Origin of the sequence: Sphingomonas echinoides, assembly GCF_029623395.1 — a bacterium.
Taxonomy (GTDB): domain Bacteria; phylum Pseudomonadota; class Alphaproteobacteria; order Sphingomonadales; family Sphingomonadaceae; genus Sphingomonas; species Sphingomonas echinoides_A.
Genome location: NZ_JAPYKK010000002.1, coordinates 1 through 56,636, shown reverse-complemented (window position 1 = coordinate 56,636; position 56,636 = coordinate 1). Strand labels below are relative to the sequence as shown.

Genomic DNA, 56,636 nt, shown 5'->3' with positions numbered 1-56,636 from the left:
GTTGTCCTTGTCGGGGGCGGCGAAATCAAAGCTGCGCTCGGCGATTGCGGGCCAGGCGGCGGCGTAATCGGCGGGGATGCCCTTGGCGCGGGCTTCGGCGAGCGGGACGACGCCGTGCCAGCCGATCATCGTGCCGGTTTCCTTGTCCTGCAGCGGCCAGACCAGCGGGCCATAAGGCGATTGCTGTGTCTGGCGGATCAGGTCGTCGATCAGGCTCTTGGTGCGCACGGGCGCGATCAGCGTGAGCAACGGATGGAGCGCGCGATACGTGTCCCACAGCGACCAGCTGCTGTAGGCGGCCCCGCCGCGCGGGACCGTGTGGGTCTTGCCGTCGAGCCCGACGTAACGCCCGTCGACATCCGAGAACAGCGTGGGGGCAAGCTGCGCGTGATACAAAGCCGAGGCGAGGATGGTGCGCTGGTCGGCGGTGCCGCCTTCGACCTGCACCGCGCCCAATGTGTCGGCCCAGCTTTTGCGCGCGGCGCGCAAGGTGCGGTCGAAGTCCCAATGCGACGCTTCCGCCGCGAGATTGGCGCGCGCGCCTGCGACATCGACACCGGAAATCCCACAGCGCATCAGCAGCGGTGCCGATCCCGCGTCGTCGAAGTGGAGCGCCAGCTTGAGCCGCTTGCCCGCGACTTGCCGGGTGCCGGCGGGCTGCTCGACATCGTCGTCGCCGTAGAAGGTGACGCGGTCGGGGCGGCGCGAGCATTGCAGCGCGAAGTGGATGCGGCGGCCCTTCGCCCAGCGGAACACGCGGCGTCCGCCAGTGATCGTCCCGTCGGCGTCGATCGCGAGCGTCGCATCGTCGATCAACGGGGCCTTGTCGGAGGTGTCATGGACGAGGTGCGACAGGTCGATCAGCACATGCCCCGCACCGCGCGGGAAGGTGTATCGATGCCAGCCGGTGCGCTCGGTCGTGGTGAGTTCGGCGCGCACGCCCGATTCGAGCTGGACACGGTACGAGCCCGGCTCGGCGACTTCGTTCGAATAGCGCTGGCGGTAGCCCGCGTCGGGATTGTCGATCGGCCCGGGGAGCAACTGTACCGGACCCGTCGTCGGCACGACCAGCACGTCGAGCATGTCGCCGATCCCGGTGCCCGACAGATGGGTGTGGCTGAACCCCATGATCGAGCCGTCGCCGTGGTGATAGCCCGAGCACGTATCCCAGCGCGTGACGTCGGTATCGGGGCCGAGCTGGACCATGCCGAACGGCAAGGTGGGGCCGGGGTAGGTATGCCCGTCGCCGCCGGTCCCGACGAACAAGTTGGGCGCAGTGGCGGCAGGGCGCGTGGCGGCGCGGAGTGGCATTGCGCTGGCCAGCAGCGCGATGGCGGAACTGCCGATCAGGGTACGACGGTCGATGCTCACAAGGTGCCTTCCAGCAAAGCGGGGCGGGTGTTGGCGACATGGACGATCAGCTCGCCGAACAGGCCGTTGGCCCAGGCGAACCACGAGCGGGTAAATTGCGCGGGATCATCCTGGTCGAAGGTTTCGTGCATGAAGCCGGTGCCCGCGTCGGTATCGCGCAAGGTCTTGAGGCAGGCACGGATCGTCGCCGGATCGTCGCTCGACAGGCCGCGGACGATCAGCGACATCGGCCAGATCTGGCGCAGGCCGACATGCGGGCCGCCGATCCCTTCGCACGCTTTTCCGCGGAAGAAATAGGGGTTGGCGGGGCTCCACGCGGCGGCCTGGGTGCGCTGCCACAGCGGGTCGTTGGCGGGCACGCAGCCGAGATAGCCGAGGCCCGACAGCGAGGGGACGTTCGCGTCGTCCATGAAGATTGCGTTGCCGAAGCCGTCGACCTCATAGGCCCACACTTCGCTGCCATCGCGCAGCCGCATCCGGCCGTGTTCGGCCAGCGCGCGCGCGACTTCGTCGGCAAGCGCGGTGGCGTCCTGCGCGAGGGCTGCGTCGCCGCGCGCGCCCTGCGCGACGACCGCGAGTTCGCGCAAGGCGGTGACCGCGAACAGGTTGGACGGGATCAGGAAGGGATAGAGGCACGCATCGTCCGACGGGCGGAACCCGCAATGGATCAGCCCGACCGGGCGCGACGGGTTGCCATAGCCGTCGAGCGGCATCGTCTCGATGTTGCGATCCGACTTCCGCAGGAAGCTGTAGGGCCCGGGACCGTCTTTACGTTGCTGCACGCGGAAGGTCGCGATGCTCAGCCGCGCGGCTTCGGCCCAGCGCGCGTCGAACGGCGCGCGGTCGCGGGTCGCCTGCCAATAGCCATGCGCGAGCCGCATCGGGTAGCAGAGAGAATCGATCTCCCATTTGCGCTCGGCGACGCCGGGTTTCATGTCGGTCTTGTCGGAGAGCGACCAGCTCAGGTCGGTCTTGGCGGTCGGATCTTCCATGAACGCATTGGCATAGGGGTCGATCAGGATCGAGCGCGCCTGTCGCGCGATCAGCCCGTGGAAGACTTGCCGCAGCGGCGCATCCTCGCGCGCGAGATGGAGATAGGGGGTCATCTGCGCCGAAGAATCGCGCAGCCACAGGCATGGGATATCGCCGGTGATGACGAACGCATCGGGCGCGCCGTCGACCGTGGTCAGTCTGACGGTGGTGTCGAGCGTGTTCGGATAGCAATTGGCGAACATCCAGCGCAGCTTGGGATCGCCGATCTTCGCCGAAACCCGCGCGATCTCGCGCTCGACTGCGCGGCTGGTGAAGCGGCGGGCACCGACTGCAGGGCGCTTGCTCGGCAGCGAAGTCGCACTCAGCGCGGGCGTTGCGGTGAGCGTGGCCCCAGCCACGCCACCCAGGATGGCTTCGCGGCGTGTCACGATCATTTCGGGAGCTCCTGGCGGGTGCCGGTGATCGTCAGGTCGATCCACGCGCCCGGCGCGGTGCCGGGCTGACCGCCGCCGACGAAAATGCGATACGCACCCGGCTCGACCGTCCGCGTGCCGTCGCGCGCGACCAGGCTGAGGCTGCGTGGATCGAGCGTGAAGCTGGCGGTGCGGGTCTTGCCGCGCGGCACCGCAAGGCGGGTGAAGCCGACGAGCTGGCGCTGGAGGACCGGGGTGGTCCCGCCCGCTGCCGCGGCAGTGGTCGGGACGAGATACGCCTGAACGACTTCCTCGCCGTCGCGGCCACCGGTATTGGCGACGCGGACCTGCACCGTGGCGCTTTGCCCGGCGGCAACGCTGACTCGCGCGACCGGCGCGGTATAGCCGTAACTGGTGTAGCTCAGGCCGTGGCCGAAGCCCCAGGTCGGCGTGCCGGTGAAGTAGCGATAGGTCCGCTCCTTCATCCCGTAATCGACGAAGGCGGGCAGATCGGTGGTGTTGGCGTAGAAGGTGACCGGCAAGCGGCCCGACGGATTGTTGCGCCCGGCGAGCGTGTCGGCAATCGCGGTGCCGCCCGATTCCCCCGGATACCAGGCGGCGAGGATCGCATCGGCATTGGCGGGGTCGAGCGCGACCGCACTGCCGCTGGTCAGCACCAGCACGATCGGCTTGCCCGTCGCCTTGAGCGCCGCGATCAGGCGTTGCTGCGCGAACGGCAGCGCGATGTCGGTGCGGTCACCGCCGACGAAACCGGGAACGCTGACCGACAGCGCCTCGCCTTCGAGATCGGGCGACAGGCCGACCGACACGACCACGACGTCGGACGCGTTCGCTGCGGCGACCGCCTCGGCGATCAGCGGCTCGGCGGGGGGGAGCCACAGCAGGCGAACGCCTTCGTCGTCGCTGACATGGTCGAACTCTAGCTTGAACGCGACTGGGCGACCGTCGCTCGTGAACGGAACGTCGATGCGGCCCTTCTTGATCTCGCCTTGCGACAGCGGCTTGCCGTCGATCCACAGCCGCGCGGCATCGTGCGACTTGCAATATTTCCAGCAGGCGGGGGCATCGACGATCAGGCGATACGTGCCCGGCCCCGGCGGCACGAGTTCGCCGGTCCAGCGTGCGCTCCACTGCGCGCCCAAGCCGGGGGCGGGGGCGGCGCGGTTGGTATCATGATCGATATGGCGCTCGCGCCGCGTCGCGACGGGCGTGCCGGTCGCGCCGGGGGTGGCGAAATATTCGGCCTGCAAGCCGGGCGCGCCGTTCGAGCGGAGTGCGGTCTCGGGGATCGGGACGGCAGAACCATCGGCGAGCAGCGAGCCTTGCGCATAGCGCACGTTGGCTGCGCCGAATTCGCGGCGAATCCCTTCCAGCGGGGTGACCGGGGTGATCGCGGTGCCGTGGTAATTGCCCTGGAGCACGCCGACGTCATCGGCGTCCGCGCCGATCAGCGCGATCCGCGTGCCCGCCTTGAGCGGCAAGCGGTTGGCGTCGTTCTTGAGCAGCACGATCGCCTTGCGCGCGGCCTCCAGCGCGATCGCGTGATGGTCGGGCGTGCCGATCTCCTTGGGCGAAATCTTCGACCACAGGCTAGTCGCGCCGTACGCGATGCCGAGCGCGCGGCGCGCATCGAGCGCGCGTTGCAGCGAGGTGTCGATTTCCTGCTGCGTGACCAGCCCGCGCTTCAGCGCCTCGGGCAGCGCGGCATAGGTGTTGCCGCAGTTGAGGTCGGTTCCGCCCTTGAGCGAGGCCGCGGCGGCACCTGCGGCATCGAGCCGGTAATGGTGGAACATGTGGACGTTGGCGACCGCATCGCAATCCGACACGGTGAAGCCCTTGAAGCCCCAGTCGCGCCGCAGCCGATCGATCATCAACGGCGCGTTGGCACATGCGGGCACGCCGAGGATCGAGTTGTAGGCGCACATTAGCGACTGCGCCTTGCCCTCGGTCACCGCGAGGCGGAACGCGGGGAGATAGGTCGCCTCGAGGTCCTGCGGCGACGGATCGACGTCGAAACTGTCGCGGCCGGCCTCGGGGCCGCTGTGGACCGCGAAATGCTTGGGCGTCGCGATGACCTTGGGGTGCACGGGGTCGGGGCCCTGCAGGCCGGTGACGAAGGCGACGCCGAGCCGCCCGGTCAGATACGGATCCTCGCCATAGGTTTCCTGCCCGCGGCCCCAGCGCGGATCGCGGAAGATGTTGATGTTGGGCGACCAGATCGTCAGCCCTTCGTAGATCTTGCGATCGGCATTCACCGGCTGCGCGTTGAACTTGGCGCGCGCCTCGGTCGCGACGACGTCGCCGATCCGCTTGAGCAGCGGCGCGTCCCACGTCGCGGCCATGCCGATCGCCTGCGGGAAGACCGTCGCATAGCCGTTGCGCGCGATCCCGTGGAGGCCCTCGCTCCACCAGTCATAGGCGGGCAGCCCGGCGGCGGGGTCGGCGGGCGCGCTGCTCTGTAGTTGCGCCGCTTTCTGCTCGGGGGTCATGGTGGCGAGGTTGGGCGAGACTTGCGCGGCCTCGGCGGCGAGCAACAACCAGATCATCGGCGGGATCCCAGCGAACGGAGGGTAAGGGCGGCGGCGAGCGCCTTTGGCGTGGCCTTGGACGTGACGGTGATCGTGCGGCTTTCGCCGGGCAACAGGTCGAACCCGTCATCGGACGGGTGCGCGCCGATGCTGCCGAAATCGAGCATCACCGCGCGCGCGAGCGCGTTTGCGTGCACCGTCACGGTATCGCCCGACCAGGTCGCGGTCAGGCCGGGGTCGGGGTAGCGCATCGTCTTGGGGACGCCGCGTTCGATGATCGTGCGGCTGACGACCGCATCGCCGATCATCAGTTCGGCGACCGCATAGCTCGTCGCGGGGTCGGCGCCCGCGAACAGCGCCGCGTCGTCGAGTTTGGCGACGTCGGTCGCGGACAGCGCGGGGAGCGTGGTTTCCGCGCCTTGCTCGGCAAGCGGCTTGCCCGCCATATCGAACGCGCGGATCCTCCAGCGTGCGGCGATCGGGGTGGTGGCATCCGAGACCAATGCGATCCGGGTTGCGCCGTTCTTATGCTCGGCGACGATCACCTGCGGCGCGAAGAAGCGGCGCGCGGCATAATGGAGCAGCTTCCAGCGGCCGCTATAGTCGATGCTCGACCAGGAAATCGACGGCCAGACGTCGTTGAGCTGCCAGTAGAGCGACCCCATCGTCACCGGGCGGCAGGAGCGATGGTGAAGCGCCGCCAGCGCAATCGCCTCGGCCTGGTTGACCTGGCTCAGATAGACGAAGTCGGCGATGTCCTTGGGCTCGCCCAGCCGGTCGCGCATGTAGAGCAACAGGCGGTCATTGCCTTCGCCGGCGAGGAACTTTTGGTGCGCCTTGAGCACCGGGCTGGTCGGCTGGAGCGGGCCGTTGCCCGCGAAGCCGCGCACCGTCGCCATGTCGGGCATCGCCTGGAAGCCATATTCCGACATGAAGCGCGGGCAGGCGTCGAGATAGCGTTCGACCGGCTTGGAGCCCGACCAGACATCCCAGAAATGGCGGTCGCCCGCTTTGTCGGTATCGGCCGGGCCGTCATAGTCGTTCGAGGGCGAGCCCGGCCAATAGGGCGTGCCCGGCGAGCGCGTCAGCACCGCATCGCGCAACACGCGATCGAACAGCACCGCCATGCCGACGCCGATCCGCTCCTGCTCGTCCGCGCCGACGACTTTCTTGAACGCCTTCCGATCGCTCCAGTTTTCCCAGCCCGACAGGATTTCGTTGCCGCCCGCCCACAGGACGATCGAGGGATGGTTGCCGAGCCGCTCGACCTGTTCCTCCGCCTCGATCTGGACGTTCTTGCGGAAGGCGGCATCGGGCGGGGTGACCGATCCGCCGAACATGAAGTCCTGCCACACCATCAGGCCCATCTCGTCCGCCATGTCGTAAAAGGCGTCGTCGAGATAATAGCCGCCGCCCCAGATGCGCAGCATGTTCATGTTGGTGTCGCGCGCGGCGGTCACCAGCAGGCGCATCGATGCGGGTGTGACGCGAGTCGGGAAACTGTCGAACGGGATGACATTCGCGCCCTTGGCGAAGATCGGGATGCCGTTGACGCGGAACCCCATCGCGCCATTGTCGCGGATCAGCTCGACCGTGCGCAGGCCGATGCGGCGGTCCGCAGTGTCGGTCGCCGCCCCGTCCTGCTCAAGCGCCGCGGACACGCGGTACAGCGCCTGCGCGCCATAGCCGACGGGCTGCCAACGTTGCGGGCGCGCGACCGTGATCGGCAGCGACACGGCGTTCGGTCCGGCGGCGAGCGTGACGGCTTGCGTGACGGTCTGGTTGGTGCCGCCCGGTCCGGTCAGCGTGACGCGGATCTGCGCGGGGCCGGCGCGATCGGCCTGGATAACGGTCTTCGCGAGCAATCGTGCTTCGGCATCCGACAGCGCATCCTGGTCGACGCGCAGCGTATCGATCCGTGCGCTGTCCCACGCCTCGAGCCGCACCGGGCGCCACGGCCCGACGTTGAGGATGCGCGGGCCCCAGTCCCAACTGTAATTATACTTGGGTTTGCGGATGTAGGGCGAGGTCTGGCGACCCTTGGGCTCGTCGCCGAACGCGGAATCATATTCGCCCGGAAGCGACGCCTTTTGCGCCATCACCATCGGCTGCAACGTCTTGATCGGCGCGGCGAAGGTGACGAGGATTTCGTTCGCGCCGACTTTGAGAAACGGTTTCGCGGCGATCCGCCAGCGGCGATGCGCGTTGTCGGCGCTGAGCACCGCACGCCCGTTGATCGTCACGGTCGCGAAGGTGTCGAGCCCGTCGAACACCAGATCGAGATGATCGCGCGTGAGCATCGCGGGCGTCACCGCGAGCGTGCGGCGATATTGCCAGTCGGTTCGCCCGACCCACTGGATCGCGGCTTCGTTGGTGGCGAGGAACGGGTCGGGCACGCGGTGGCGCGCGATCAGGTCCTGCTGGATGCTGCCGGGTACGCGCGCGGGGAACCAGCGCGCCTCGGGGCGATGCGCGGCGATCGCGGCACCGTCCGACGGCGCGATCCGCGCCTGCCAGCCGTCGTCGAGCGGGACCGCGGAGCGCGGCGCGGCGGCGAGCGGCGCGGCGACCGCGGCAAGCAACGTCAGGACGAAAGCGCTGCGCAAAGCCCGACGCATCAGCGGCGCTCGGTCAGCTGGACGGACAGCGGCGCGTAATTGGGCCCCTCGGCTGGCGACGTGAATTGGAAGCATAGGTCGTGGTCACCCGTCATTCGTGGAAGCGTAGCGGAAAAGGTCATGCGTGTCGGCGCGGTCGCGGGATCGGGGAGCGGAAAGCTTGCGAGCACCTTGGTCGGCGGCGCGTCCTTGCCGGGCGCGCGACCGCTCGTGTCGCGGCACCCGAGCGAGACGAGCAGTTCGCCATAAGGCGTGACGCGGAAATGCTGGCGCACGTCCGCAGTATCGTGCGCCAGCCCGAAATTGCGGGCGATCCGCGCGACGTCGACGGTGAAGCCGCCCGCGACATCGAGCGGCGCGGCGGGATAAACGCTGCACGTGTCGAACACGCCGATGTGGACGGTGGGACCGTTGGTCTCGGCATCCGCGGTCATCGGCATCCGCAACCCGAACGACCGTCCCGGGCAGGCGACGAGGTCGGACGGCGTGCGTGACAGCAAGGCCGTGCGGCTCGTGGCGAAGTCCCGGACCTTTGCGGTGGCGATTCCCTCGGCATCGAACGCGGCGGCCTTGATCGTCACGCCGGGCGCGACGATCAGCGGGGTGGCATAAGCGGCGGACCGCGCGGTCGGTGCGCTGCCGTCGAGCGTGTAGCGGATCGTGCCGACCGGCACCTGCGTCGCGAGCGTGACCGTCACCTTGCCCGTACGGAGTGCGTCGCCGCGGGAGCCTTGCAGCGTGTAGCCGACCGCGAAGGCGCTGTCCGCGACTTCGATCCCGCCCCGCCGCCATCGCGCGACTTGGGGCGCTAGCCGCTTCGAGAAACTGGAAAAATCGCGCGGTGCGCTGGACCACGTCGTTTCCGCCAGTGCCGCCGCGCGGGGGAATAGCGCGTGCTGCACCTGATAAGGGGTTACGAGGTACTCGCTCCATGCATTCGCTTGCGCGCCAAGCACATGTTTAGCGCGCGCGGGATCGATCCCCTTGGGCATCGGATCATAGGCATAGATTGCCGCAAGCGTCTGTACCTTCAGCCGCCCCGGCGGTTCGTCCGCACGGTCGCTCTGCAGATTGTCGAGGTACAGCATCGGGTCGGGCGATAGGACGACATCGTGCCCAGCGTTCGCCGCATCGACCGCGCCCTTTTCACCACGCCACGACATCACGGATGCAGACGGGGGCAACCCACCCTCGAGGATCTCGTCCCAGCCAATCAGCCGCCGACCCTTGCTCGCAAGATACCGGCCGAACGTGTCGATCAGCCAGCTTTGCAACCCGTTTTCGGTCTTGATGTTCAGCGATGCCATTTGCGCTTGCACCTGGGGTGAGCGTTGCCACTGGTCCTTGATCGCTTCGTCGCCGCCCAGATGGACGTAACTGCCCGGGAACACCGAGATTAATTCGTCGAGAACCGCCTCGACGAACGCAACGCCCTTAGGGCCGGGGTTGAGCAGATACGGATTTATCCCCCAGTCGTGCGACACGGCGGGGCGATCCCCCAATACGCCAAGCTCCGGATAGGCTGCGACCAAAGCCTGCGCGTGGCCCGGAAGATCGATTTCGGGAACGATCGTGATCCCGCGCTCGGCGGCATAGCGCATTAGCGCGCGCAATTGGGTCTGCGTATAGAAACCGCCGACGCGCGTTGTGGGGGCGGCTCCGCCGGTCGATGGGGGTGTCCGATACGCGCCAATTTCGGTCAGCTTCGGGTAGCGTTTGACTTCAAACCGCCAGCCCTGGTCGTCGGTCAGGTGCAGATGGAGCGTGTTGAGCTTCACCGCCGCCATCTGTTCGACGATCTGGTACAGCGCGGGGAGTGGCTGGAAATGGCGCGCGACGTCGACCATCAGGCCGCGCCAGGCGAAACGCGGGGCGTCCGAGATCGATACGCCCGCGACCGTCACCGGCTTGCCGAACGCCTGGTCGGGGCTAAGCAGTTGGGCGAGCGTCATCGCGCCGTACACGAACCCGCTGCGGGACGCGGCGGCGATCCGGATTCCACCGCCGGTCACGTCGAGCCGATACGCTTCTGGTCCGGTGATGGTCCGGTCGCGGACGAAGCGGATCGTGGCGTCGGCATTCGCGACCTGCAACGTGATTCCGCGCGTCGTCGTCACGCGGGCGATCAGCAATTGCGCAGCCGAGGCGGCCTCTGCATCGCCGGGCGGCACCGCAATGGTGGTGCCGGTGACGACTCGGACCACGCCCGGCGTGGTGGTGATCGTGGCGGGGAGCGGCAGCAACGGCAAAGGCTTAGCAACACCAGCGGATTGCGCCGAAGCCGAAGGAATGCCGAGGACCGCGGACATCATCCCGACCGTGCCGATCGCCCAGCGAAGCGTATACGCAGATCTTGCCACGGTCGTTCCTCCAGCGTCGCGCGCATCCCACACCGGCGGCACGCGACTGCATCGGGGTCTAACCAATATAAGTCCACTTGCAACCCGCCCGAACGTCGTCATTGCCCCGATTGCTTCGTGCCACCATCGTACGGCGGCGATACCAATCCTGCGAAAAGACTATCCCGATTGATCACCTTAGACACATTGACTAGTCTGAACACACGATGACCGCGTGAACCGGGATGTCGGCGCGGGCGCGACAAGGGGTGGGTTTTGGCTTTTACACATCAAATCGGGGCATTTCGCGAGGGAAACCCAGCGCCTTTGTACCTTCAGCTGCAGCAATTGATCCGCGATGCGATCAATCAGGACGTACTCGCGCAGGGCGATGCGATCCCCGCCGAGCGCGATCTGGCGACCGATTATGACGTGTCGCGTATCACGGTGCGCAAGGCGATCGGCGGGTTGGTCGAGGAAGGGTTGCTGACGCGGCGACGTGGCGCAGGGACGTTCGTGACTGGGCGCGTCGAGAAGAGCTTCTCCAAATTGTCGTCTTTTTCCGAGGACATGGCGGCGCGTGGCAAGACCGCGTCGAGCAGCTGGATCAGCCGCACGACCGGGACGGTCGATCCCGAGGAAGCGATGTCGCTGGGTCTGTCGCCTGGAACACCGGTGTACCGCTTTCACCGCATTCGGATGGCCGACGATCAACCGATGGCGCTCGAATTCTCGACCATCGCCGGATATTGCCTGCCCGCGGTCAGCGCGGTGGAAGAATCGCTTTATACTGCGCTCGATAAGGCCGGAAGCAGACCAGTTCGGGCACTTCAGCGGTTGCGCGCGATCCCGTTCGGGGCGGAACATGCACGGATGCTTGGGGTCGATGCGGGGCATCCCGGGTTGCTGATCGAGCGGCGCGGGTTCCTGAAAGATGGGCGGGCGGCGGAGTTTACGCGCTCCTATTACCGCGGCGATGCCTATGATTTCGTGGCGGAACTGTCGGATCTCTGATCGCCCAAGCGCCTGTCCTTCCCCGGAGTTATGCCATGAACCGTCGTCAGCTCCTGCTCGCCTCCGCGGCGAGTGCGGCGGGAGTCGCGAGCGGTAGTTTTGCCCGCGTTCCCCGACAGATAGCTGCAGGAGATGCGGGCGCGGTGCCGATGCCGCAACCGACGCGGACCCTGCCGTCGATGCTGCCTGAGACCGATCCGGCGCGGATCCGGCTCGAACGCGGGTGGCGGTTTCAGGAGGGGGATGTCGTCGCGGCGCCGCCTGCGAACCACGAGCAGACCTATCTCAGCGTCAAGGCGGGCAATGCGCAGGGCGCCGCGGCGATGGCGTTCGATGACTCCGATTGGCTGGAAGTAAGGCTGCCGCATGACTGGGCGGCGGCGCAACCCTTTGTCGAGACAGCGAATATTTCGCAAGGCTATCGCCCGCGCGGGATCGGTTGGTACCGCCGGACGCTGCGGTTGGACCCGGCGGACCGGGGCAAGAGGATCGAGCTGCAGTTCGATGGAATCGCGACCAATGCGACGATTTGGGTCAATGGCAGCGTCGCCGCGCATAGTTGGTCGGGGTATACCGGAATCACCGTCGATTTGACGCCGTTTGCGCGGTTTGGGGACGCGGAAAACGTCGTTGCGATCCGTGTTGACGCGCAGGCGATGGAAGGCTGGTGGTATGAAGGCGCGGGGCTGTATCGCCATGCCTGGCTCATCCGCCGTGCGCCGGTTGCGATCAAAAGCGACGGGATTTACGCCGATCCACGCCAGAAAGACGACGGATCGTGGCAGGTTCCGGTCGTCGCGACGCTGTTTAGCGTCGATCGGACGACGGTTTCGGTCGTGGTCGAAACGACGCTCCGAAATCCGGATCAAAAGATAGTATCTCACAGCGAAACGACGGTCAAGATCGCGCCGTTGGAGGATGCCGACGCGACGCTGACGCTCGACGTTGCGGCACCCGAATTGTGGTCGATCGACGATCCGCGGCTCTACACGCTGGTCGCCACGGTGCGGCGCGACGGGGTGGTGGTGGACGAGCGCCGCGTCGCGATCGGCTTCCGCACGATCCGGTTCGATCCGGCGCAGGGGTTCTTCCTCAACGACCGGCATGTGAAGATCAAGGGCGTCTGCCTGCATCAGGATCATGCGGGCGTCGGGGTCGCGGTGCCCGATGCGTTGCTGCGCTGGCGGCTCGAACGGTTGAAGGCGATGGGGTGCAATGCGATCCGCTGTTCGCACGGCGCGCCCGCGCCCGAGCTGCTCGATCTGGCCGACCGGATGGGGTTCGTCGTGATGGACGAGAATCGGCAGTTCAACCCGGCGCCCGATTATCTCGCGCAGCTCGAATGGCTGATCCGGCGTGATCGCAACCATCCGAGCGTCATCCTGTGGTCGGTGTTCAACGAGGAACCGATGCAGGCAAGCGAGGCGGGTGTGGAGATGGTCCGGCGGATGGCGCATGCGGTGCGGAAACTCGATGACAGCCGCCCGATCACCGCGGCGCTCAACGGGTCGTTCTTCGATCCGGTGACGGTCGCGAACGTGGTCGATGTCACCGGGTTCAATTATTATCAGAACGATTACGACCGCTTCCACGCGCAATTCCCCAACCGCGCGATGACGAGTTCGGAGGATACCAGCGCGTATGAGACGCGCGGGGCGTTCGCTGGCGATCCGGCGAAGCATATCGCTTCCTCCTATGACGTCGAGAATGCGAGCTGGGGCGATACGCACCGCGCGACGTGGAAGACAATCGCCGAGCGTGCGTTCGTCGCGGGTGGGTTCGTGTGGACCGGGTTCGATTATCATGGCGAGCCGACGCCGTATGCGTGGCCGACGATTGCGAGCTTCTTCGGGATCCTCGACCTGTGCGGTTTCCCCAAGACCGCGTTCGACATCCACCGCGCGCACTGGATCGACGATGCACCCGTCGTCAGCCTCGCGCCGCACTGGAGCTGGCCGGGGCGTGAGGGGCAGCCGATCACGGTGCTGGTGATGAGCAATGCCGAACAGGTTGCGCTGCGGCTCAACGGGCGGGCGCTCGGCGCACAAGCGGTCGATCGCTGGATGGGGAATAGCTGGACGGTGCCTTATGCGCCCGGGCGGATCGAGGTCGTCGCGCTGCGGGGCGGGCGGATCGTCGCGCGGGCGGCGCACGAGACCGTGGGGGCTGCGGTTGCGCTCCGCCTGACGCCAGCGCGCAGCGTGATGGCGGGGGATGGCGAGGATACGCAGCCGATCACGGTCGATGCGATCGATGCGCGCGGGCGGCATGTGCCGACTGCGAACTTGCCGGTGCGCTTTGCGGTGACGGGGGCCGCGATCATCGGGTTGGGGAATGGAGACCCCAATAGCCACGAGCCCGAGCAGTCTGCTCCGGGCGCCGGTGCACGGTCTTTGTTCAACGGACTGGCGCAGGTGATCGTGCGCGCGAGCGCGGGGCGTGGGCGGATCGCGATTGAGGCGCGCGCGCCCGGGCTGGCCCCGGCACAGCTCACGATCGACCAGCTTGCGGTCGCGCCGCCGCCGCAGGTGGCGGTGACCCCGGCGCAGCAACGCGTCGCGCAATGGCGGCGGTCGATGCCGTTCGACGCGCGACCGTCGCCCGAGCTCGCGCCGAGCGATGGGGACAATAACAGCTGGGCGTTCGTTGCGAGCGGCACCGCGACCCCGCCCGGGTCGGGCGGGCGCTGGCGGGTGTATCGGTCATCGATCGTGCCGTGGCGGGCGGTTGGTGCTGGCGGGGGGCGGTTGCGTTTCGCGGCGGTCGGCGGGCGCGCGGAATTGTGGGTCGATGGCGTGCGGGTCGCGGACAAGGCGAGTGCTGCGCCTGCGCCGATCGACGCCCGGATCGCGCCCGGCGCGGGTCCGCGGCGGATCGTGTTGCTGGTCGAAGCGGAGGCGGCTTCGGCATCCGGGGTGATGGGGCCGGTGACGCTGTCGGCGCTGTAGGTCGCGCACCCCGCCAAAAGCCGCAAGCCCGACTTTTAGAAAAGCGAGGTGAGCAATACGCCAAGGATGATCGCGGTGCCTGCGACAATCTGCCGGGCGCTCATCGTCTCGCGGAAGAACCTGTGTCCGGCGATGGCGGCGATCGGCGCCTCGATGATGCCGAGCGCGCGGACGGGTGCAGCCGGTGAGAGCGCAAGCGCCACGAACCACCCGACCGAAGCGCACGCGCCGCACAATCCGGCACCCAGCGACGGTCGCCAGGCGCGCAGCACGTTGGCAAGCGTGGCCGGGTCGCGCCACGCCAGGAACAGGACCATGAAGGCGGTCTGCATCGCCTGCACCACGGCGACGCAGACGATCGCGGCGAAGATCGGATGCTGCGCATCGAGCGCGAGGGCGGCGTGCCGGAACGCGTTGAGCGAAAACCCGAAGAACAAGCCCGACCCCAGACCGAACGCCGCCCCGGACAGCGAGGCGCCAAGCTGCCGTGGCGAAGGCCAGCTCAGCGCGGCAAGCCCGACCGTCGTAATTCCCACACCCAGCCACGCAATGCCGCTGATCCGATCGTCGTAGATGACCAGCCCGAGCAGCGCCGCCAGCGGCAGCGAGCTTTGCTGGAGCGCCGTGCCGACCGCAAAGCCGGAACGATGCATTGCGTTCAACAGCGCGGCGGTCGCGAGGATCTGGCTTGCTGCCCCGACCGTTGCCGACGCCCAAAATGCGCCCGACCAATGCAGCGCGCCATTCGGGACGACCAGCAATGCCAGCAGCACGAAGACGACAGAAAACGGCAGGCCGAACAGGAAGCGCACGAGGGTTGCGCCCCACGGGCCGGAGGTCGTCATGACGCTGCGCTGCAGGGCATTGCGACCGACCTGGAAGGTCGCTGCCAACAGCGTCGCCGGTATCCAGACAAGGTTGGCCATGACGTCGCCTTAAGGTGCGCGACGATCGTCGTCACCCCGTTTACGCTTGCCGGTCCGCGAGGGCGTTCGCGGTGGGGCGTTACGCGCTTGCGAGACGACCCAGCACCGCTTCGTCGCCAAGCAGATGAAGCACGCCCTGCGCAGGACGTGCGACGCCGTGGACGCCGAGCGCCTCCAGCGCAGCATCGTTCACGCGCGCGCCATCGCGAACGGTGACGCGCAGGCGACCATGATATTGCGTGCTGTCCGCGACATTGTCTGTACCGCCCAGTGCCGTTGCCAGCGCCGGTGCGAGGGTCAGCGTCGGGGCGGGTGCTTCCTCCACGGCGGGGGCGACGACCGCGGCGACAGGAGCCACCACCCCGGCGTCCATCGCATCGCGGATTTCGACCGCTACGATATCCGCAACCGGACCCAGCACGACTTGCAGCGCGGTGGCCGACGGGCGGATCATCCCGCGCGCGCCGAGCGCCTTGAGCGCGGCATCATCGACCAGCGCCTGATCGCGCACGACCAGCCGCAACCGCGTGGTGCACGCGCCGACCGAGGCAAGATTGCCCGCGCCGCCGAGTGCCTGCGTAAACGCCTGACCGCGCCCACCCGCCGCGACGGGGGCCGCCGCGACCGGGGTATCCGTCAACGGCTCGCGGCCCGGCGTCTGCAGGTCGAGCCGCGCGATGAAGAAGCGGAACAGCCCGTAATAGAGCGCGAAATACACCGCGCCGACCGGGAGCAGCATCAGCGGGCGGGTCGCCTTGCCGAAGTTGAGGACGTAATCGAACAGCCCGGCCGAGAAGCCGAACCCCATCTTGACGCCGAGCAGGTCCATCACCGCCATCGACAGTCCGGTCAGCACCGCATGGATGCCGAACAGCACGGGGGCGAGGAACATGAAGCTGAACTCGATCGGCTCGGTCACGCCAGTCAGCATCGAGGTGAGCGCAAGGCTGAACAGCATCCCGCCGACCGCCTTGCGCCGCTCTGGCCGTGCGGCGTGATACATGGCGAGACAGGCGGCGGGGAGGCCGAACATCATCACCGGGAAGAACCCCGCCATGAAGCTTCCGGCGGTCGGGTCGCCCGCGAAGAAGCGGCGGAGGTCGCCCGTCGTGCCGTGATAGTCGCCGACCACGAACCATGCGATGTTGTTGAGCAGATGGTGGAGCCCGGTGACGAGCAGCAGCCGGTTGAGCAGGCCGAACATGAACACGCCGACCGCGCCCGAGCCGGTTGCCGCGACGCTGATCGCGTCGATGCCCGCGCTGATCCCCTGGAACGCGAACCCGACGATCGCGGCGAGCACCAACCCGGCGAGCCCGCTGACGATCGGCACGAAGCGCCGCCCGCCGAAGAAGGCGAGATATTCGGGCAGCTTCATCGCCGAGAAGCGGTTGTAGAACAGCCCGCCGACGAGCCCCGACAGGATCCCGATCGGCACGTCGAGCCGCGCCATGACCTTCGCCTTCCACGCCGCGGTGGCGAGGTCGACGGCGGGCCCGGTGAAGCCCGACAGTTCGGACGGGGGCACGACGAGCAACGTCTTGCCTGCCTCGGTCGTCACCAGGAAGCAGGTGACCCCGGCGAGGCACGCCGCGCCGTTGCCGTCGCGCGCGAACCCGGTCGCGACGCCGAGCGCGAACAGTAGCCCAAGATGGTCGAAGATCGCCTGGCCAGCCGCGCCCATGAAGGGGATGCCGAGCAGATCGGGCTGGCCGAGCCGCAGCAGCAGCCCGGCGATCGGGAGTACCGCGATCGGCAGCATCAGCGCGCGCCCGAGCGATTGGAGTCCGGCGAGGAGCGTCTTCATGCCGGGATCTCCTGGGCGGCAAAGCGGCGGGCGAGCGCGCGCACTTCGGTGGCGGACGCGCATGCCAGCGCGGCGCGGGCATGATCGCGGCACGCCTCCATCGTCAGCGCGCGGACGCACGCCTTGATCGTGGGGACGACGCCGGGGGCGGCGGACAGTTCGGTCACGCCGAGGCCGAGCAGGATCGGCACCGCGAGCGGGTCCGACGCGAGGCTGCCGCAGACCCCGGTCCAGCGACCGCGTGTCGCGCCGCCCCGGCAAGTCTGGTCGATCAGGCGCAGCACCGACGGATGCAGCCCGTCGAGCGCGCTGGCGACCGCCGGATTGGCGCGGTCCATCGCGAGCGTATATTGCGTCAGGTCATTGGTGCCGATCGACAGGAAATCCGCCTCGCGCGCCAGCGTGTCGGCGGTCACCGCGGCGGCGGGGGTCTCGACCATGATCCCGAGCTCGATCGCGGTGGTGATGCCGAGCTCGTCGCGCAGCCGGTCCAGCACGAGGCGGACGCTGCGGACTTCCTCGACCCGCGAAATCATCGGCAGCATGATCCGGCATTGCCCGATCGGCGTGACCGCGAGGATCGCGCGCAACTGGTCCTCGAGCAACGCGGTATGCGCGAGCCCGACGCGGATGCCGCGCAGGCCGAGCGCGGGGTTTTCCTCGGGCGCCATCGCCAGATACGGCGCGGGCTTGTCCCCGCCGATGTCGAGCAGCCGGACGATCAGCGGGCGGCCTTCCAGCGCATCCGCGATCGCCTGATACTCGTGATGCTGTTCGGCGACGGTCGGTGCGGTGTCGCGTTCGAGGAACAGGAATTCGGTGCGGAGCAGCCCACAGCCCTCGGCGCCATTCGCGACGGCGGGGGCAGCCTCGACCGCCGCGCCGAGATTGGCGAAGACTTCGATCCGGACGCCATCGGCGGTGTGGCAGGCGATCGAGGCCTGAGCCAGCGCTTCGGCGCGTTTGCGCGCGGCGGCGGCTTGCTCGGCCTCGGCGTCGGCGATCTGGCGTGCGTCGGGGGTGGGGAGGACGATCCCGCTATTGGCATCGAGGACGATCCGCGCACCTTCCGGAATCGCGAGCGCCGCGTCGCCGACCGCGACCAGCGTGGGCAACGCCATCGACGCGGCGAGGATCGCGACGTGCGAGGTCGGCCCCCCGCGCGCGATGCACAGCCCGCCGAGCCCGTCCGCGATCGCGATCAGGTCCGATGGGAGCAGGTCGTCCGCGATCAGGATGGTTCCGGCGGGATAGACGTGGCGCTCGCTGGTGCTGCCGAGCAGCAGCGCGAGCAGGCGGCGTTCCAGATCGAGCAGATCGCCCGCGCGTTCGGCGAGGCGGGCGTTGCCGCCTGCGCGCAGGATGTCGGCCTGCGTGCGGATCGCGGTGCGCCAGGCGAAGCCAGCGCTTTCGCCGCGCGCGATGCCGGCCTCGGTCGCGGCGTGGAGATCGGGGTCGTCGAGCAGCCCTTCATGCGCGACGAGGATCTCGCGCGCGGGCCCCTTGAGGGTGGCGGACTGGGTGGCGATGTCCGTGCGGAGTGCGGCGAGCGCGGTGTCGAACGCGCTGCGTTCGGTCGCTTCGCCGCGGCCTTCGCGCGGGACCTCGACGTCGCTGACCTGGTGATGCCGGACCAATCCGACCGCGAGCCCCGGTGCCGCACAGACACCGCGGAGCGCGCCGTCGGGGAGCGGCGTGGTATCCTCGGGCTGGACGACCGTGACGACGGGATCGGGCGCTTCGTTCATGCCGGAGGCGAGCAGCGTGACGAGCGTATCGGCGGCGGTGGCGGCATCCTCGCCCTGCGCGACCACGGCGATCTCGTCGCCGAGTGCGATGCTCAGCCCGAGCAGCCCGGTCAGGCTGCGCGCGGACGCACTGCGCCCGTCTTTCTCGATCGTGAGCGTCGCGCGCGTCTCGCGCGCGAGTGCGGCGATCCGGGCGGCGGGGCGCGCGTGGATGCCGTGCGGCAAACCGATCCGGAGCGTGCGGCGCGCGGTGGTGGTGGTGTCGGCTTGGGGCGTGGCGTTGTGGTCAGGGGCGGGCGCGGGTTCCGCGGCCAGGGTGTGGAGCGTCATCAGCGGCGCGCCGATCTTGACCCAACCGGCGGGGGCGATGTCGGTGAGCGTGAAACCCGTCGCATCGGTCAGCAGGATCGGCGTGACGACCGCGCTGGCTTCGCGCACCAGCAAGTCGAGATCGAAGCGGATCAGCGCGTCCCCCGCGGCGACCCGGTCGCCCACGGCAACCAGTGTGGTGAAGCCGGTGCCGTTCAGCGCGACCGTGTCGATCCCGATGTGGATCAGGATCTGCGCGCCGTCGTCGGTCTCGATCGTGATCGCGTGGCGCGACGCCTGGAGGCCGATGATCCGCCCGGCGCAGGGCGCGTGGAGCGTGTCGCCGGTCGGGTCGATCGCTACCCCGTCGCCCATCATCCGGCCCGCAAACACTGGATCGGGCACGGCCTCGAGTGGCGTAACCCAACCTTCTAAAGGGGCGGCCAGGATGATCGACGCCATGATGTCTCCTCGGTGGGGGTAGGGGATGCGCGGTCAGGCGGCGCTGGCGTGGTGGCGCGTGGCCTCGCTCAGCGTGCCGCCGATCGTCGTGGACACCGCGTTGAAGTCCGCGTCCAGCACGACCCAATCCGCGCGCTGCCCGACCGCGAGGCTGCCGTGCGTCTGCGACAGGCCGAGGAACGCCGCCGGGTTGGTCGCCGCCATCGCCGCCGCCTGTGCGGGCGCGATTCCGAGCTGAACCACGGTGTTGCGGACTGCGCGCGCCATGTCGAGGTCCGAGCCCGCCAGCGTCCCGTCGGTGCCGACGCAGCGGCCGCCTTCGACGTGGATCTGGCGGCCCTGGAGCACGAAATCCTTCACGCGCGCGTTCACGCACGGCATCGCATCCGACACCAGCATCATCCGGTCGAGCGGACGCGCGCGCAGCGCGATGCGCAGCGCCGCATCGTCGACATGGAAGCCATCGACGATCAGACCGCAATAGACTTGCTGATCGTCGAGCGCCGCGCCGACCACGCCGGGCGCGCGGTGGGCCAGCGGCGACATCGCGTTGAACAGATGCGTGACGCCGGTGATCCCGGCGGCAAAGCCGTCGCGGGCTTGTGCATAGGTCGCGTCGCTATGGCCGAGGCTGACCAGCACGCCCGCGCGCGCGAGCGCCGCGATCCGGTCGAGCGCGGCGACTTCGGGCGCGAGCGTCACCATCACCCGGCCGCGACGCGGCGCGAGCAGGACGTCCATCAGCCGGTCGTCGAGCGTGCCGAAATGCTTCGGGTCGTGGATGCCCTTGCGCGACACGTTGATGACCGGGCCTTCGATATGCGCGCCGACCACGCCAGGGACGCCCGCCGCGATCGCCGCATCGGTCGCGTCGAGCGCGTGCGCGATCGCGTCGGTCGAATCGCTGATCAGAGTCGGCAGATAGCTGGTCGTGCCATAGGGGCGATGCGCTTCGCCGATCGCCGCGATCCCCTCGACGGTGAGGTCGGCGTTGAACAGCACGCCGCCGCCGCCATTGACCTGCGTGTCGATGAACCCGGGCATCAGCCAGCCGCCATCCAGATCGATCGCCCCCGAACCCGCATTGGCGTCGAGCGCGACGATTCCACCGTTCTCGACGTCGATCGTCGCCGCGGCCTGCACGCCGTGCGCGGTGACGATATGGCCGTTCACGAAGCTGAGCGAAGTCATAATGTGCGGGTTACCTTGCTGAGATGGCTCGGCGCATCGGGATTGTAGCCGCGCGCGCGCGACAGGGCATCCGCCATGCGGTAAAAACTCTGGATCATCAGGATCGGCTCGATCGCCGGATCCGCCTTGGCGGCGGGAACCGCCGTCGCCGAGGCGGTTTCGCCATCTGCACGTGCGTCGGCAAGGCAGACGACCGCGCCGCGCGCGGCGAATTCGGCAGAGGCCGCGCGAACGTCATCGCCCGCAACGTCCGAGGTCGCGAAGGCGATGATCGGGAAGCCCGGCCCGACGATCGCCATCGGACCGTGGCGCACTTCGGCCGAGCTGAACGCCTCGGCATGGAGCCCGCAGGTTTCCTTGAGCTTGAGCGCGGCTTCCTGCGCGACCGCGAGGCCGATGCCGCGACCGATGACGAACAGGTTGTTGGCGTCCTGCAGCGCGGTGCCGACCGGCTGCCAGTTGAACGCCCAGGAGCGGCGGAGCAAGCCGGGAAGCGCGGCGACCGCGGTCTGAAGCGAGGCCTCCTGCGACCATTCGGCGACCAGCGCGGCGATCGCGGCGAGCGAAGTGATGTAGGATTTGGTCGCGGCGACCGAGCGTTCGACACCCGCCGACAGCGCGATCAACGTGTCCGCCATCTCGGCCAGCGGGGAGGTGGTGTCGTTGACGATCGCGACGACGTGCGCGCCCGCGGTCTTCTGCGCGGTGACCGTGGCAAGGAGGTCGGGGCTGCGCCCGCTCTGCGAGATCGCGATGCACAACGCGTTGCCGCGCGCCACGGGGGCGGCATAGACCGAGGCGACCGATGGCGCGGCGGAGGCGACCAGAATGCCGATCCGCGTCTCGATCATGTATTTCGCATAAGTCGCGGCATGATCGGACGAACCGCGCGCGCAGGTCACGACGAGCGACGGCGGCGCGGCGCGCAGCGTGGCGCCAAGCTGGGCGAAGGCGGCGGCGTTCGCGACGAGCATCCGCTCGACCGCAGCATGCGCCTCTTCCGCTTCCAGGAACATCAGGGTCGGTCCCGGCTTTGCCGTGGACGTGTCAGAATTGGTGTCGTGCATCGCCTGTTCCATCCAGTATGCGACATGTCTAGGTAATATATTGGTCCTATTCAAGCCGGCAAATGAATGATCCGCGACAGTTCCGCGACACGCGTGGCGTCGGTGGTGGCGGTGTCCGGGCCGACGAATCCGAAGCGCCGTTCGGGCAGGGCGTCGTCCACCGGGTGGACGGTGCGGCATGACGCATGCAGCTCGCGTATCCCGGTCGCGAGGATTGCCGGGGCGGTCTCGGCGGAAACGCCGCTTCCTGCGAGGATCGTGATCCGGCCGTCGGCTTTGGCGTGGAGCGCGGCGAGCGTTGCCAGGCCGTCGATCGCGCGGGGGGTGCATCCCGATGTCAGGATCCGGTCGAACCCCAGCGCGATCGCGGTTTCGAGCGCGGCGAGCGGATCGGGTACGAGATCGAACGCGCGGTGGAGCGTCAGCGACAGCGGCGTGCCGCGGTCGGTACCGAGCGTGCGGGCGAGGGCGATCCAGCGGGCCAGCAGCGGCGCGTCCAGCGTTCGGTCCATAGTGCTCGCGCCGATCACGACCCCAGCGAGACCGGCGTCGGCGGCGGTGCGGATATCGTCCGCGATCAGCGCCTGTTCCGCCGCGTCATAGACGAATCCACCCGCGTTGGGGCGCGCGAGCAGATGCACCGGCAATGAGGCAGCAGCGGCGACCCGGATCAGCGATGCCGGCGGGGTCAGCCCGCCGACCGACAGAGCGGCACACAGTTCGATCCGGTCCGCGCCGCCGTCGATCGCGGCGGTGAGCCCGCCGACCGTCTCGACGCACACTTCGAGCGCGGCACCCGCGCGGCGGGGAACGGTTTCACGCAAACTTAGGCCTGGAATAGCGACGCTCCCTTATGCACCACGGTCCGTCCCGCCATGTCGGTGACGGCGTAGGTAAAGCCGGGTAGCAGGCAGAATGCGCCTACGTTGCCATGGGGGTCCAGCGCAAGGAACCCGACCTGTACCCCGCGGATCGCCGCGCCGCGCAGGTGCGCGATATGCTTGACCACTTCTTCGCACGCGGCTTGCGCGGACTTGCCCGCGCGCATCGATGCGACGACGCGCGCAGTCCCGGCGATGCGGGTGACTTCCTCGCCGAGCCCGGTCGAGGTCGCGGCGCCGACGCCCGCCTCGACATACAGCCCGCTGCCGACCTGCGGCGAATCGCCGACGCGACCGCGCATCTTGAACGCCATGCCCGAGGTCGTGCAGGCGCCCGCGAGCCGCCCATTGGCATCGCGCGCGAGCAAACCGATCGTATCATGGTCGAGCGCGCCGCCGGGCGTCCGCGTGATCTTGTTCTCGCTATTGGCTTCGGGGCGGTAGTGTGCGGTCTTGAGCCACTCGCGCCAGGCCTTTTCGGATTCGGGGGTGAGCAGCGACTGTTGCGGAAAGCCCTGGTCGCGCGCGAACCGCGTCGCGCCTTCGCCGACGATCAGCGTGTGCGGGGTCTTCTCCATCACGCGCCGCGCGACCGAAATCGCGTGGATCGTATTCTCGAGCGCGGCGACCGCGCCGACGTTGCCCGCATCGTCCATGATCACCGCATCGAGCGTGACGTGTCCGTCGCGATCGGGATAGCCGCTGTAACCGACCGAGTGGTTGTTCGGGTCCGCTTCGGGGACCATCGCGCCGGCTTCGACCGCGTCGAGCAGCGACCCGCCCTTGGCCAGGCGCGCATAAGCGGCGTCGTTGGCGGCGGCGCCGAAATCCCACGTCGACAGGATCTGCGCGCCGCCCTTTGCGGCTGGCGCGGCCAGCGCGCGCGTCATCGGAGCGGCGCCCGCCGCGGCGGTCAGCAGCGCGAGAAGGGAACGTCTGGTGGTCATGCATGCCCTCTTGCGAAACGCCAGTTGTGACATTCATGCCATAGTCTTTAATAAAGTCAAAAAAGTTTCTGAATGGTTACCCATAGGTATTGACCAAGGTCTCGTTTGAAGGGAACCTTTAGGCATGCAGCGGTCGCCTGGGGGGCGCGCTGCTTTCTAAGGGGGGATGTTCCAATGCCGTTTCGTTACGCGATTTCGTTGACTGCCATGGGCGCCGCGCTCGCCCTGAGCGCGCCTGCCAATGCGCAGCAGGGGAGCCCTGCGCCCGCACCGGACGCTGCGGTGGATCCGGCAGTTTCCGCAGAGACCAAGGCGAGCGTGATCGCCGGGCAGCCGGTCGTCGCCGCTGCTTCCGACGACAGGGACATCATGGTGACCGGGACGCGGATCACCCGCCCGAACATTGCGTCGGCCGCGCCGATCACGTCGGTGACGGCACAGGACATTCGGGCGCAGGCGCCGACCAATATCGAGGAAGTGCTCAACCGCCTTCCGCAGATCGCGCCGGACAGCCAGCAGAACTATCAGGATTCGGACGGGCGCCAGCGGATCAAGCTGCGCAGCCTCGGGTTCGAGCGGACGCTGGTGCTGATCGATGGAAAGCGTCTCGGCACGCAGAACGGCCAGGATACCGGGATCATTCCGGTGTCGTTGATCGACCGGGTCGACGTGCTCACCGGCGGTGCGTCGTCGGTTTATGGTTCGGACGCGGTCGCAGGCGTCGTCAACTTCGTGATCAAGCCCGATTTCAAGGGCATCCGGATCGACGGCAATTACAATTTCTACAACCATCAGAACCGCGACAATATCGTCACGCAGCAGGCCGCGCGCTACGGGTTCCCGGTCAACACGAGCCTGGTCAATGACGGCGGCCGTGCCGATGTGACGCTGACCGCGGGTACGGCGCTGTTCGACGACCGGCTCAACGTGTCGGGGTTCGTCAACTACAAGCACGCCAATCTGGTCGAATACACCGCACGCTCGACCTCGGCGTGCCAGCTTACCCAGACCGACAAGGACGGTCCGCTCGGTTGCTCGGTGTCGACCTATACCCCGAACGGCTATATCTCGCCGCAGTCCGGTGCCAACAGCGGTCTCGGCTTCGTCAACACGCCGACCGGCGGGCGCAGTTTCGTGCCGTATAACGCGCAGCCGGGCACGTCCAACGCCGCCAATCCCTATGACGGCTATTCATATCAGCGCGCGTTCGAGCGCGTGAATGCGGGCGGGTTCGCGTCGTTCAAGGTCAAGCCCGAGATCGAGCTGTACGGCTCGGCCTTGTGGTTCCGCGACGAGTCGACCAACCGCGTGCCGACGCGCGTGTTCGCGTTCAACAACTACGGGTCGACCCCGTATCAGGTGAATTGCAACAACCCGTTCCTGTCGGCCTCGCAGGCGACCGCGATCTGCGGCGCGGCGGCGGGCACCGGGACGACCGCACCGCTCGACGTGCGCTATCGCTTCGACAGCGCGCCGTATCTGCTCGATACGTACATCAACAGCGGGATCCGTGCGACGGGCGGTATTCGTGGCAAGGTCGGCGATGCGTGGACGTATGACGTCGGCGGCGTCTATGCGCGCAACCAGCAGGACTATATGCCCGCGACGCTCCCGAGTTTCGGGCGGGTCAACAACGCGCTCAACGTCGTCAACGTCAACGGGACGCCGACCTGCACCGCCACCGTCAACGGCACCTACCCCGCGTGCGTTCCGTTCGATGCGTTCAGCGCGCGGAACACCAACCAGTCGCTGGTCAACTACATCTTTGGCGGCGTCGACGCCGAGAAGCAGCGGACCGTCGGCATCCTGTACGACCTGCAGGCGAACGTAACCGGCGATCTCGGCAAATACGGCATCGCCTCGCCGTTTGCCGAAGACGGCCTCGCCTTCGCGGCGGGTGTCGAATATCGCGAGGAGCGGCAGTTCTCGGTCGCCAACGCGGCGTTCCGCGCGGATAACGGCGGGACCGATTCGGATCGCAGCCAGCACGTCTGGGAAGGCAACGTCGAAGTGCAGGCGCCGCTCGTCCAGCACAAGCCGTTTGCCGAGCTGATCCAGGTCAACGGCGGGCTGCGTCTGTCCAAGTACAACATCAACCCCGACACGTTCACGACGTGGAAGGCGGAAGGGCTGTATTCGCCGGTGCGCGACATCGTGCTGCGCGCTTCGTTCAACAAGGCGCAGCGGGCGCCGACGGTGGTCGAGGCGTTCCAGGCGAGCAACATCAACTTCTCGCGGCAGGGCGGATCGCAGAACGATTTCTGCGCCCCCGTCCCCCGGCAGATCGCCGACCCGAACAACCCGGGCAAGACCATCACCACGACGGTGCCGGTCGCCTCGCGCGAAGTTTGCCGCGCAACGGGCTTGTCGGACGCGCAATATGGCAGCGCGTTGCTGCTGTGCCCGGACAGCCAGTGCACGGTCCGCTCGGGCGGGTTCACCGCCGATCCGGAAACCGCCTACACGCAGACCTACGGCATCATCCTGAAGCCGCGGTTCGTCCGGGGCCTGGTGTTCTCGGTCGATCGGTACCGGATCAAGATCAACAACTCGCTCGGGTATAACGACGACAGCTATTACACCGATGGTTGCCAGCGTTCGAACGGCGATCCGTTCTTCTGCTCAGGCATCGTCCGCGCCGCCAACGGCACGCTGTATGCGCCGCTCAATGCGAACGCGACGAGCGGGTTCATCCGCGCGGGGACTACCAATTACTACACCTCGATCGCGCGCGGTTGGGACTTCCAGTCGCAATATGCGCTCGGCCTCGGGTCGGTCGGGCGGATGGACCTGAGCTTCAACGGCTCGCTGACCACCTTTGCCGGTGGCCAGGATTCCCCGGTCCAGCCGTCGCGCAACTGCGCGGGCTATTACGGCAACGGCTGCGGTCAGCTGCTGCCGAAGTGGAGCCACGGGTTGCGCGCGACCTATGTAACGCCGGACCAGGTGTTCAACGCCTCGTTCAACTGGCGCTATGTCGGTGCGCTGGTGAGTGCGAACAACTCGGGCGATCCCGCGATCGGCGGGACGCCGGAGCGTGCGCAGACGACCTTCGCGCGGATCTCGCCAGTGAGCTATTTCGATCTCGCGCTCACTTTCAACATCGCGAAGCGCTACAGCCTGCGGCTGATCTCGAACAACCTGCTCGACAAGGCGCCGCCGATCTTGCCGAACTCGTACAACATCAGCCTCGCGCGCAGCAACACGATCCCGGCACGGTATGACAGCCTGGGCCGCAACATCGCGATCGGCTTCACCGCGAAGTTCTGATCGTCAGGAACGGGGACAGGTCGCGACATGGACGCGACCTGTCCCACGCCTCGGAAGGCCTCTGCCGTGGTTTGACCTGCGACAGCGCAGGCGGCATCTGTTGACGATGACCATCCCCATGCTTTCCCGCCGCGATACGCTTGCCGCCCTGACCGGGGCCGCCGCGATCGCCGCTACCCCCGCGATCGCTGCGCCCGCGCCGTCCGCCGCCGCGTTGCTCGACCGGCTCGCTTGGGGATTGCTCGACATCGATCCAGCGCAAGCGACCAGTCTCGGGGTCGATACCGGCGCGCGTGCTGGCCTGCGCGGGCGGCTCGACGATCGGTCCCCGGACGGCGTCGCGCGGCGCCAGCGCTTCCTATCCGAGGCGCTCCGCGACCTGGCCCGCGTGTCCCGACAGGGTCTCGATGCGTCGCTGCTGACGAGCCTTTCGGTGACCGAAAGCGCGTTCCGCACCTCGCTCGACGGGATGGCGCTGCCGTACGGTGTCGCGACGATCGGCAACTGGCGGAACACGCCGTACGGTGTGATCCAGAACGTCGGGAGCTGGCTCGACGTGCCGCAACTGCTCGACGGTAGCCAGCCGGTGAAGACCGCCGCCGACGCGACCGCCTATCTCGCGCGGCTGGCGGCGATGCCCGCGCAGCTCGACGGGGAGACGGTGCGGATTCGGGCGGCGCGGTTGCAGGGGCTGGTCCCGCCGTCGTTCCTGCTCGACAAGACGATCACCGGGCTGACGCGGACGCTGGCGACGGTCGATGCGGCCGATGGCCCGCTGATTGGTCCGCTCGCGCGCAAGAGCGGGGCGATCCCGGGCGATTGGGTCGCGCGCGCGCAAGCGATCGCGCGGACCGCGATCGGCCCGGCGCTGGAGCGGCAGCTCGCCGAAATCCGCGCGCAACGCGCGGTGGCGACCGATGCGGCCGGTCTCGGCACGCGCCCGCGAGGACCCGAATGGTACGCCTGGGGGCTGCGCGCGGGGACGACCACGCGGCGCACCCCCGCCGAGATCCACGCGCTCGGCCGCGCCCAGCTGATTGACCTGCAGGCGCAGATGGACACGATCCTCAAGAGCTTTGGTCTGACGCAAGGCACCGTCGCGGCGCGGTCGGCAGAGTTGCAGAAGCGGCCCGAGATCGCCTTCTCGAACGACGACGCCGGGCGTGCGCAGATCGTCGCGTACATGCAGGGCAAGATCGATGCGATCCGCCCGCGTCTGCCGCAGGCGTTCCGCACGCTGGTCAAGGGCAACCTCGAAATCCGCCGGATGCCGCTGGCGGAGGAACCCGGTGCGCCCGCGGCGTACGGCGGCCCGGGGTCGCTCGACGGATCGGTGCCGGGCAAGATCTGGGTCAACCTCGGCGATCCGACGATCCACAACAAGGTGACGATCCCCGATCTGGTGTTTCATGAGGGCATTCCGGGCCATGTCTGGCAGGGGGAATATGCGCAGAAGCTGCCGCTGATCCGATCGATCCTGGCGTTCAACGCTTATACCGAGGGCTGGGCGCTATATGCGGAGATGCTCGCCGACGAACTGGGGATGTATCGGGACGATCCGGCGGGGCGGCTGGGGTATCTGATGGGCCTGTCGTGGCGCGCGGTGCGGCTGGTGATCGACACCGGGATCCACGCGATGGGCTGGACGCGCGAGCAGGCTCTGGCGGAATTCATTGCAGCGACCGGGCTTCCGCGGAGCAACGCGGTCAGCGAGGTCGAACGCTATTGCGCGTGGCCGGGGCAGGCGTGCGGGTACAAGCTCGGCCAGACCGAAATCGTCGCGCAACGCGACCGCGCCAAGGCTGCGCTGGGCGGACGGTTCGACGTGCGCGATTTCGATCAGGCGGTGGTCGAGGGCGGCAACGTTCCGCTCGACGTGCTGGCCGAAAACGTCAGCCGGTACATCCAGCGCGCGAAAAGCTGACGCCGCGCGGTGGTCAGCGCAGGCGGTTGAACCACGGGGCGGCGTCGTCACCGTAGAGCAGGAGGATCGCAAGGCCCTCGGTGCCCAGCTGGATGACCGACAAGGCGATCACCGCGACATCGCTGTCGCCCATCGGCGCGATCGCCCCGATGCCGCGCAGGAACGCTGCGCTGGTGCCGAGCCCGAGCACCCAGCGCAGGCTGAGCGTGTTGCGCGCGGCGGGCGACTTGGCGAAGACCACGAGCAGCATCATCGCCACCGCGAAGGCGATCCCCAAAATGCGGATCGCCTTGATGCGCAGCGCCAGCGTGTCCGCCGCGTCCGGCGCGATCGGGAAACCGAACTCGGGAGTCTGCGTCGCGTATAGTGCGAGAATCCCGGAAACGATCACCGAAAAGCCGAACATACCCGCAAACAAGGTGATCGAGAGCGGGCGCTGCACGGCTTTGTCTTCCACACTGGCTACGGCGGGTGTCGGATAAACCAGGCAGGTTTAAGATTTTCCTGCGGAAGCGGCGGTGTCGTGCCGCGGGTCGGTGATGGTGAGCCCTTCGGTTGCCCAGCGTGCGCGCGACTGGCACGTCTCTCCGGTCGCACCGGGGTATGGCTCGGCGGGGGCGGGATCGTCGAAGATCCGGATGCAATAGACGTCGCGGTGCGGTTCGTAGCGCGCCCGGTAGGTATCGGTGGTGGTGGTGCGGTTGTGCGCGGCGCGCGCTGGCGGTTCGGCGGGGGCGTGAGCGGGGGATGTAATGCCTGCAAGGCTCGCTGCGGCAATCAGGACGGGCACGATCATGCGGAAACTCCGGACGGTGTGAGGCGCCGCCCATGCGGCGCATCCGGCCCCATGCGATAAGTGTGCCAACATACTAATACACCGCGTTTCCGGGAGATACGCGCGGTCGGTGGATCAGTGCCGGCGGCAGGCTCCCCCAACCTTTGGCGTAAAGTCCGGATTTATCGGGCTTAACACCTTCGTTCGCGCGGGAGATGGCGGATCGCGAAGTATGGCGTCCGTCCCGGACAGTGCCCGGGTCGTGGCGTTGGAACGTCATCAACGGTCATTTTGGCGCAGACGGGCTTGACCGCTCGATTGCGGAAGACCACGGCCAAGGACATTCCGTTCGACCCGGGGGGCCTGTTCTTCCCGACTTTTTAAGATTGTATGCCCATGCGCCTGTCTCGCCTGTTGTCACCTTCCTCCAGCGACCTGGCGATCGACCTCGGCACCGTGAACACCGTCATCTACCTGCGCGAGAAAGGGATCGTCCTGAACGAACCTTCGGTCGTCGCGCTGGAGACGCTGGACGGGGTGCAGCGCGTCCGCGCGATCGGCGCGGAGGCCAAGCTGATGCTCGGCAAGACCCCCGATGCGATCCGGACGATCCGCCCGATGCGCGACGGCGTGATCGCCGACATCGATGTCGCCGAACAGATGATCAAGCACTTCATCGAGAAGGTGAACGGCGGGCGCAACTGGCTATCGCGCGGGCCCGAGATCGTGATCTGCATCCCATCGGGCGCGACCCCGGTCGAACGCCGCGCGATCCGGCAGGCGACGATGAACGCAGGCGCGCGCAAGGTGCATCTGATCGAGGAATCGATGGCTGCCGCGATCGGCGCGGGGTTGCCCGTCGCCGAGCCAATCGGTGCGATGGTGGTGGATATCGGCGGCGGGACGACCGAGGTCGCGATCCTGTCGCTGCGCGGGCTGGCGTACAGCACGTCGGTGCGCGTCGGCGGCGACCGGATGGACGATGCGATCGCGTCGAGCATTCGCCGCAAGCACAATCTGATGATCGGCGAGGCGACCGCCGAACAGATCAAGTTCGCGATCGGCACCGCGCTGATCCCGGAGGACGGCGTCGGCAAGGAAATGCGCGTGCGCGGGCGCGACCTGCTCAATGGCGTGCCGAGCGAGATCACCGTCAACCAGGCCGAGATCGCGCAGGCGCTTGCCGATCTGGTCGGGCAAGTGATCGAGGCGGTGCTCTCCGCGCTGGAGAAGACCGAGCCCGAACTCGCCGCCGACATCTTCGATCGGGGAATCGTGATGACGGGTGGCGGCAGCTTGCTTGCGGGTCTCGACACGGTGTTGTCGGAGGCGACCGGCCTGCCGGTGATCGTCGCCGAGAATGCGCTGACGTGCGTGGCCGTGGGCGCGGGGCAAGCGCTCGACGACCAGGTCTTCCACGGCGTGTTGACGACCGCTTGACCGCGCGCGTGTCCGCCGTGACGCGTTGATTTATAGGGCGATCTATATGGGAGTTTTATGCCGCCGCGGTTCGATCGCTCTCGAACCTTAACGGCGCGCGCGCCTATCTGACGCTTGGCTTGATCGCACGCCGCCGGGGTCCACCGGCCGCGCGACAGGATCGGGCCGAGGAGTCGCATCATGCTTTCGACCGTCGCTTCGACGTCAGACCAACCGCCCTGCGTGCTGATCGTGGGGCAGGATGCCGCGGGGCACTGGCTGGTCCAGGACAACCGCGGATGCCTCGAGGGGCGCTTCATTTCTTTGTCCACCGCCATGGCCTTCGCGCGCAGCGAAGGACATTCGCTGCCCGGCGCGCGTATCGTGCGCGCGACCGCGCCGCTGGTGCCGACGATCTCGTTCGCGAAGGTCGAGCCGTGGGAAACCGCCGAGCATTGGCGCCACGCGGCCTGACCGCGTCCGATCCCTATTTCCAGGACATTTTGATGACCTATCTGGCCGATCACAGCATAATGCTGTCCCCGAACGCGCGCCGGTCGCCCCGACCGCGCGCCCTTTTGCGACCACGCCGCGCCCCCCGTTGCCGCGATCCGCGCTGGGCCGCGCTGGCGGCGGCGCTGACCGCGCTGCGCGACGCCAACCGGCACAGCGTGCGTATCGTCGATGCGGATTGCGGGACGGGGACGCTGCTGCTGTGCGCGGTGCGCCATGCGCGGACGCTGGGGTTCTCGGCGATCGAGGCGCGCGGGATCGGGGCGACGCCGCATTGTATCGGGCGGGCGCGGAGCGCCGCTTCCGACGTGCGGGATCCCGCGATCGGGATTGCGTTCGAGACGGGCGACATCGTCGCCGCGCTCGGGTCGGAATGCGATCTGCCGGCGGACATCGTGCTGTGGCACGGGGATTCGCGCCACGCGGCGCAGCATCGGGCGCGCGCGCGTGCGATTGCGGGGGCCGGGCGGACCGTGATCGCCGACCCCGTACCGACCGAAACGCCAGTGCGGGGAGAGGCGGCATGACGCACCGGGACATGCTGTGGCGCGGCATCGGAGTCGCGCTGTTGGCGGCGGGGAGCGTCGTGGCGTCGCTCGAGCGGATCGGGGAGAGCAGTTTGCCGGGGCTGGTCGGTTTCGGTTTCGCGCTGCTCGGGTTCGTGCTGATCGTCCAGGGCAAGCGCGTGCCCGCCGCATTCCGGGTCGAACGCAGCCGCCACAAGCGCTTGCCGCAAACGCTCCACGCCCGGCGCGGGCGCAGGACGGCGCAGCGCCATGACTGACCTGATGCAAGCCATCCAGCCGTTCCCGCTCCGCGACGGGGTGCTGCATGCCGAAGGCGTCGCGCTGCCCGACATCGCCGCCGCCGTGGGGACGCCGAGCTATGTCTATTCGAGCGCCGCACTGCGCAGTGCCGCCCGCACGTTTCGCGAGGCGCTGGCGCCGATCCGGCGCAAGCATCTGGCGTTTGCGGTGAAGGCCAATCCGAACCTGGCGGTGCTGCAGCTGCTGGCGGAGGAGGGGTACGGCGCGGACATCGTCTCGGGCGGGGAGCTCGTCCACGCGCTGGCGGCGGGGATGCCCGCGTCGGGAATCCTCTATTCCGGGGTCGGCAAGACCCGGCGCGAGCTGGTCGCGGCGCTGGATGCCGGGATCGGGCAGTTCAACATCGAGCTGGAGGAAGAGGGGCAGATGCTGGCGATGCTCGCGCGCGCCAGAGGCGTACGGGCGACCGCGGTGCTCCGCGTCAATCCGGATGTCGATGCGGGGACGCATGCCAAGATCTCGACCGGGCGGAAGCAGAACAAGTTCGGGGTGGCTTACGGCGATGCCTTTGCGATCTATGGTCGGCTGGCGGCGCTCGACGGGCTCGACCTGTGCGGCATCGCGATCCACATCGGGAGCCAGCTCGCCGATCTCGCGCCACTGGAGACTGCCTATCGTCGGACCGGCGCGCTGATCGCGGCGTTGCGCAGTGCGGGGCATCGGATCGACCGCGTCGATCTGGGCGGGGGTCTGGGTGTTGCTTACCGTCCGGGCGAGCCGATGCCGCGGGCCTGGGCGTATGGGATCATGGTGGACCGCGTCACGCGCGACTGGGACGTGACGCTCACGTTCGAACCCGGGCGCTTCATCGCGGCGGCGGCGGGGGTATTGTTGACCGAAGTCGTGTGGATCAAGCCCGGCGCGCCCGACCCGCATGTCATCGTCGATGCGGCGATGAACGACCTTGCGCGGCCCGCGCTATACGATGCGTTCCACGATTTCGCCGCAGTCGAACCGAGCGGGGCGCGGATGGTGGCGAACATTGCCGGTCCGGTCTGCGAAAGCGGCGATACTTTCGCTACGGGGCGCGAGATCGACCGGGTGAAGGCGGGCGACCTGGCGGTGTTCCGCACCGTCGGGGCCTATGGTGCGACGATGGCGTCGACCTACAATTGCCGCGCGCGCATCCCCGAAGTGCTGGTCGACGGCGACCGGTTCGCGGTCGTCGCGGACCGTATCACCCCCGAGGCGATGTTGCGGCACCAGCACTTGCCCGAGTGGACCGCACGCCCTGCGGTCCGGCGCGCGGCATGACGGGGAAGCCGCACGCGGGGGCACCGGACGACGCACGCACCGGCGCGACCGGCGCGATCCGCCCGCGCATGACCGGGCGCCTGTCGCTCGGCCATGCGCGGACCGCGCCGGGGGGATCGAACCGGCGCGGCGGCGATCAGGCGTCCGGGTAATCCGCCGCGAGGCTGGCGTCGCGGTGGCGTTCGATTTCGGCCGACCGGGCGCGAAGCTTGTCGCTGACCGCGTCATAGCCCCATTTGCCGAGCACGAGATGCCGTGGCGGATTGGGATCGACCGTCAGCGCGATCATCGCCTCGCCCGCGCGGACGGGGTCGCCCGCCTGCTTGCCGCTGACCCCACGCGTATCCGCGAGACGTTTGCCCGCGGTATCGGCGTAATCGGCGATGGTGCTCTGCGTCTGCTGGAGCGAGCGGCCCGCCCAGTCGGTGCGGAACGGACCCGGCTCGACACAGGTGACGTCGATCCCGAGCGGCGCGACCTCGGCCAGCAGTGAATCCGAAAAGCCTTCGACCGCGTGTTTCGAGGCCGCGTAATAGCCCGAGGCCGGAAACCCGACGAGGCCCGCGACCGAGGTGATGTTGATGATATGCCCGCTCTTTTGCGCGCGCATGTGCGGCAGCACCGCGCGCGTCATCGCGAACAGGCCGAAGACGTTGGCGTCGAACTGCTGGCGGATCTCCGCGTCGACGCCTTCCTCGATCGTGCTCTGGTAGCCGTAGCCCGCATTGTTGACGAGCACGTCGATCCGGCCGAACTTTTCGATTGCGGCTTTGGTGACCGCGTCGATCTGGTCCTGGACGGTCACGTCGAGCGCCAGCGCGAGGACGCGGTCGGGGGCGGCCTTGGCAAGGTCGGCGACGCGGTCTGCGTCGCGCGCGGTGGCGATCAGGCGCCAGCCCCGGTCGATGATCAACTGCGCGAGGTCGCGCCCGAAACCGGTCGAGCAGCCGGTGATCAGCCATACGGGGGAGGGGGAGAATGCCATGCGCGTTTCGCTTTCCGGGTCAGGGGTTTGCAGCACAACGGCTTACCAAGTGGGGAGTTCATCGCTTTTCGACCGGGCACCGCATCCGTTCGCGCTAAGGGTTGCCGCACGCGTCGCATGTTTTCTAAGCCCCGCCCCTGAAGGGGAGTGGTTGGGGGTGGGGCAGTGCCCTGCAGAGAGGTCGGCTTTGCTGATCTTCCCCACCCCAACCCCTCCCCTCAAGGGGAGGGGCTTCTTTGCATCGTCCTTCGTCGGGGCCGGTCGCCGCCGCCGGGCGTTGAGCGCGCGATATCGGGGCATGGTGCCCGACCAAGGAGATCATGATGCGGACGTTTACTGTAGGCAATCCGATGACGCTCGATACGCTGGCGCTCGGTGAGAGCGCGGATCCGGGCCAGCCGGGCGCGGGCGAGATTCGCGTCGCGCTGCACGGCAGCTCCCTCAACTTCCATGACCTTGGCGTCGTGACCGGGCGGATGGGAGAGGCTGCGGGCCGGATCCCGCTCGCCGATGGCGCGGGGCTGGTCGAGGCGGTCGGCGACGGCGTTACCGAATTCGCGGTGGGGGACATGGTCGTGTCGTGCTTCTTCCCCGACTGGCAGGACGGGACACCGACGATCGGCGACTTCAGCCGCACGCCCGGCGACGGGATCGACGGATTCGCGCGCGAGGCGGTGGTGCTGCCCGCGACCGCCTTCACGCACGCGCCCAAGGGCTATGACGCGGTCGAGGCGGCGACGATCACCACCGCCGGGCTGACCGCGTGGCGCGCGCTGGTGGTGGACGGCAAGCTCAAGGCGGGGGACACGGTGCTGTTGCTCGGGACCGGCGGCGTGTCGATCTGGGCGTTGCAGATCGCCAAGATGATGGGCGCGGTGGTCGCGATCACCTCGTCGTCGGACGAGAAGCTGGAGCGTGCGCGGGCGCTGGGGGCGGATCACTGCGTCAATTATCGTGATACGCCCGAATGGGGCAGCGCGATCCTGGAGTGGACCGGTGGGCGCGGGGTCGATCACGTCGTCGAGGTCGGCGGGCCGGGGACGCTCGCGCAGTCGATCACGGCGGTGCGCGTCGGCGGGCATATCTCGCTGATCGGCGTGCTGACCGGCGGCGCGGGTGACGTGCCGACCGCGGCGCTGATGTCCAAGCAGGCGCGGTTGCAAGGGCTGATCGTCGGGAGCCGCCGCGAACAGCAGGAATTCGTCCGCGCGCTGGAGGCGAGCGGGGTGCGCCCGGTGGTCGACCGCTGCTTCCCGCTGGAGCAGCTCGCCGATGCGTTCCGTTATGAGGTGGGCGCGGGGCATTTCGGGAAGATCGGCGTGGAGTGGTGGGGGGGTAGCTGGAGGAGGCGGGGGCGGGCAATTTGCGGGCTGGGGAGCCGGTATCGGGTCCGCTACCTGGCAGCTTGCTGCCCCCTGCCGTCTCCCCTTCCTGGAAGGTGGGTTCGTATGGGGAGAGCGTGGCGCGCGCCGCTGGCCAACCCATCCCGCTCCCCTCCCTTTCAGGGAGGGGAGCGGGATGGGCTTGCGTTCGATTTCGCGTCGGTCAGGCCGGCACGGTGTCGTAGACCACGACCTTGCGCCACAGCGGCGAGCACGTCTTGACGAAGGCGAGGTGCGCGGGATGCTCCTGATAGGTTTTCTGATCGGCGATCGTGTCGAACAGCATCAGCTCCGAAACATCGAAGCTGGAATCGACCACGTCGCGCTGTTCGGTTCCCGCCGGCACGCCGACGTGGAGCGCGCGCACTTGCGGGACCGCGGCAAGCGTCTTTAGTCCGGCCACCAGTTTGGCGCGGTCTTCGGCATTTCCCGGACGCTTGAGCCAGAAGAACACCTGGTGGCGCAGCCCGCCCGCTTCCGCGGCTTTGGCCGGGCCCGTGATCGCCGCTGCCGCGGCCGCAAAGGCAATTCCCGTCAGTGCGTCTCTCCGGTCCAACCCCACGCTGCTCCCCCGCTTGTTCAGACCGTGCACGTCTTCACGGCCTGCGCGAGCGCGGTCAGCGGATCGCCGACCGGCATGAATTCATGCGCGAAATAGCCCTTGAACCCCAGGTCGGCGACGCTCTTGGCGACCGCGTGCCAGTCCACTTCTTGCGTGCCGTCGAGATTGTGGCGCCCCGGGACCCCGCCGGTGTGGAAATGCCCGAGCCACTGGATGTTCTCGCGGATCGTGGCGATCAGGTCGCCTTCCATGATCTGCATATGGTAGATGTCGTACAGCAGCTTGACCCGTGGCGAGTTGACTTCCTTGCAGACCTTCACGCCCCACGCAGTATGGTCGGCCATGTAATCGGCATGGTCGCGCTTGCTGTTGAGCAGTTCGATGCAGATCGTGACGTCATTATCCTCGGCGATCTTCTTGACGCGGTTGAGGCCGATGACGGCGTTGGCGGCGCCTTCCTCGTCCGACATGCCCTTGCGATTGCCCGAGAAGGCGATGACGTTGGGGACGCCCGCCTTGGCCGCCTGCGGGATGCCGACGCGGAACGCCTGTTCGATCGCGTCGTGGTTCTCGCGGCGGTTGAGGCCGTTGGGGATCGTCATCGGGGCGGCGGCATAGCCCATGGTGCAGCGCATCCCGTATTTGCGCGGCGTCTCGTAATCGGCGGGTTCGAGCAGATCGATGCCCTGCAACCCCATCTTCGCCGCGGCGGCGCAGAGCTGGTCGAGCGGGATCTTCTGGTAGCACCAACGGCTGACCGACTGTTTGAGCCGACCGGCCGATGGGGCGGCCAGGAGGGGGCCAGGAAGTCCCGTTGCCGCAAAGGCCGCGAGGGAGGATCCGATGATGGTGCGCCGCGTGATCATGCCCGCATCCTAAATGAGAAGTGCGGCACGGCAAGCTGTTGTCTTATAAATTCGGAAATAGAGTCGGGCGGGGCGCGTCAGCCCCGCTTCTGCAGCGTCTGCCAGTGCCGCAGCCCCTCGGTGCGGACGACTTGCGCGATCGTGGCGGGGGTGAGGCCGTTGCGCGCGGTGTGCGGGAACAGCACGGTGGTGACGTCGCCGCCGATGCTCTCCATCCGTTCGATCACGCGGCGGCACGTGCCCGTGTTGGTGCGCGCGACGCACAGCTCGCGGCCAAGCGCGCGGTGCAGTGCGAGCGAGCCTTCACCGAGCTTCTCGAACGGGCCGGTATCGGCGACGATCACCGGGATCGTCCGCCCGTGCGCGATCACCACGCCAAAATCGCCGACGTCGACCCCGGTCTTTTGGGTGAAGCGGCCCTGTTCGTCGCGCGGGCCTTCCCACGGGATGACGACATAGGGGATCTTGTCCGCGTCGACCGGCGTCTCGCCGCCCTTGCCGTCGGGGAGCATCAGCGACGTCGGGCATTGGTCCATCCTGCCATGCGCGGGACTGCACGCGAATGGCGATCCGTCGAGATCGACCGCGAGCTTTGCGACATAGGCGACCGCATTCCCCGGCAGACGGCGGAGCGCGGTGACCGCGTTCGGGTCGTTGCGACACCCGTGGACCTTGTGGCCGTGAAACCGGTCCGCGCGATCACACGTGCCGAATTCCTGGCGATACGCTTCGTCGATCGGGTCGCCCGCGGGGAGCACGACGCCCGCGGGCCACGGGGCGGATGCCGCGTGGACTGGGCGCGACGGCGGTGCCGCAGCAGCCGTCGTCGCGCCCAGCAGCAGGGTGAGGCAGGTCAGGAAAGGTTTCATGGTTCAGGACGTCGCAGCGGCTCGAGGATCGGTCGCGCCTTCCAGCCGGGCGTCTTCGGCGATGATCGCCTTGGGCACGGTCGGCAGCGACGCATAGGGGAGGGAGCGGTGGAGGGTCAGCGCCCAGCGATCGAGCCAGCCGTCGCCGTTCGGCCCGACATAGGTGTCCGGGGTGCGGTAGGCCGGATCGCGCATCGCGGTGTCGAGCGAGACGACACGCAGATGCTGGTCGCGCAGGATCGCAGCGAGATCGTCGATGCTCGCGGCGTTGAGATGGCTCGCGTGAAGCAGGAAGACGAACGCGGGCTCGCGGCCGAACAGCGCGCGGCCCGCCTGCCGGTACCACGGCACGATCTGGCGGGTGTAGGCGAGGTAGGCGGCGCGGATTCGCTCGGCACCGGCATGGTCCCCGCGCGCGACCGCGGCGTCATAGGGCGTGGCGAAGCGCCAGTCGGAATTCTCCATCGTCACCGGCGCGACGCGGTAGCCGTGCGTGGCGAGCCATCCCTCGAACCGGTGGCGGACCGCGTGCGTCAGGCCCGTCTCGAGATAGGGATAGCGATACCAGCGCTCGCGCCGCCCGCGCGCGGCGAGCAGCGCGCCGGTTTCCTGTGCGCCGTGGGCAACGTCGGCGATGTACGTTTCGACCGGCACGGCGTTGAGCGAGAGGTGCGAATAGCTGTGGTTGCCGAGGTCCATCCCGGCGTCGAGCCACTGGCTCAGCATGCGGACGCGGTCCGCCCGATCCGGGGTTGCCAGCTGGGCCTCGTTGACGAAGCCGGTCGCGGTGTCATGCGCGCGCTTGAGCCCGGCGAGCAGCCGCGTGGTCATCGCCGCGCCGTCCGCCGCCGACGTTTTTGCGCCGAATACGGGCAAGTCGTCGAAGGTCAGCGCGACGGTTCCGCTGGGGGCAGGCGCGGCGATGGCGGGGGCCGTCGCCAGGCTCAGCAATGCCGTTGCCACCATGCGGAACGCTGAACCGAACGGAGAGATTTTTGCGGGCATCGCGACGGGCTTTCGGGTGAGAGGTGGTCGCGGGGGTGCCGTCACGATGCGCGCGCGCTGATTCCCGGCGACAACGATACCGCTGTCGCCGGAAAGCGGCAGACCGCGCGGGATCAGCGCGCGGGTTGTGCTGCGGCGGCCTTGGCCTTTTGCTTGTAGTGATGGTGCGCGATCACGCAGCCGGCCGCTGCGCCGGCGATCGCATGGTGGTGCGCGTAATGGCCGGCGACTCCGCCGGCGACCGCGCCGCGGATGCAGCCCTTGGCCGATGCGGCGGTATCGAGCGTGATGGTGCTGGTGGCCAGCGCGAAGACGGCGAGTGCGGGCGCGAGAAGCTTGGTCATGAGATCCCTCTACAACGGGTGGATCCCGGTTCTGCGCTTCGCTGGATGACGCCGCAGCATCGCGGGCATGAACTTCCTGTCATGCCCGGCAGGGGGTAGTCTCAGACCTTGGCGGAATAGATCATCCGGCCTTGGCCGAGCCGCGCGAAGACCTGGTCGAGATCGCCTTCGCTGACCGCGAAACACCCCTGGCTGCGGCCGAGCTGGCCGTGCGTGCGGACCATCTCCGGATCGGCATACCAGGCCGAATGCACCACCAGCGCGCGCTGCAACGCTCGGTAGTTGGTGGCATCCAGCCCGATCAGCCGTTGCGACCGACCATGTTTGCCGACGTAATAGTCCGACGCGACGAACGCGCCTTCGCTCGAAGCGTTCGACCCCTCGTTGTTCGAGAAGCGCTGCAGATAGCCGGTGTGCGACGGATCGCTGCCGCTGCCGTGGGTGACGAGCAGCGTCGTCGCCATGCCATTGGCCATGTCGACCAGATAGAACCGCGGCTGCGCGGAGGAGAGCGAAAAGTCCGCGATCGCGATGCGGTCATGGTGCGGAATTTGCGACCCGTGGCGCTGCAGCGCGGCCAGCGCGTGGCGGAGCAATTCGGGGCGGACGACTCGCGTCGAGGCGAGTGGCTGGATCGTTGCGGGAGCCATCGGACGGCCGAAAACGGGCGCCTGCGCACGGGCCGGGACGATGGTCGAAGCGCCGAGCATTGCCAGGGCGGAGCCCGCAAATGCGCGACGTGAAATGGTAAGTGACTGATCTTGCACGGTTTGGAACATGTCCCTCGTCGTTGATGGCTCTGCTTTACCATATAAATGGGTATCAGTGTCTTAATCGGCGGGGTTCGATCCCCGTTCGAGACGGTTTCCGTCCCGTGACTTGGGCGGTTCGTCGCAAAGCGGCGGTTCGGCCGAGCCGAATCGCGCCGCTGGACGGGGCGTCAGGCCGGAGTCGGTGCTGGAATCGGGCGGATTTCCGGCATTGGGCCGACGGCGCGCGTCGCTATATCGGGTCGATGGCTTTTCACCAGACCGACCTGTTCGCCACGCCCGCCCCAGCCGGACTGACCGCTGCCGAGGCGTTTCTGTCCCCGGCGGAAGAGCAAACGGTGATCGCGACGATCGAGGCCGCGGACCTGACGCCGTTCCGCTTCCAGCAGTGGCTCGGCAAGCGGCTCACCGCATCGTACGGCTGGCATTATGATTTCGAGCGGGGGAGTTTCACTCCGGTCGCGCCCATTCCGGACGTGTTGTTGCCGATCCGCGCGCGGGCGGCGGCGTTTGCCGGGCTGGCGCCCGACGCGCTCGTCCAGGGGCTGCTGATCCGGTACGATCCGGGCGCGGGGATCGGGTGGCATCGCGATCGCCCGATGTTCGAGCATGTCGTCGGCTTATCGCTCGGCGCGCCCGCGACGATGCGGTTCCGGTTGCGGGACGGCGAACGTGGGGGGCGCGCTACGTATCGGCGCGAGGCGCAACCGCTCGCGCCGCGCTCGATCTATCACCTGTCGGGCGAAGCGCGCTGGGCGTGGGAGCACAGCATCGCGCCGATCGAGGCGACGCGTTGGTCGCTGACGTTCCGCAGCCTGTCCGAGCGGGGCCGGATGGAGGCGCGCGGCGGCGGCGTGTGAGGCCTCAGATCTTCGCGGCGCGTGCGGCGCGGCGGCGCTGTACCCCGCGCACGGTGCCGACCAGCCGCGACAGCACCAGATCCTCGATCCCGGCATAGCCGAGCCCGAGGTGGTCGGGTCGCACGCCGGTCGCATCCCCCAGCCGCAATCCGCCGGTGCGCAAGCCTGCACGCCCGATCCGCGCCCAGCGCCGCGCGGTTTCCCAGCGGATCAGCTTGGCGTTTTCGCGATCCGGACGGTGCGTTGCCATGAAGTCCTCCTGCAACGTGACCAGCGCCGCGCCGACGCGCTCCAGCGTGGCGCGATCGGGGACGGGCTGGTGCGCCATTACATGCGCGACGATCAGCGCCGCCGTGTCTGCCGCGACGTCCCCGAAGCGTGCGGCATAGACGCCCGCAAGCACGCGCGTGGCACTGTCGCGCATCGCGGTCGCCTGGCGCTGCGACGCGCCGGCGGCGTGGCGGCGATAGGTGAGCAGCTCGGCGTCGATCCGCGCGACCCCGCCGATCGGCAGGATGCGGTGGTAGAGATCGAAATCCTCGGCATAGAGCAGCTCGGGCCGGTTGAACGGATCGAGCCGGCGCGCCGCATCGGTGCGGATCATCACCGAGGACCAGACCAGCGGGTTCTCGATCTGCAACAACCACGCGATCAGCGCTGGCGTCGACACCGGCGCGAGCGGGGAGGGCAGGATCACGCCGTCCTGCAACACGTTGGCGGCGGTGCCCACCAAGGCGACCGCGGGATGCATGTCGAGATACGCGACCTGCCGCGCGAACCGCTCGGGGTGGCACAGATCATCCTGGTCGAGCGCCGCGATGCAGCGCCCGCGCGCGAGCGCGAAGCCCGCGTTGCGCGTCAGCACGACGCCGCGATTGCGCTCGGCGCGGATCAGGCGGATGCGCGGATCGTCGATCGCGGCGACGACTGCGACCGTATCGTCGGTCGAGCAATCGTCGATCACGATCACCTCGAAATCGGCGAGCGTCTGCGCCTGCAACGACGCGATCGTCTCCGCGACCAGCGCGGACCCGTTGTAGGTCGGGATGATGACGCTGACGACGGGGTCGGGGGTGGTGAGAAACGTCATGCGACCGCGCGCACCGCGCCGCCGAGCACCTGATCGACGATCATCGCGCCGACGTCGTTCTGCCATTGCCACAGGCCGTTCGCCTGCCCCGAGAAGCTCGCTTCCCCGCCCAGATGCCCCCAGGGCACGAACCCGGCGGCGAGCCCGATGCCGTACAGCCCCGGGATCGCGGCGCCATCGGCGGCGACCACCCGGCAATGCCGGTCGACCATCGCGCGTCCGTCCTGCGCGGCGAGCGCGATCGCGCTGCCGTCGCTGTCGCGGACGTCGAGCGCGCGCGGACGATAGCCGAGCGCGGCGATCACCAGATCCGCTTCCGCCAGCCGCGTCCGCACGAACGGATCGTCGTTGCCCGCGACGCGGTGCGCCACGACGCGCGGATCCGGCGCACGACCATCGACGCGGAGCATCCGCAGGACCAGTTCGCGCGCCTCCAGCCGGAACCCGGCGAGCCGATAGACGAAGCCGCTGACCGGACAGATGTCGTCCGGGCCGAAATCGGTGAACCCGTCCGCGCGCGCCGCTTCGGGGGTGGGATAGAAGGGGCGCAGCGGGCGGCGGTGGAGCAACGTGATCGCTTCCGCGCCGAACGGGATCGCGGCGGTCTTGAGCAGGAGCACCGTCGTCGCGAGCGCGCTGGTCGATCCGCCGATGATGACGATCCGCGGATTGCGCTTGCGCGACAGCAGATCGATGATCTTGGCGGGGCCGCCGAGCGCGAGCGCTTCGTCCGACTGCATCAGCCGATCGCCGACTTCGCTGACGAGCGACACACCGCCGACCTGCTGCGCCGCGAGCCGGTCGAGCGGTTGATGCCCGCCCGTCGCGATCACGACCGATTGCGAGAGTTGATCGAACTCCACGCCGTCGGCGATCCGGCGCATCCGGCTCGACCACAGGCCGGTGGATGTGCGCGTCGTCGACAGCACGTCATGCCCGGTCAACACGGTTCCGCCATGCCGCCCAACCAGGCCGTGCAGCCGTTCCCCCGTCGCGCGGACGAACGGGCCGGCCTCGACCAGCGGCACGCCAAGCGCACCGATGTGCCGCGCGACCGCACGCCCCGCGGGATGATCCGTCAGCGCGGCGATCTCGGGATGCGGATTGTCCTTCACCGCGCTCAGGAAGGTTTCGGCGGTGCTGTCCGACGTGATGCCGTACCGCCCGATCCGCCCCTCGCCGAGCGAATCGCCGCGTTCGGCGACGATCAGCCCCGATGCCGCGAGGTCGGCGAGGCGTCCGCGCTTGCTCGCCGCGGTCAGCATCGCGGTGCCGGCCGGGCCGCCGCCGACGACCAGCATCGATGCGATCGCCGGGGCACGCGGGCGGGCGGGGACGCGGTCCTCCGCCGCCAGCACGCGGTGGATGCGTTCGACGATCTCCGCGACGTCGTCGATCCCCATCGCATCGGTGACGGGGAGCGACAGCGAGCGTGCGCCGACCGAATCGGCGACCGGGGTCGGCAGGAAGGTCGCGCGGCGCTGGAACAACGGCTGTTCGCCGAGATGCGGGCTGAAATAGCGACCGACACCGACTCCCGCGGCCTCGATCGCGGCGGCGATCGAATCGCGACGGTGCGCGAGATGCTCGGGCAGCAGGATCGGCATGAACTGGCTCGCGCGACGCCGACCGGTCGCTTGCTGGAAGGAGACGCCGACGAGCTGCTCGCGGTACGCCGCCTCGAGCGCGGCGCGGTGGTCGCAGATCGCGTCGATCTCGGCGAGCTTGGTGCGTGCCATCACCGCGATGACCTCGGGCAGCTTGGCGTTCAGGCCATCGAGCGTCGCGCTGCGTCCCGCCTCGAACCCGAAATTGGCCATCGCACGGAGGCGTGCGATCAGCCGTGCGTCGCCCGAATGGATCAGCCCGCCCTCGGCGACCGCGAAGGTCTTGGTGGCGTGCATCGAATGCACCACCGCGAACGGCGCGTCCGCGCCGAAACCCATTCCCGAGTCGTCGATCGTGCCGAGCGACGCGGCGGCATCGATCACCACGCCGACGCCGGTCTGCCGTTGCAGCCAGGCATAGCGGTCGAGATCGATCGCCGTGCCGAAGGTCGCGTACGGCAGCAGCACCGCGATCCGGTCGCCATGTTCGGCGAGCAGGCGTTCTTCCTGCGCCGCGTTCGCGGTCCAGTCCGCCGGGTCGATGTCGCAGATCAGCGGGGTCAGCCCGGCCCAGATTGCCGCCTGTGCGGTCGCGGCGAAGGTCAGCGCGGGCATCAGCGCGTAGCGCCCGTCCGGCTGCTCGCCGACCGCCTCGCGCAGCGCGACCATCAGCCCGATCGTGGCGTTGACGACGGCCAGCGTCGCACCTTGCCCGCCGAACAATTGTGCGGTCGCATCCTGTTCGAATGCGCGAACTTCGGGACCGTTGTTGCTGAACACGCCCGACGCCTCGACGCGCTGCAGGGCCGTGCGGTGTTCGCTGAGGCGCGGGGGGTTGGGGGCGATCAGGGGATAACGCTGCATCGAGGGGCGCCTGGGCTGGGAATGTCCCGGCGGCTTGTGCCCCGAAGCCTCCTAAAAACCCGTTACGCTCCCCCCGTTGCGCGCCCCCGACGCGGTTACCCCTCGCGCGCGACCGCGAACCCGGCGAACGACTGGTTGACCGGCATCAGCTCGAGCGTGTTGATGTTGAGGTGCTTCGGCTGTTCGGCGACCCACAGCATGGTGGCGGCAATGTCCTCGGCGGTCATCGGGTTGACGCCGCCGTAGAGCTTGTCCGACGCGGCCTGGTCGCCGCCGGTGCGGACGGTGGTGAATTCGGTCTCGACCATGCCCGGTTCGATCGACGTGACGCGGACGCCCTTGCCGTGCAGGTCGGCGCGGAGACCCAGGCTGAACTGGCGGACGAACGCCTTGGTCCCGCCGTACACATTGCCGCCGGCATAAGGGTAGGTCGCCGCAACCGACGACAGGTTGATGATCGCGCCTTTGCGCGCGACGATCCCCGGCAGCAGCAGCCGCGTGACGGTGACCAGCGCGGTGATGTTGGTGTCGATCATCGTCTGCCAGTCGTCGAGTTTCGCTTCGTTAGCGGGCGACGTGCCGAGCGCGAGACCGGCGTTGTTGATGAGCAGGTCGATGTCGGCGAAATCGGCGGGCAATCCGGCGATCGCTTTCTCAAGCGCGGCCTTGTCGCGAATGTCGAAGGCAAGCGTGTGAACGGTGTCCGCGCCGAGCGCTTCGGTCAGTTTGTCGAGACGATCCGCGCGACGCCCGGTGGTGACGACGCGCCATCCGGCGGCGGCGAAGGCATGGACCGCTGCCGCACCGATCCCGGCGGTCCCGCCAGTGATGAAGGCGGTACGCTTGGTCTCGGTCATGGAGGGGGTCCATTCGCGCTATAAAGGAATGGTGCCCGAGGGCGGATTCGAACCACCGACACTGCGATTTTCAGTCGCATGCTCTACCAACTGAGCTACTCGGGCACACCGGGCGACCCCGCTGGGGCCGTCTGGGAAGCGGCCTCTTAGTCGGGAGATTTCGTGCTGTCTAGCCCGTCTTCTTCATCTCCGGGCGGAGTCGTCACAGGAATTGCATAACCTTCGCCCAACCATTGCAGCAGGTCGCGGTCGCGACAGCCCTGGCTGCAGAAGGGGGCGTGCGCCTGCGACAGGGGTTTGCCGCAGAGCGGACAGGGTTTGTTGCGGGGCATCAGGCGCTTTCGAAGATCGGGGTGACGCCGGTACGCTGCGCCAGCGCAGCGGTCCAGGCGGGGTTGGCGCGGAGCGCCGCGTGAACGCGCGGACTGACGCGGTGATTCGCCGGGGCCGGGGGCGGGGTGCGCTCGATTCGCCGGAGCAACGCGCGGGCTTCGGCGGCGGCAGGATCGGCGCGGAGGAGTTCGGGGAGCGATGCGCGCGGGCGGCGGCGGATGATCTGGACGAAGCCGAAGCCGTTCATCGCGGTCCGGTCGAACGGCTGCGGGAGGCCCGCGTCGATCGCTGCATCGACCGCGGCGCGCGCCGCCTTGCCGGTGATCGTCGGGAAGTCGATTCCGATCGATCCGCCGATATCCATCCGCACGATCGCCGCCGCGACCGCTTTCGCCGCCGCAAGTGCAAGCGGTTCGAGCGGGGGATAGCCGTCGACGTCGAACAGCGTCATCGCGGGCGTGGGGCTCATCCGGAGCGCACCACCGACCGACCCGTAGAAGACGATGTCGCCAGTCATCGCTTCCTCGAGTCCCTCGGACCAGCCCGCCGCCTCGAGCGCATCGGGTTCGTGCGCGTGGAGCGTGCGAACGGGGATGCCGCTTGCGGTGATTCGCGTGAGCAGGTCGGGGCCATCGCGCGGGGGGCCTTCGGCGGGGGCTACGCGCGGGAGCTTGGTGCGCCTGCCCTCGGGGATCGCCTCGCGGGTCAGTTCGACCGTCAGCGTGGCGCCTTGCGTGATGCCGGGGGGGAGCGGCGCGATCATCGCCTCGCCGCCGTCGAAGGCGACTCGCCCTTCGCGGCCTTTGACGGTGATTTCGATCAGTCGGGCGGGGAAGACCGCGCCGAGTCGCGGGCCGGGGCGATCAAGCTCGATTCGGGCTTCGACGATCGCGCCGTCCACCACCAGCGCGGCACGGGTCTCGCCGATCCCGGCCTCGTGGAGCCATTCAGCCAAGCGGCACACCCGCCGCAAGCAGCAGCGCGCGCGTTTCGAACAGCGGCAGGCCGATGACGCCAGAATGCGAGCCGGACAGGAACCGCACGAACGCTTCCGCGCGGCCTTGGATCGCATAGCCGCCCGCCTTGCCCAGACCCTCGCCGCACGCGACATACGCATCGATCTCGGCGGGGGAGAGCGGCTTGAACGCGACGATCGTGTCAGAAAGGCGCGCGCGCAGCTTGCCGGTCGCGTCGATCACGCAGACCGCGGTCAGGCAATGATGGCGGCGGCCGGACAGCGCGGCGAGCATCGTGCGCACCGTGGCATCGTCGTCGGCCTTGCCGAGGATCCGGCGCCCGAGCGCGATGGTGGTGTCGCCCGACAGAATAACCTCGCCCGGCGCACGCTCCACCGCGCGCGCCTTGGCGGCGGCGATCCGCTCGACATAGACACGGGGCGGCTCGGCCTTGAGCGGGCTTTCGTCGATGTCGGGTGCCGCGATGCGCGCGGGCGTCACCCCGAGCCGCGCGAGCAGATCGCGGCGGCGCGGCGAAGCGGAGGCAAGAACGAGCGTCATGGCAGTGTCTTCCCGGGCGGTTCCGCCTGGAGAAGCGGGCCCGTTACTTGAAGCGATAGGTGATGCGACCCTTGGTGAGATCATACGGCGTCAATTCGACCAGCACTTCATCGCCGACCAGGACGCGAATCCGGTTCTTGCGCATCTTGCCGGCGGTGTGGCCGAGAATTTCGTGGTCGTTTTCGAGCTTTACGCGGAACATGGCGTTGGGGAGAAGCTCCACCACCTGTCCACGCATTTCGAGCAGTTCTTCCTTGGCCAAACAAACCTCTAGCAATGTCGGGGAAATATCAGAACGCGGCCCTTAGCCGAAGGCGCGCCAAAAGGGAAGCGTGGGGGTTCAAGACGCCGACATGATGCTCCCAGTCCGAAGGTTTGATCGTCACCCCCCCACAGCTGCCGTCATGCTGAACTCGTTTCAGCATCCACTGCGCAACAGGCACGGTCCGGACTCGCGGAGGGCTGGATCCTGAAACGCGTTCAGGATGACGGATGGGGGGGGCGGCCGGCTGGGGACGCGCGGCGCAAGCCGTCAGCCGTGGTTGCCGGAGGGCGTTTCCATCAGTTCGACCAGCACGCCCCCCATGTCGCGCGGGTGGACGAAGACGATCGGCGTGCCATGCGCGCCGATGCGGGGTTCGCCGAGAATCGTCGCGCCCTTCGCCTTCAGGTCGGCCACCGCGACGTGGATATCGGGGACTTCGAAGCAGACGTGGTGCTGCCCGCCCGCCGGGTTCTTGCGGAGGAACCCCGCGATCGGCGAGCTGTCGTCATACGGCTCGATCAGCTCGATCTGCGTGTTGGGGGTGTCGATGAAGCACACCTTCACGCCTTGCGCGGGGAGATCGAACGGTTCGCCGATCCGCGTCGCGCCCATCAGGTCGCGGTAGACGGCGATCGACTTCTCGATCGATGGCGTCGCCACGCCGACATGGTTGAGGCGGCCGAATTCCATCACTTTATTCCTCGACAGCGGTTGCCGGAGTGACCGCCGCCGCCGTCGGCGTGGCCAGCGGCACCGCCGAGCGCGGCGGAACGACGCCCAGTTGGTACCCGCAAGCGCTCAGCACGCGCGTGACCGGCGCGTCGGTCGGCGGGCCGGTGAACGTTACGTCGACCGGCGTATTGTCCGGGTTCATCACCCGCACCTTGATCGCCTTGCCATGCGCGATCTGCGCCGCGAGCGTGGTGACGATCGCATCCTGGCTGGTGAACGCGCCGCTCCCCGGGAACTGCCAGTTGGCGCCGAGCCAGCCATTGTCGTCGATGTTCATCGACACCGGGCGCGGTTGCGCCGCGGGAAAGCCACCGCGCGGAATGAACTGGATCGAGACGATCTTTTCCTTGGCGGCATCACATCGCACCACCAGCCGCGCCTTGCCGTCGTCGGACCAGACCGACGTCGAGGTCGCCGTGCTCGCCGCGCCGACCTTGGTCGTCACCAGCCACGGCACCGGGGGCGTGGCGGCGACTTGCAAGAGCAGGGCGAGCAACATGGCTTACTTGACGCCCGCGCCGACGACGCTCTCGGGCAAGTCCTTGCCGAACACGCGCTGGTAATATTCCGCGACCAGCGACCGCTCGGTCTCGTCGCACTTGTTGAGGAAGGACAGCCGGAACGCGAAGCCGACATCGCCGAAGATCAGCGTGTTCTGCGCCCAGGTGATGACGGTACGCGGGCTCATCACGGTCGAGATATCGCCGTTCATGAAGCCGCGGCGGGTGAGATCCGCGACGCGGACCATGTTCTCGACCTCGGCCTTGCCGGTCGGCTTGTCATATTCGCCCGACTTGGCGAGCACGATCCGCGCCTCGACCGCGGCGGGCAGATAGTTGAGCGTGACGACGATGTTCCAGCGGTCCATCTGCCCTTGGTTGATCTGCTGCGTGCCATGATACAGGCCCGACGTATCGCCGAGACCGACCGTGTTCGCGGTCGCGAACAGGCGGAAATACGGGTTTGGGCGGATTACGCGATTCTGGTCGAGCAGCGTGAGCTTGCCCTCGGTCTCGAGCACGCGCTGGATCACGAACATCACGTCCGGGCGGCCCGCGTCATATTCGTCGAACACGAGCGCGGTCGGCGTCTGCAGCGCCCAGGGAAGTAGGCCTTCGCGGAATTCGGTGACCTGCTGGCCATCGCGCAGCACGATCGCGTCGCGGCCGACCAGATCGATCCGGCTGATGTGCGCGTCGAGGTTGATGCGGATGCACGGCCATTTGAGGCGCGCCGCGACCTGTTCGATGTGCGTCGACTTGCCGGTGCCGTGATAGCCCTGGACCATCACGCGGCGGTTGTGCGCGAAGCCCGCGCAGATCGCGAGCGTGGTCGGCGCATCGAACACATAGGCCGGGTCGAGATCGGGAACGCGCTCGTCGGCTTCGCTGAACGCGGGGACTTCCATGTCCGAATCGATCCCGAACAGATCGCGGACTTTCACCATGCGATCGGGCGCATCGAGGATCGTCGTCTCGCGGCTGTCTGGCTGGGTGTTGGGGATATCGGTCATGAGGGGGGCGCTCTTACAGAAGGTCCGCCCTCCCTAGCCGTTTGCGGCGCGCCAAGTCGAGCCGTCAGTTGCATCCGATCTTTGGCGGAAGTTCGAAAAACGTGCAGAAACGCGCGGCCAGCGCGACATCGCCGCTGACCGCAAGGCGCCCCTGCGCAACCATGTCCGGCAAGGGGGTGGTGCCGAACAGCGCGGGCAGGAACGCGTTGGGCTCGCCCGAAAGCACGGCATTGGCGTGGTCGATCATGCCGCGTTCGATCAGCACCGTGCCGTCCACGATACGCGCGCCATAGGTGTCAGTGCCCATGCGAAACCCGATCGTCGCGTCGAAGCCGTGGGTACGCTCGGGCAGGAGCATCATGCGAAGCGCCAGCATCAGCGAGACGGGGGAAAACGGCAGCGAAGGATCATGCGCCGGGGAGCGAAGCGCCCAGCGTCCAAGTGCCATCACGATCGGTTCGGCTTCGCGGCCCCATGGGGTCAGCGCATAGACCTGGATATTCGCGGGGGGCGGCGCGCTTTCCCGCGTCAGGATGCCAGCGGCTTCAAGCGTTTGCAGCCGCTGTGTCAGGACGTTCGCGCTCACGCCCGGCAGGCCGTCGCGGATCTCGCCGAAACGACGCGGGCCGAGCAGGAGCTCCCGCACGATCAGCAGCGCCCAGCGTTCACCGAGGAACTCGAGCGCGAGCGCGGTTCCGCAGGCGTCGCCATACCAGCGCTTCGTGGTTATCTTTTCTAACTTCATGGTTGTTTTTGCTAACCAGTCGGAGCAGTCTTTGCAAACGACGAGTCGCAAAGGGGAGAGTGCGCCGTGGCCAAGGGGATCTTCATCAGCCTGCCGGTTGCGGACGTGGGGCGTTCGACCGCTTTCTACGAAGCGATCGGTTGCACGCGCGATCCGCGTTTTTCCGGCGACCAGGCGGCGGCGATGGTCTGGTCGGATACGATCACCTTCATGCTCGCGCGTCACGACTTCTACGGCACCTTGACCACGAAACCGATCGCAGATGTCGCCGCGACCAGCGCCGCGCTGTTCGCGCTGTCGTGCGATACGCGGGACGCGGTCGACACGTTCGCCGCGCGGGCGATCGCCGCTGGGGGCCGAGAGGTCCATGGCGCGGAAGACCACGGCTTCATGTACTCGCGCGGGGTCGAGGATCCCGACGGCCATGGTTTCGGGCCGGTATGGATGGATGAGGCGGCGACGGATGTTGCCATGGAACTGGCCTGACCCGCGCTTCGGCTCGACTTGCAACAGGAGAGGATCGCATGACTCCCAGCATCACGACCTTCCAGTGGGTTCCGCCCTTTGCTCGCGGGCAAGTGCGCGATATTCGCGCCCGCTGGGCATTCGAGGAAACCGGAATAGCGTATCGCGTGAACCTGGTGGAAAGCGCCAAGACCCCAGAACATCGCGCGTTCCAGCCGTTCGGCCAAGTGCCGACCTACCGCGACGATACGGTCGCGCTGTTTGAATCCGGCGCAATCGTGCTCCATATCGCGCGGCAGGCCCCGGGGTTGCTGCCGCCCGATCCGGCCGGGCAGGCACGTGCCGAGCAATGGGTGATCGCGGCGCTCAATTCGGTCGAGCCGTTCGCCAACGATCTGGTGATGGTCGACCTGTTCCAGGCGGACGAGCCGTGGTCGGCGATGCGGCGCCCGGCGGTGGTCGAGGCGCTGCAGACGCGGCTTGGCGATCTTGCCGCGGCGCTGGCCGACAAGCCGTTCCTCGACGATGCGTTCAGCGCAGGGGATCTGATCATGGCGTGCGTGCTGCGGATCGTGCCGCGCGACGCGATCCTCTCGGGCTATCCGACTCTGCTTGCCTATCTCGATCGCTGTACCGCGCGCCCTGCCTTTCAGAAGGCGCTGGCGGACCAGCTTGCGCTGTATGCGCCCGCGTCCGATGCGCCTGCTCCAGTGGCGGAAGGGGTCCTCGCATGACCTACGTCGATGGCCTGGTCATTCCCGTCAGGGCGGGGACCGACAGCGCGGGCTATGCGCGCTTTGCCGAGGCGATCGCGCCGATCTTTCGCGACCATGGCGCGACACGCGTCGTGGAAGGCTGGGCGGACGACGTGCCGGATGGAAAGCAGACCGACTTCCGGCGCGCGATCCAGGCGGGCGACGGCGAGACGGTCGTGTTCTCGTGGATCGAATGGCCCAACAAGGCGACCCGCGACATGGGCATGGCAAAGATGCGCGCGGATCCGCGGATGGTTTCGACCGGCGTCGAGATGCCGATCGACGGCGCACGGATGATTTTTGGCGGCTTTCAAGTGGTGCTCGACTGCTGATCGACCTGGGGAGGGGAACGACGATGACAAACGCCTATGGCACGCCGATCTGGTATGAACTGGTCAGCCCCGATCCCGGTGCTTCGCGCACCTTTTACGACAAGGTGCTCGGGTGGGAGATCGAGGCCGAAGCGCCGGAAGGCATGGATTATCGCATGATCGCGACCGGGTCCGGCAATGTCGGCGGGGTGATGCGGCTGACCGCCGAAATGGCGACGGGCGGCGCGACGCCGAAATGGCTGTTCTACATCGGGGTCGAGGATGTCGACGCGACCGCCGCGGCGGTCACCGCTGCGGGGGGCGCGGTCCTGATGGCGCCGTGGAGCCTTCCCGGCATTGGCCGCATGGCGGTGGTCGCGGATCCGCAGGGCATACCTTTCTATATCATGCGCGGCGATAGCGATGAAGCGAGCATCGCGTTCGATGGCGCGGGCATTGGCAAATGCGCCTGGAACGAACTGGTCACGTCAAATCAGGCGTCGGCCAACACGTTCTACGCCAAGCTGTTCGGCTGGACCTATCCGGACAAGATGACGATGTCGGGGGATCTGGGCGACTATGTCTTCGTCCATGCCGCGGACGGCGAGATCGGCGCGACCATGCAGCGTCAGAGTCCGGAGCAGACATTGGGCTGGCAATTCTACTTTCGCGCTCCCGATATCGAAGCATCGGCGGCGGCAGTGCGCGACGGCGGCGGGGCCGTGCTGATGGGGCCGCACGAAGTTCCGGGCGGAGACCGCATCATCGTCGCGACCGACCCACATGGAGTGGCCTTCGGCGTGGTCGCGTCCGCCGTACCCGCATGACCGTGACGCTCCCCCGCTAGCGGGGGCGCACTCGACCGCGACGGAACTGGTATCCAGGGTGAGGAAAGAATCCATATCGAGCTGTGCCGTTTTCCCGACTCCCGTGCACGAACTGCGGATCACGCGCCTGATCGACGCACCGCGGGAAGCGGTGTGGCGGGCCTGGACCGATCACCTTGCCGAATGGTGGTGCCCGACGCCGTAGACCGTGGAGATCGTCGAGCAGGATGCGCGACCGGGTGGCCGCTCGGCGATGATCATGCGCGGACCCGAGGGCGAGGTGATGCCGCAGGAAGGCGTGTTCCTAGAGGTCGTGCCGATGGAACGGGTTGTGTTTACCGACGCCTTTACCACGGGCTGGATCCCGGCAGGGCCGTTCATCGTCGGCTTCCTGGAATTCGCCGACGAAGCGGGAAAGACGCGCTATTCCGCCGGCGCCCGCCACTGGACCGTAGAGTCGTGCGCACAGCACGAGGCGATGGGGTTTACCGAAGGCTGGTCCAAGGTGGCCGAACAGCTGGAAGCGGTCGCCAAGCGGATCGCGTGATTAGCCGCGTGGTCACGCGAACGCCGGTGCGCCCTTTAGCTGCGTATAGGCGCTGATCACGTCCTGCAGCTTGGATTCGAAGCTGCGGTCGCCGCCGTTGCGATCCGGGTGATAGCGCCGCACCAGTTCGGCATAGCGTTCCCGCAATGCGCGCCGGTCGACGTCGGTCGCGAGGCCCAGCACCTTGAGCGAGCGCCGGTCCGCTTCGGACAACGGTCGCCCGTCCTTACGCTGTGCCTCTGCCGCACGGCGGAAACGCGCGCCGATCGCGTCGAGGGGATCGTGGAAATCGGACCATTTCGGCGGCACGTCCGCGCCCGAATGCGCGAACGCGCGCGTTTCGCGTTCCCATCCGGAGAAGGGCCGTTGCTGTTGCTGGATCTCGTCGGGGCTCATCCCTGAGAAGAAGTTGTAGCGCGCGTTGAACGCGCGGACATGTTCGAGGCAGAACCAGCGATACGGTCGCGGCCCCTCGAACCCGTTCGCCGGGCCTTCCTCGGGGGGCGCGCGGAATTCGCCCGCTTCGGTGCAGCCGGGGTAGGAGCACAGCCGTCCGGTCCCCTCCACGCGGCCGTGGAAGCGAGCATTGGGTCGGTCTTTCTTTTCGGAATCGCGCGCCACGCAGGCTCCCTGAGGATGCAAAAGCGCCCTATATAGGCGCGATGATCGAACCTTCCAGCACCGCCGCCCCCTCGATTCCTCTGGTCAAGGAGATCGAGAATCGACTGAATTCAGCGCTTTCTCCAACGCGTCTCGACATCAGCAACGACAGTGCGCAGCATGCCGGGCACATGGGGGACGACGGCACGGGCGAATCGCACTTTTCGGTGACGATCGAAGCCCCCGCTTTCACCGGCCTCTCCCGGGTACAGCGGCAGCGGCTGGTCAACCAGGCGCTGGCGGATCTGCTGCGCGATCGCATTCATGCCCTTGCGATCCGCGCGAGGGCTCCGGGAGAATGAGCGTGCGCTACGGGCTGTGGTATTGGCCGAGTATCCAGGGACGCGGTGAGTTCATCCGCCTGCCGCTCGAGGCCGCGGGGATCGATTATGTCGATTGCGCGCGTGAACAGGGCGCGGAGGCGCTGGTCGCCAATCTGGGGAAGCACGCCGCGAAGCGCGGGTCGTTCGCGCCGCCGTATCTCGAACTCGACGGGATGGTGATCGGTCAGGTCGCCAACATCCTGCTGTATCTAGGCGAGCGGCATCAGCTTGCGCCGTCCAATATGGCGGACCGGTTGTGGCTCAACCAGTTGCAGCTGACGATGTCCGACATGGTCGCGGAGGTCCACAACGTCCACCATCCGGTCGACATGATGGCCTATTACGAGGACCAGAAGACCGCCGCGCTGGGCGCCGCCGATGGGTTTCGCGACGAGCGGATCCCGAAATTCTTCCAGCATTTCGAACAGGCTGCGGCGTCGCATAGTGGGGACTGGCTGGTCGACCATCGCTGGACCTACGCCGACACGTCACTGTTCCAGATCGTCGAGGGGCTGCGCTACATGTTCCCCAAGCGGATGGCGGCGATCGAGGCGGACTATCCGCGCGTGATCGCGATCCGCGATCAGGTCGCCGAACTCCCTGGGATCAGGGCATATCTCAAGAGCGAGCGGCGCGTGCCGTTCTCGACCGAGGGCATTTTCCGTCGCTATCCTGAGCTGGACGGGGAATGACGGAACGTGCCCTGCGTCCGGCGGCGCGGATCCTGTTGCGCGATGCGGCCGACCGGGTGCTGCTGTTCCGCTTCGATCCCGACGATCGCCCGCCGTTCTGGTGCACGCCGGGCGGCGCGCTCGATCCGGGGGAGGATTATGCGACCGCGGCGCGGCGGGAATTGATCGAGGAAACCGGGATTTACGCCGATCCCGGGCCCGAAGTGCTGCAACGCGACGTCGAGTTCATCACGATCGAGGGCGTGCCAGTCAGCGCGGACGAGCGGTATTTCCACGTGCGGACCGACGCGGACGCGATCGACACGAGCGGCCACACCACGCTCGAACAACGGGTGATGACGCGCTGGCGGTGGTTTACCGCTGATGAGCTGGCGGCCCTCGACGAACCGTATTTTCCGAGCGATCTCAGCGAGATCCTCCTGGCACTGGAGCCTGACCTGTGACCAATGACGATCTGATCCTCCAGACGATCACCCCGGTGACGCATGACCTCGGCGGGTTCAAGGTGCATCGGACCTTGCCGTCGCGGCCGCGGACGATGGTGGGGCCGTTCATCTTTTTCGACCAGATGGGGCCGGCGGTGCTCAGCGTGGGCGAGGGGATCGACGTCCGGCCGCATCCGCATATCAACCTTGCTACAGTGACTTACCTGTTTGCAGGCGCGATCGACCATCGCGATTCGGTCGGGAGTCTGGCGACGATCGAGCCGGGCGCGGTCAATTTGATGACGGCGGGGAGCGGGATCGTCCACAGCGAGCGGTCGCCCTCGGCCGAGCGGGCGCAAGGGCCTGAATTGTCGGGGATTCAAACGTGGATCGCGCTGCCTGAAAAGGACGAGGAGATGGACCCGGCGTTCGAGCATGTCCCGCGCGACAAACTGCCGGTCGTGGAGACGCCGGGGGCGAAAGCGCGCGTCGTTATGGGTCGTTTATGGGGCGTTTCCGCGCCGACCACCACCTATGCGAGCACGATTTACGCCGATATCCTGCTGGAACCGGGCGGTTCCGTGCCGATCGATCCGGCGGCCGACGAGCGCGCGCTGTATGTCGCGATGGGCGAAGCGACGCTCGACGGGATGACGCTCGAACCGATGACGCTGTATGTAATGCGTCCGGGGATTGCGGCAACCTTGCGGTCGGCATCGGGCGGGCGCGTGACCCTGTGCGGGGGCGAGGCGTTCACGACGCCGCGGCATGTGTGGTGGAACTTCGTCTCGTCGCGGCGCGACCGGATCGACGAGGCCAAGCGCGCGTGGACCGCGGGGGAGTTCGCGCGGGTGCCGGGGGATGAGAAGGAATGGATCCCGATTCCGGCGGTGCCGAAGA

The 56,636-nt window shown here is 67.9% G+C and carries 52 protein-coding genes, 1 tRNA gene and 2 pseudogenes (1 of these 55 running past the window's edge); 21 read left to right on the top strand and 34 right to left on the bottom strand.

Annotated features, from left to right (window positions below; all coding sequences use genetic code 11):
• The 5 genes in view from QBJ92_RS02035 to QBJ92_RS02015 are tightly spaced (each overlapping or abutting the next) and all read right to left on the bottom strand, a layout consistent with a single transcriptional unit that may run on beyond the window.
• Positions 1–1,371 carry the 5' portion of a GH92 family glycosyl hydrolase gene (locus tag QBJ92_RS02035; protein ID WP_277968022.1) on the bottom strand. Its footprint begins 948 nt before the window's first position, so 1,371 of the gene's 2,319 nt are visible here — the first part of the coding sequence; the start codon lies at positions 1,369–1,371; its stop codon lies off the left edge, out of view.
• Positions 1,368–2,798, bottom strand: coding sequence for a glycoside hydrolase family 125 protein (locus QBJ92_RS02030; RefSeq protein ID WP_277968021.1), 1,431 nt, complete (start codon positions 2,796–2,798; stop codon positions 1,368–1,370). The genes QBJ92_RS02035 and QBJ92_RS02030 overlap by 4 nt, the downstream gene beginning before the upstream one ends.
• Positions 2,795–5,344 (bottom strand): glycoside hydrolase family 3 C-terminal domain-containing protein, encoded by a 2,550-nt coding sequence (locus tag QBJ92_RS02025; RefSeq protein ID WP_277968020.1) that lies wholly within the window; start codon positions 5,342–5,344, stop codon positions 2,795–2,797. The genes QBJ92_RS02030 and QBJ92_RS02025 overlap by 4 nt, the downstream gene beginning before the upstream one ends.
• Positions 5,341–7,944, bottom strand: a complete 2,604-nt coding sequence (locus tag QBJ92_RS02020) for a beta-mannosidase (protein WP_277968019.1) — start codon at positions 7,942–7,944, stop codon at positions 5,341–5,343. Before QBJ92_RS02020 ends, QBJ92_RS02025 begins: the two co-directional genes overlap by 4 nt.
• The gene (locus tag QBJ92_RS02015) at positions 7,944–10,304 is read right to left on the bottom strand and encodes a beta-N-acetylhexosaminidase (RefSeq protein WP_277968018.1); all 2,361 of its coding nucleotides are present in this window, start codon (positions 10,302–10,304) and stop codon (positions 7,944–7,946) included. The genes QBJ92_RS02020 and QBJ92_RS02015 overlap by 1 nt, the downstream gene beginning before the upstream one ends.
• A gap of 255 nt (positions 10,305–10,559) precedes the next feature.
• Here QBJ92_RS02015 and QBJ92_RS02010 point away from each other — a divergent pair, with 255 nt between their 5' ends.
• Complete coding sequence (locus QBJ92_RS02010) at positions 10,560–11,297, top strand: GntR family transcriptional regulator (RefSeq protein WP_277968017.1); 738 nt, start codon at positions 10,560–10,562, stop codon at positions 11,295–11,297.
• Positions 11,298–11,332: 35 nt separating this feature from the next.
• Positions 11,333–14,245 carry a beta-galactosidase GalA gene (gene galA, locus QBJ92_RS02005; protein WP_277968016.1) on the top strand — a complete coding sequence of 971 codons (2,913 nt, stop codon included), beginning with the start codon at positions 11,333–11,335 and terminating at the stop codon, positions 14,243–14,245.
• Between the two features lie 35 nt (positions 14,246–14,280).
• Here the strand turns inward: galA and QBJ92_RS02000 are convergent, their stop codons facing one another.
• The 7 genes from QBJ92_RS02000 to QBJ92_RS01970 all read right to left on the bottom strand — a co-directional run bounded on the left by QBJ92_RS02000 (position 14,281) and on the right by QBJ92_RS01970 (position 23,583).
• The gene (locus tag QBJ92_RS02000; protein WP_277968015.1) at positions 14,281–15,171 is read right to left on the bottom strand and encodes a DMT family transporter; all 891 of its coding nucleotides are present in this window, start codon (positions 15,169–15,171) and stop codon (positions 14,281–14,283) included.
• A gap of 79 nt (positions 15,172–15,250) precedes the next feature.
• Complete coding sequence (gene nagE, locus QBJ92_RS01995; RefSeq protein ID WP_277968014.1) at positions 15,251–16,978, bottom strand: N-acetylglucosamine-specific PTS transporter subunit IIBC; 1,728 nt, start codon at positions 16,976–16,978, stop codon at positions 15,251–15,253.
• Positions 16,975–19,497 (bottom strand): phosphoenolpyruvate--protein phosphotransferase, encoded by a 2,523-nt coding sequence (gene ptsP / locus QBJ92_RS01990; protein WP_277968013.1) that lies wholly within the window; start codon positions 19,495–19,497, stop codon positions 16,975–16,977. Before ptsP ends, nagE begins: the two co-directional genes overlap by 4 nt.
• Positions 19,498–19,530: 33 nt before the next feature.
• Positions 19,531–20,688 (bottom strand): N-acetylglucosamine-6-phosphate deacetylase, encoded by a 1,158-nt coding sequence (nagA, locus tag QBJ92_RS01985; protein ID WP_277968012.1) that lies wholly within the window; start codon positions 20,686–20,688, stop codon positions 19,531–19,533.
• Complete coding sequence (locus QBJ92_RS01980; protein WP_277968011.1) at positions 20,685–21,755, bottom strand: SIS domain-containing protein; 1,071 nt, start codon at positions 21,753–21,755, stop codon at positions 20,685–20,687. The genes nagA and QBJ92_RS01980 overlap by 4 nt, the downstream gene beginning before the upstream one ends.
• Before the next feature lie 50 nt (positions 21,756–21,805).
• The gene (locus tag QBJ92_RS01975; protein WP_277968010.1) at positions 21,806–22,579 is read right to left on the bottom strand and encodes a copper homeostasis protein CutC; all 774 of its coding nucleotides are present in this window, start codon (positions 22,577–22,579) and stop codon (positions 21,806–21,808) included.
• 2 nt (positions 22,580–22,581) lie between these two features.
• The gene (locus tag QBJ92_RS01970) at positions 22,582–23,583 is read right to left on the bottom strand and encodes a N(4)-(beta-N-acetylglucosaminyl)-L-asparaginase (protein ID WP_277968009.1); all 1,002 of its coding nucleotides are present in this window, start codon (positions 23,581–23,583) and stop codon (positions 22,582–22,584) included.
• A gap of 174 nt (positions 23,584–23,757) precedes the next feature.
• Here QBJ92_RS01970 and QBJ92_RS01965 point away from each other — a divergent pair, with 174 nt between their 5' ends.
• Entirely contained in the window at positions 23,758–26,853 is a 3,096-nt protein-coding gene (locus tag QBJ92_RS01965) for a TonB-dependent receptor plug domain-containing protein (protein ID WP_277968008.1), read from the top strand.
• 106 nt (positions 26,854–26,959) lie between these two features.
• Complete coding sequence (locus QBJ92_RS01960) at positions 26,960–28,777, top strand: DUF885 domain-containing protein (protein WP_277968007.1); 1,818 nt, start codon at positions 26,960–26,962, stop codon at positions 28,775–28,777.
• Positions 28,778–28,790: 13 nt separating this feature from the next.
• Here QBJ92_RS01960 and QBJ92_RS01955 read toward each other — a convergent pair whose 3' ends face one another.
• Positions 28,791–29,219: a hypothetical protein gene (locus QBJ92_RS01955; protein ID WP_277968006.1), complete on the bottom strand. Its 429-nt coding sequence runs from the start codon at positions 29,217–29,219 to the stop codon at positions 28,791–28,793.
• Positions 29,220–29,270: 51 nt separating this feature from the next.
• Positions 29,271–29,573 carry a hypothetical protein gene (locus QBJ92_RS01950; protein WP_277968005.1) on the bottom strand — a complete coding sequence of 101 codons (303 nt, stop codon included), beginning with the start codon at positions 29,571–29,573 and terminating at the stop codon, positions 29,271–29,273.
• Positions 29,574–29,948: 375 nt separating this feature from the next.
• On the opposite strand from QBJ92_RS01950, the gene QBJ92_RS01945 reads away from it, so the two are divergent.
• From QBJ92_RS01945 to QBJ92_RS01920, 6 genes are all read left to right on the top strand, one after another.
• Positions 29,949–30,992, top strand: a complete 1,044-nt coding sequence (locus QBJ92_RS01945) for a rod shape-determining protein (RefSeq protein ID WP_277968004.1) — start codon at positions 29,949–29,951, stop codon at positions 30,990–30,992.
• Positions 30,993–31,172: 180 nt separating this feature from the next.
• Positions 31,173–31,445, top strand: coding sequence for a hypothetical protein (locus tag QBJ92_RS01940; RefSeq protein ID WP_277968003.1), 273 nt, complete (start codon positions 31,173–31,175; stop codon positions 31,443–31,445).
• 32 nt (positions 31,446–31,477) lie between these two features.
• On the top strand, positions 31,478–32,011 hold the full coding sequence (locus QBJ92_RS01935) for an SAM-dependent methyltransferase (RefSeq protein WP_277968002.1): 534 nt from the start codon (positions 31,478–31,480) through the stop codon (positions 32,009–32,011).
• Entirely contained in the window at positions 32,008–32,268 is a 261-nt protein-coding gene (locus QBJ92_RS01930) for a hypothetical protein (protein ID WP_277968001.1), read from the top strand. Before QBJ92_RS01935 ends, QBJ92_RS01930 begins: the two co-directional genes overlap by 4 nt.
• Complete coding sequence (lysA, locus tag QBJ92_RS01925; protein WP_277968000.1) at positions 32,261–33,565, top strand: diaminopimelate decarboxylase; 1,305 nt, start codon at positions 32,261–32,263, stop codon at positions 33,563–33,565. The genes QBJ92_RS01930 and lysA overlap by 8 nt, the downstream gene beginning before the upstream one ends.
• On the top strand, positions 33,562–33,717 hold the full coding sequence (locus tag QBJ92_RS01920; protein ID WP_277967999.1) for a hypothetical protein: 156 nt from the start codon (positions 33,562–33,564) through the stop codon (positions 33,715–33,717). The genes lysA and QBJ92_RS01920 overlap by 4 nt, the downstream gene beginning before the upstream one ends.
• Here QBJ92_RS01920 and QBJ92_RS01915 read toward each other — a convergent pair.
• The gene (locus tag QBJ92_RS01915; RefSeq protein WP_277967998.1) at positions 33,702–34,550 is read right to left on the bottom strand and encodes an oxidoreductase; all 849 of its coding nucleotides are present in this window, start codon (positions 34,548–34,550) and stop codon (positions 33,702–33,704) included. The genes QBJ92_RS01920 and QBJ92_RS01915 overlap by 16 nt on opposite strands.
• A gap of 350 nt (positions 34,551–34,900) precedes the next feature.
• Here QBJ92_RS01915 and QBJ92_RS01910 point away from each other — a divergent pair.
• A pseudogene (locus QBJ92_RS01910) lies at positions 34,901–35,878 on the top strand (zinc-dependent alcohol dehydrogenase family protein); the annotation flags it as partial.
• A 217-nt stretch (positions 35,879–36,095) separates the two neighbouring features.
• Here the strand turns inward: QBJ92_RS01910 and QBJ92_RS01905 are convergent.
• The 6 genes from QBJ92_RS01905 to QBJ92_RS01880 all read right to left on the bottom strand — a co-directional run bounded on the left by QBJ92_RS01905 (position 36,096) and on the right by QBJ92_RS01880 (position 40,357).
• Positions 36,096–36,494 carry a Dabb family protein gene (locus QBJ92_RS01905; protein WP_277967997.1) on the bottom strand — a complete coding sequence of 133 codons (399 nt, stop codon included), beginning with the start codon at positions 36,492–36,494 and terminating at the stop codon, positions 36,096–36,098.
• A 17-nt stretch (positions 36,495–36,511) separates the two neighbouring features.
• The gene (locus QBJ92_RS01900) at positions 36,512–37,360 is read right to left on the bottom strand and encodes a hydroxypyruvate isomerase family protein (RefSeq protein ID WP_277967996.1); all 849 of its coding nucleotides are present in this window, start codon (positions 37,358–37,360) and stop codon (positions 36,512–36,514) included.
• Between the two features lie 77 nt (positions 37,361–37,437).
• A complete protein-coding gene (locus tag QBJ92_RS01895; protein WP_277967995.1) occupies positions 37,438–38,229 on the bottom strand; it encodes a glycoside hydrolase family 75 protein in 792 nt (263 codons plus the stop codon).
• A 3-nt stretch (positions 38,230–38,232) separates the two neighbouring features.
• Positions 38,233–39,234: a polysaccharide deacetylase family protein gene (locus QBJ92_RS01890; RefSeq protein WP_277967994.1), complete on the bottom strand. Its 1,002-nt coding sequence runs from the start codon at positions 39,232–39,234 to the stop codon at positions 38,233–38,235.
• A 113-nt stretch (positions 39,235–39,347) separates the two neighbouring features.
• Positions 39,348–39,578 (bottom strand): hypothetical protein, encoded by a 231-nt coding sequence (locus QBJ92_RS01885; RefSeq protein ID WP_277967993.1) that lies wholly within the window; start codon positions 39,576–39,578, stop codon positions 39,348–39,350.
• Between the two features lie 101 nt (positions 39,579–39,679).
• Positions 39,680–40,357, bottom strand: coding sequence for a murein L,D-transpeptidase catalytic domain family protein (locus tag QBJ92_RS01880; RefSeq protein ID WP_277967992.1), 678 nt, complete (start codon positions 40,355–40,357; stop codon positions 39,680–39,682).
• A 236-nt stretch (positions 40,358–40,593) separates the two neighbouring features.
• On the opposite strand from QBJ92_RS01880, the gene QBJ92_RS01875 reads away from it, so the two are divergent.
• Positions 40,594–41,208: an alpha-ketoglutarate-dependent dioxygenase AlkB gene (locus QBJ92_RS01875; RefSeq protein WP_277967991.1), complete on the top strand. Its 615-nt coding sequence runs from the start codon at positions 40,594–40,596 to the stop codon at positions 41,206–41,208.
• Between the two features lie 4 nt (positions 41,209–41,212).
• Here the strand turns inward: QBJ92_RS01875 and QBJ92_RS01870 are convergent, their stop codons facing one another.
• The 12 genes from QBJ92_RS01870 to QBJ92_RS01815 all read right to left on the bottom strand — a co-directional run bounded on the left by QBJ92_RS01870 (position 41,213) and on the right by QBJ92_RS01815 (position 50,731).
• Positions 41,213–42,298 (bottom strand): glycosyltransferase family 2 protein, encoded by a 1,086-nt coding sequence (locus tag QBJ92_RS01870; protein WP_277967990.1) that lies wholly within the window; start codon positions 42,296–42,298, stop codon positions 41,213–41,215.
• Entirely contained in the window at positions 42,295–44,769 is a 2,475-nt protein-coding gene (locus tag QBJ92_RS01865; protein WP_277967989.1) for a DegT/DnrJ/EryC1/StrS family aminotransferase, read from the bottom strand. The genes QBJ92_RS01870 and QBJ92_RS01865 overlap by 4 nt, the downstream gene beginning before the upstream one ends.
• 95 nt (positions 44,770–44,864) lie before the next feature.
• Positions 44,865–45,626, bottom strand: coding sequence for an SDR family NAD(P)-dependent oxidoreductase (locus QBJ92_RS01860; protein WP_277967988.1), 762 nt, complete (start codon positions 45,624–45,626; stop codon positions 44,865–44,867).
• A gap of 29 nt (positions 45,627–45,655) precedes the next feature.
• Positions 45,656–45,731, bottom strand: a tRNA-Phe gene (locus QBJ92_RS01855).
• A 41-nt stretch (positions 45,732–45,772) separates the two neighbouring features.
• The gene (locus QBJ92_RS01850; RefSeq protein WP_277967987.1) at positions 45,773–45,958 is read right to left on the bottom strand and encodes a DNA gyrase inhibitor YacG; all 186 of its coding nucleotides are present in this window, start codon (positions 45,956–45,958) and stop codon (positions 45,773–45,775) included.
• On the bottom strand, positions 45,958–46,914 hold the full coding sequence (locus tag QBJ92_RS01845; protein WP_277967986.1) for a ribonuclease: 957 nt from the start codon (positions 46,912–46,914) through the stop codon (positions 45,958–45,960). Before QBJ92_RS01845 ends, QBJ92_RS01850 begins: the two co-directional genes overlap by 1 nt.
• Positions 46,907–47,476, bottom strand: coding sequence for a Maf family protein (locus QBJ92_RS01840; RefSeq protein WP_277967985.1), 570 nt, complete (start codon positions 47,474–47,476; stop codon positions 46,907–46,909). The genes QBJ92_RS01845 and QBJ92_RS01840 overlap by 8 nt, the downstream gene beginning before the upstream one ends.
• A 43-nt stretch (positions 47,477–47,519) precedes the next feature.
• Positions 47,520–47,738, bottom strand: coding sequence for a translation initiation factor IF-1 (gene infA, locus QBJ92_RS01835; protein WP_010162480.1), 219 nt, complete (start codon positions 47,736–47,738; stop codon positions 47,520–47,522).
• A 270-nt stretch (positions 47,739–48,008) separates the two neighbouring features.
• Complete coding sequence (gene mce / locus QBJ92_RS01830; protein ID WP_277967984.1) at positions 48,009–48,431, bottom strand: methylmalonyl-CoA epimerase; 423 nt, start codon at positions 48,429–48,431, stop codon at positions 48,009–48,011.
• A 4-nt stretch (positions 48,432–48,435) separates the two neighbouring features.
• Positions 48,436–48,972: a hypothetical protein gene (locus QBJ92_RS01825; RefSeq protein ID WP_277967983.1), complete on the bottom strand. Its 537-nt coding sequence runs from the start codon at positions 48,970–48,972 to the stop codon at positions 48,436–48,438.
• Positions 48,973–48,975: 3 nt separating this feature from the next.
• Positions 48,976–49,986, bottom strand: coding sequence for a cobaltochelatase subunit CobS (cobS, locus tag QBJ92_RS01820; RefSeq protein ID WP_010162485.1), 1,011 nt, complete (start codon positions 49,984–49,986; stop codon positions 48,976–48,978).
• 64 nt (positions 49,987–50,050) lie between these two features.
• On the bottom strand, positions 50,051–50,731 hold the full coding sequence (locus tag QBJ92_RS01815) for a winged helix-turn-helix transcriptional regulator (RefSeq protein ID WP_277967982.1): 681 nt from the start codon (positions 50,729–50,731) through the stop codon (positions 50,051–50,053).
• A gap of 66 nt (positions 50,732–50,797) precedes the next feature.
• On the opposite strand from QBJ92_RS01815, the gene QBJ92_RS01810 reads away from it, so the two are divergent.
• From QBJ92_RS01810 to QBJ92_RS01790, 5 genes and pseudogenes are all read left to right on the top strand, one after another.
• A complete protein-coding gene (locus QBJ92_RS01810; RefSeq protein ID WP_277967981.1) occupies positions 50,798–51,217 on the top strand; it encodes a VOC family protein in 420 nt (139 codons plus the stop codon).
• Positions 51,218–51,255: 38 nt separating this feature from the next.
• Positions 51,256–51,930 carry a glutathione S-transferase family protein gene (locus tag QBJ92_RS01805; protein ID WP_277967980.1) on the top strand — a complete coding sequence of 225 codons (675 nt, stop codon included), beginning with the start codon at positions 51,256–51,258 and terminating at the stop codon, positions 51,928–51,930.
• Complete coding sequence (locus tag QBJ92_RS01800) at positions 51,927–52,283, top strand: DUF1428 domain-containing protein (RefSeq protein ID WP_277967979.1); 357 nt, start codon at positions 51,927–51,929, stop codon at positions 52,281–52,283. The genes QBJ92_RS01805 and QBJ92_RS01800 overlap by 4 nt, the downstream gene beginning before the upstream one ends.
• 23 nt (positions 52,284–52,306) lie before the next feature.
• Positions 52,307–53,089, top strand: a complete 783-nt coding sequence (locus QBJ92_RS01795; protein WP_277967978.1) for a VOC family protein — start codon at positions 52,307–52,309, stop codon at positions 53,087–53,089.
• Between the two features lie 103 nt (positions 53,090–53,192).
• Positions 53,193–53,636: pseudogene (locus tag QBJ92_RS01790) on the top strand (SRPBCC family protein).
• A 12-nt stretch (positions 53,637–53,648) separates the two neighbouring features.
• Here QBJ92_RS01790 and QBJ92_RS01785 read toward each other — a convergent pair.
• Positions 53,649–54,257 (bottom strand): J domain-containing protein, encoded by a 609-nt coding sequence (locus QBJ92_RS01785; protein WP_277967977.1) that lies wholly within the window; start codon positions 54,255–54,257, stop codon positions 53,649–53,651.
• A gap of 41 nt (positions 54,258–54,298) precedes the next feature.
• Between QBJ92_RS01785 and QBJ92_RS01780 the strand changes: the two genes are divergently transcribed.
• From QBJ92_RS01780 to QBJ92_RS01765, 4 genes are all read left to right on the top strand, one after another.
• On the top strand, positions 54,299–54,598 hold the full coding sequence (locus QBJ92_RS01780) for a BolA family protein (RefSeq protein ID WP_277967976.1): 300 nt from the start codon (positions 54,299–54,301) through the stop codon (positions 54,596–54,598).
• Complete coding sequence (locus tag QBJ92_RS01775) at positions 54,595–55,311, top strand: glutathione S-transferase (RefSeq protein ID WP_277967975.1); 717 nt, start codon at positions 54,595–54,597, stop codon at positions 55,309–55,311. The genes QBJ92_RS01780 and QBJ92_RS01775 overlap by 4 nt, the downstream gene beginning before the upstream one ends.
• Positions 55,308–55,754, top strand: coding sequence for an NUDIX hydrolase (locus tag QBJ92_RS01770; protein WP_277967974.1), 447 nt, complete (start codon positions 55,308–55,310; stop codon positions 55,752–55,754). The genes QBJ92_RS01775 and QBJ92_RS01770 overlap by 4 nt, the downstream gene beginning before the upstream one ends.
• The coding region (locus QBJ92_RS01765; protein ID WP_277967973.1) for a pirin family protein at positions 55,751–56,636 on the top strand (886 nt) is incomplete at its 3' end. The genes QBJ92_RS01770 and QBJ92_RS01765, both read left to right, overlap by 4 nt.

Excerpts from the sequence above, each read along its gene's own strand:
- QBJ92_RS02030 (WP_277968021.1), bottom strand. The coding sequence starts at position 2,798 with ATGATCGTGACACGCCGCGAAGCCATCCTGGGTGGCGTGGCTGGGGCC.
- QBJ92_RS02025 (WP_277968020.1), bottom strand. The coding sequence starts at position 5,344 with ATGATCTGGTTGTTGCTCGCCGCCGAGGCCGCGCAAGTCTCGCCCAAC.
- QBJ92_RS02020 (WP_277968019.1), bottom strand. The coding sequence starts at position 7,944 with ATGCGTCGGGCTTTGCGCAGCGCTTTCGTCCTGACGTTGCTTGCCGCG.
- galA (WP_277968016.1), top strand. The coding sequence starts at position 11,333 with ATGAACCGTCGTCAGCTCCTGCTCGCCTCCGCGGCGAGTGCGGCGGGA.
- QBJ92_RS02000 (WP_277968015.1), bottom strand. The coding sequence starts at position 15,171 with ATGGCCAACCTTGTCTGGATACCGGCGACGCTGTTGGCAGCGACCTTC.
- nagE (WP_277968014.1), bottom strand. The coding sequence starts at position 16,978 with ATGAAGACGCTCCTCGCCGGACTCCAATCGCTCGGGCGCGCGCTGATG.
- ptsP (WP_277968013.1), bottom strand. The coding sequence starts at position 19,497 with ATGGCGTCGATCATCCTGGCCGCCCCTTTAGAAGGTTGGGTTACGCCA.
- nagA (WP_277968012.1), bottom strand. The coding sequence starts at position 20,688 with ATGACTTCGCTCAGCTTCGTGAACGGCCATATCGTCACCGCGCACGGC.
- QBJ92_RS01980 (WP_277968011.1), bottom strand. The coding sequence starts at position 21,755 with ATGCACGACACCAATTCTGACACGTCCACGGCAAAGCCGGGACCGACC.
- QBJ92_RS01970 (WP_277968009.1), bottom strand. The coding sequence starts at position 23,583 with ATGACCACCAGACGTTCCCTTCTCGCGCTGCTGACCGCCGCGGCGGGC.
- QBJ92_RS01965 (WP_277968008.1), top strand. The coding sequence starts at position 23,758 with ATGCCGTTTCGTTACGCGATTTCGTTGACTGCCATGGGCGCCGCGCTC.
- QBJ92_RS01960 (WP_277968007.1), top strand. The coding sequence starts at position 26,960 with ATGACCATCCCCATGCTTTCCCGCCGCGATACGCTTGCCGCCCTGACC.
- QBJ92_RS01950 (WP_277968005.1), bottom strand. The coding sequence starts at position 29,573 with ATGATCGTGCCCGTCCTGATTGCCGCAGCGAGCCTTGCAGGCATTACA.
- QBJ92_RS01945 (WP_277968004.1), top strand. The coding sequence starts at position 29,949 with ATGCGCCTGTCTCGCCTGTTGTCACCTTCCTCCAGCGACCTGGCGATC.
- QBJ92_RS01940 (WP_277968003.1), top strand. The coding sequence starts at position 31,173 with ATGCTTTCGACCGTCGCTTCGACGTCAGACCAACCGCCCTGCGTGCTG.
- QBJ92_RS01935 (WP_277968002.1), top strand. The coding sequence starts at position 31,478 with ATGACCTATCTGGCCGATCACAGCATAATGCTGTCCCCGAACGCGCGC.
- QBJ92_RS01930 (WP_277968001.1), top strand. The coding sequence starts at position 32,008 with ATGACGCACCGGGACATGCTGTGGCGCGGCATCGGAGTCGCGCTGTTG.
- lysA (WP_277968000.1), top strand. The coding sequence starts at position 32,261 with ATGACTGACCTGATGCAAGCCATCCAGCCGTTCCCGCTCCGCGACGGG.
- QBJ92_RS01920 (WP_277967999.1), top strand. The coding sequence starts at position 33,562 with ATGACGGGGAAGCCGCACGCGGGGGCACCGGACGACGCACGCACCGGC.
- QBJ92_RS01915 (WP_277967998.1), bottom strand. The coding sequence starts at position 34,550 with ATGGCATTCTCCCCCTCCCCCGTATGGCTGATCACCGGCTGCTCGACC.
- QBJ92_RS01900 (WP_277967996.1), bottom strand. The coding sequence starts at position 37,360 with ATGATCACGCGGCGCACCATCATCGGATCCTCCCTCGCGGCCTTTGCG.
- QBJ92_RS01895 (WP_277967995.1), bottom strand. The coding sequence starts at position 38,229 with ATGAAACCTTTCCTGACCTGCCTCACCCTGCTGCTGGGCGCGACGACG.
- QBJ92_RS01890 (WP_277967994.1), bottom strand. The coding sequence starts at position 39,234 with ATGCCCGCAAAAATCTCTCCGTTCGGTTCAGCGTTCCGCATGGTGGCA.
- QBJ92_RS01885 (WP_277967993.1), bottom strand. The coding sequence starts at position 39,578 with ATGACCAAGCTTCTCGCGCCCGCACTCGCCGTCTTCGCGCTGGCCACC.
- QBJ92_RS01880 (WP_277967992.1), bottom strand. The coding sequence starts at position 40,357 with ATGTTCCAAACCGTGCAAGATCAGTCACTTACCATTTCACGTCGCGCA.
- QBJ92_RS01875 (WP_277967991.1), top strand. The coding sequence starts at position 40,594 with ATGGCTTTTCACCAGACCGACCTGTTCGCCACGCCCGCCCCAGCCGGA.
- QBJ92_RS01870 (WP_277967990.1), bottom strand. The coding sequence starts at position 42,298 with ATGACGTTTCTCACCACCCCCGACCCCGTCGTCAGCGTCATCATCCCG.
- QBJ92_RS01865 (WP_277967989.1), bottom strand. The coding sequence starts at position 44,769 with ATGCAGCGTTATCCCCTGATCGCCCCCAACCCCCCGCGCCTCAGCGAA.
- QBJ92_RS01860 (WP_277967988.1), bottom strand. The coding sequence starts at position 45,626 with ATGACCGAGACCAAGCGTACCGCCTTCATCACTGGCGGGACCGCCGGG.
- QBJ92_RS01850 (WP_277967987.1), bottom strand. The coding sequence starts at position 45,958 with ATGCCCCGCAACAAACCCTGTCCGCTCTGCGGCAAACCCCTGTCGCAG.
- QBJ92_RS01840 (WP_277967985.1), bottom strand. The coding sequence starts at position 47,476 with ATGACGCTCGTTCTTGCCTCCGCTTCGCCGCGCCGCCGCGATCTGCTC.
- mce (WP_277967984.1), bottom strand. The coding sequence starts at position 48,431 with ATGGAATTCGGCCGCCTCAACCATGTCGGCGTGGCGACGCCATCGATC.
- QBJ92_RS01825 (WP_277967983.1), bottom strand. The coding sequence starts at position 48,972 with ATGTTGCTCGCCCTGCTCTTGCAAGTCGCCGCCACGCCCCCGGTGCCG.
- cobS (WP_010162485.1), bottom strand. The coding sequence starts at position 49,986 with ATGACCGATATCCCCAACACCCAGCCAGACAGCCGCGAGACGACGATC.
- QBJ92_RS01815 (WP_277967982.1), bottom strand. The coding sequence starts at position 50,731 with ATGAAGTTAGAAAAGATAACCACGAAGCGCTGGTATGGCGACGCCTGC.
- QBJ92_RS01805 (WP_277967980.1), top strand. The coding sequence starts at position 51,256 with ATGACTCCCAGCATCACGACCTTCCAGTGGGTTCCGCCCTTTGCTCGC.
- QBJ92_RS01800 (WP_277967979.1), top strand. The coding sequence starts at position 51,927 with ATGACCTACGTCGATGGCCTGGTCATTCCCGTCAGGGCGGGGACCGAC.
- QBJ92_RS01795 (WP_277967978.1), top strand. The coding sequence starts at position 52,307 with ATGACAAACGCCTATGGCACGCCGATCTGGTATGAACTGGTCAGCCCC.
- QBJ92_RS01780 (WP_277967976.1), top strand. The coding sequence starts at position 54,299 with ATGATCGAACCTTCCAGCACCGCCGCCCCCTCGATTCCTCTGGTCAAG.
- QBJ92_RS01775 (WP_277967975.1), top strand. The coding sequence starts at position 54,595 with ATGAGCGTGCGCTACGGGCTGTGGTATTGGCCGAGTATCCAGGGACGC.
- QBJ92_RS01770 (WP_277967974.1), top strand. The coding sequence starts at position 55,308 with ATGACGGAACGTGCCCTGCGTCCGGCGGCGCGGATCCTGTTGCGCGAT.